The following is a 57,671-nucleotide window of genomic DNA, read 5'->3' as shown; positions in this document are numbered from 1 at the left end:
GTTCGTACCGGTCAGCACGATCATCACCAGCAGCGCCCAGGCCCACTGCGGGACGGCCGGGACCCAGCTGGTGAGGATGGCGGCCGCGGCGGTCGCCTCGACGGCCAGCACGACCGACCAGAAGAACCAGTACAGCCAGCCGATGGTGAAGCCGGCCCAGCGGCCCAGCGCCCGGTCCGCGTAGGCGGAGAAGGAGCCGGAGGTCGGGGAGGCGGCGGCCATCTCGCCGAGCATCCGCATCACGAGGACGACCAGCAGGCCGGTCAGCGCGTAGGAGATGAGGATGCCGGGGCCGGCGGCCGCGATGCCGGCGCCGGAGCCGACGAAGAGGCCGGCGCCGATCACTCCGCCGATGGCGATCATCGACAGATGGCGGTTCTTGAGCCCTGCCTGCAGGCCCTCCGGCGGCCGGCCGTCGCCGGGGTCACCGGCTGTCGGCTCGGCGGTCGTGCTCGGCGGGTGCGCGCCCATGTGCACCGTCCTTGTGTGGTTCACGGATGTGTGGAGCCCCTGGATGAGATCTTCCGAAGCGCTCGGAGGGGAAGGCCCGAATCCGTATCGTTAACGTCTTCGTGCGTTTGTACGGCGAACTTGTGTACGAGAAGTAACGCCGGAGTTTCCGTGCGTGGACTCGTAGGGAGACCCAACGGCGCTTACCCCGACCCCGCCGTGTCACACTCGTCGCATGCGCGTGTACCTCGGCTCCGATCATGCCGGTTTCGAACTGAAGAACCACCTCGTCGAGTGGCTGAAGGCCAACGGCCACGAGCCCGTCGACTGTGGGCCGCACATCTACGACGCCCAGGACGACTACCCGCCGTTCTGCCTCCGGGCCGCGGAGAAGACCGCCGCCGACCCGGAGAGCCTCGGCGTCGTGATCGGCGGCTCGGGCAACGGCGAGCAGATCGCCGCCAACAAGGTCAAGGGCGTACGGGCCGTGCTGGCCTGGAGCGAGGAGACCGCCAAGCTCGGCCGGGAGCACAACAACGCCAACGTGATCTCGGTCGGCGGCCGGATGCACACCCAGGACGAGGCCACCAAGTTCATCGCGGCCTTCCTCGCCACGCCGTACAGCGGCGAGGAGCGGCACACCCGCCGCATCGAGATGCTCTCGGTGTACGAGACCACCGGAGAGCTGCCCGCGATCCCGGCCCACCACCCGCAGCAGGGCTGACCCGCAGGACAGACCCCTCCGCAGGACAGGACCGACCGCAGATGCCCGAGGGGCACACGATCCACCGGCTGGCCGCCGACCACTTCGAGAGGTTCGGCGGCCGGTCCGTGCGCGCGAGCAGCCCCCAGGGCAAGTTCGCCGACGGTGCCGCGCTGGTCGACGGCCAGGTGCTGACGGCCGCCGAGGCGCACGGCAAGCACCTCTTCCTGGGCTTCGCCGGGGCCGGCTGGATCCACGTCCACCTCGGCCTCTTCGGCAAGCTCGGCTTCGGCGCGGCGCCGGCGCCGCCGCCCACCGACACGGTGCGGCTGCGGCTGCTGAACGAGACGCACTACGCCGACCTGCGCGGGCCCACCGCCTGCGCGCTGCTCACCGACGCCGACAAGCAGGCGATACACGACCGGCTCGGGCCCGACCCGCTGCGCCCGGACGACGACGGGGAGCGGGCCTGGCGGCGGATCTCGCGCAGCCGGACGAGCGTGGCCACGCTGCTGATGGACCAGAAGGTCATCGCGGGCGTCGGCAACGTCTACCGCGCCGAGGTCCTCTTCCGGCACGGAATCGACCCGTACCGTCCCGGCCGTGATCTGAAGCGCTCCGAATGGGACGCCATCTGGTCGGATCTGGTCGTCCTCATGCGCGAGGGCGTCCGCAACAACCGCATCGACACCGTACGGCCGGAACACGAGCCCGAAGCCATGGGCCGGCCGCCGCGCGTCGACGACCACGGCGGCGAGGTCTACGTCTACCGCCGCGCGCAGCAGCCCTGCCACATCTGCGGCACGGAGGTCCGCACGGCGGAACTCGCCGCGCGGAACCTCTTCTGGTGCCCGGGCTGCCAGAGGGCCTGACCGGACGGCCACGTGCTGCCCCACCGGGCCGCCGCCCGACTGCCGCGCCGTCTCGTGGCCGGTCGCGCAGTTCCCCGCGCCCCTGAGCTGCGCCCTGCCGGGCGCGAGCCCAGGACGTCAGAACCCGTGCGGCAGCCACGGCGTGACATCAGAGCCGAAGGCGTCCGACGCCTCGGCCAGTGCCCCGGGGCGCAGCTCCCGTACCCGGCCCGCTGCCGCCAGCGCGCTCAGCCGCGTGCCTCCCAGATACGCCGCGCCCAGCTCGCGTACCGACAGCGCCAGGTCCGGCGCGTCCGTCGTCCGCTCGCAGGACGCGCCCTTCGCGTCACCGGAGAGCCGCCACCGCCCCTCGTTCCACGGGCAGAAGGCGTCCCGCACGTCGAGGACGACGTCCACCGGCGCCGCGTACGTGCGTCCCGCGAGCGCGGCGCCCACCTCGACCGGGCGCAGGAACAGCCCCTCCCGCACCTGCACCCCGCACCGGCGGATGTCGGAGACCATGTGCAGGAGCGGGTCGTCGACCGGGCGGTTGTAGCTGACCAGGGTGGAGGTCAGGTCGACGGAGAGCAGGTAGCGCCACAGGGCCGCACGGACCACCGGGTCCAGCGCTTCGAGGTCGCGCAGCCGGACCGTGCCGTCCGGGCCGCTCGATCCCCACTCCGGCTTGACCGCGTAGCGCGCGTACCCCCGCACCTCGCCGGCCACCTCCGCCAGCACGCACAGCAGTTCCCCCGCGCCCTCCCGGTCGCCGGGCGGGTCCAGCAACGGCAGCCGCTCCCAGCCGGGCTGCCGGGCGAGCATCCCGGGGCGGCCGGCGACGAGCTGCGCGTACACCCGCTCGCAGTCGGCCACCGCCTCGGCGGGCGGCACGACCCGCAGGCGTACGCCGTCCGTACCGTCCGGCAGCGTCAGCGTGACCCGTTCCGTCTCCACCCGCAGCTGGGCCTGGTAAGTGGCCGTGCCGTAGCCGAACCGGCCGTAGATCGCCGGTTCGGAAGCGGTCAGTACGGCGAGCGGCTCCTCCCGGCTGCGCACGTCGTCGAGCTGTTGCCGCATCATCTCCGTCAGCAGCCCGCGCCGCCGGTGCGTCGCCTGCACGCTGACCATGGTCACGCCGGCCGCGGGCAGCAGGGCCCCGCCCGGCACGCTCACCTGGAAGCTGAACGCGCCCGCCGTGCCCACGACTTCGGCCCCGTCCCAGACCCCGATCGACCGGTCGATCTCGGTGAGGTCGCGGAACAGCCCGCGCTCCTCCGGAGACTCCGGCACCCCGCCGAAGGCACGCTCCAACTTGCCGTACCAGCCGTCCCATTCGGATGCGTGCAATGTCCGTACCTGTGTCGTCATAGCCCATGCGTAGCAGGCCGCGCCTCGCGGACGCGACTGGATTTCGAACACGTTTTCCTGGCAATTGCCGCGGGCGGCGTGCCACGAATCGACGCGCCGCCAAAGGGGTGGATATGGTCACGGGGCAATGGCGAGCGGCGCGGCAGCGGAGACCCTGACGGCCCGGGTGCGCAAGGCGATGCACCGGGCTCGCATCGGCGTGCGCAAGGCCATGGTCGACTACTTCCGCGGCGACGGCTCCGACTGGGTCGCGCTGGCCGCCCTGCTGCTCTCCGTACCGGTCCTCGCGGGCTGCACCGTCTGGCACCCCGACTGGTTCGCCCCGACCGCCCTGGTCCTGCCGATCGTCGCCGGCGGCCTGCTGCTGCGCCCCTCCAGCCTGCTGGCCCTGTACGGCGCCTCGGCGGTGGCCCTGATCGTGGAGGCGGCGCTGCTCGGCCCGTACGAGCAGGGGCCGGACCGGATCACGCCCGGCACGGTCCTGGTGGTCGCGGCGGTGGGCCTCCTCGGGCTGCTGATCGCGCAGTTCCGCAGCCGGGTGGGGGTGCCGTGGCGGCGCGGCGGCACGATGCTCTTCGACCTGCGCGAGCGGATCCGGGTGCAGAGCGCGCTGCCGCAGCTGCCGCGCGGCTGGCACCGGGAGATGTCGCTGCGGCCGGCGGGCGGCCAGTCCTTCTCGGGTGACTTCGTCGTCGCCTCGCGCACGCACGGCGGCCACATCCTGGAGGTCGTCCTCACGGACGTCTCCGGCAAGGGGATGGACGCCGCCTCCCGGGCGCTGCTGCTGTCGGGCGCGTTCGGCGGCCTGCTGGGCTCGCTGCCGCCGCACGGCTTCCTGCCCGCGGCCAACGGCTACCTGCTCCGCCAGGACTGGAGCGAGGGCTTCGCGACCGCCATCCACCTCGTACTGGACCTGGAGTCCGGGGACTACGAGCTGTTCTCCGCCGGGCATCCGCCGGCCCTCCAGCTGAGCGCGGGCAGCGGCCGCTGGGAGCAGAAGGCGGCGGAGGGGCCGCTGCTCGGCATCATGGACGGCGTCCAGTTCGACCCGATCAAGGGCACGCTGCGTCCGGGCGACGTCCTGATGCTCTTCACCGACGGGCTGGTCGAGGCGGCCGACCGGGACATCGCCGAGGGCATCGACCGCCTCACCGGCGAGGCCGACCGCTATGTGACCGCCGGCTTCACCGGTGCCGCCTGGCATCTGATCGAGGCGGTCGCCAAGGACGTGCACGACGACCGCGCGCTGCTGCTGATCTCCCGGGACTGAGGGCCTGCCGTACGTTCTCGGCGGGGCAGGGGCCGGGGAGCGCGGGCCCGGGTGAGCCCGCGCCGGGGTCAGGCGCCCTGTCCGGCCGCCACCGGCTCGGCCTCCGCCGGCTCCTCCGTACGCCGTGCGGAGCGTCCCGGCAGGATGCGCGCCAGCCAGTTCGCGCGCCCGGCGGCCAGCGGGCCCAGCACCGCGAGGATCAGGACGTACCCGGCGATGAACGGTGACAGCCGGCCGTCCAGACCGGCCGTCGCGGCCATCGTCGCCAGGATCAGCGCGAACTCGCCGCGGGCCAGCAGTGAGGTGGCGATGTTCGCGGCGGGCCGCGGCCCGAAGCGGTAGATGCGGGCGGCGACGAGCCCGGCGAAGACGTTCATCAGCAGCGTCACCGCCACCGCGATCAGCACCGGCCAGACGACGGTGGGCAGGTCGCCCGGGTCGATGGACAGGCCGAACGCGAAGAAGAAGATCGCGCCGAAGGCGTCCCGCAGGGGGTGCACCAGCTCGCGTATCCGCTCGCCGGAACTGGTGCTGCCGAGCATCAGGCCGACCATGAACGCGCCGATCGCGTCGGCGACCCCGAAGACCTCGGAAACGCCCGCGACCAGTACGGCCGCGCCGAGGAAGGAGATCACGAGGAGTTCGTTGTCGCGGGTGGCGATCAGCCGGCCGACCAGCTTGGTGCCCCAGCGCGCTGCGGCGGCGAGCAGCAGCAGGAACCCGAAGGCCTTGCCGGCGTCGACCGCTGCGGAGGTCATGGAGTCGGCACCGGAGATCACCGGCTGCAGGGCGGCCAGGTAGAGGGCGAGGAAGATGTCCTCGACCACGATGATGCCGAGGATCGGCCGGGTCTCCGGATTGCCGAGCCGGCCCAGGTCGACCAGGACCTTGGTGACGATGGCCGAGGACGAGATGCCGAGCACACCGGCCAGCACCAGCGCCTCCGCCGTGCCCCAGCCGAGCGCGAAGCCGAAGCCGAGGCCCGCGCCGACGTTCAGCGCGAGGTACGCGCCGCCGGCCAGGGCCATCTTGCGGCCGCCGGTCTTGAGGTCGTCCATGTGGAACTCAAGACCCAGGTAGAAGAGCAGCAGCACCAGGCCGAGCAGCGAGAGCATCTCCAGATCGTGCGGATCGGAGACGAGGACGTAACCGGGGGTGTTCGGGCCGAGCAGGATGCCGGCCAGGATGAAGAGGGGGATGGTCGGCAGGCCGATGCGGCCGCCGAGGCGGGCGAGGACGGCGGCGGCCAGAAAGGCTCCGCCCATGGCGACGAGGGTCTCCGCGTGTCCGATGGCTCCTCCAGAGGTTCGGGTGGGGCTCGGGCAAGGGCAATGGTCAAAACAAGGTCAAGAGAGCGTATGTAATTAGTTTACCAAACGACTTCTGGAGGGGTTCCGGATCGTCCGGGAGCCGCGGAACGCAAAAGGTGCGGGAGCGGCATCACTGCCGCTCCCGCACCTCGAGAGCCCGTACCGGGCGCCGCTTACGCCGCCGTGCCGCCGGCTCCGCGGGCCCGCGCCGCGTCGGCCGGGTCCTTCTTGAACGCCCAGGCCATCTTCGGCTCCATCGCGAACCGGAAGGCCCGCTGCACCGGTGGCGTGCACAGCGCGGTGACCACCGCGGCCGCGATCAGCGTCACCGCGATCTCACCCAGCGGCGTGTGCAGCCACTGGTAGTCGTCGAACCAGCCCCAGAAGCGCGAGCCCTTCGCCAGGAAGCCGTGCAGCAGGTAGCCGTACAGCGTGCCGGCGCCCAGCACCGTGAACCACGTACGGCGCTTCGGCACCCAGGCGAAGAAGCAGGTCACCAGCACCACCGAGCAGCCGAACATGGCCAGCGTCATGACCAGCCCGGACCACCAGGGAGCGCCCAGCTCCTGCGCGCTGTCGCGGTGGTAGAACCAGGCCGAGGTCATCCGGGGCGCCGCCCAGTACGCCATGACGACGGCCGACGCGAAGACCGGCAGCGAGGCCCACTTCACCGCGCGGCGCTGCGCCCACCGGAAGTGCTCGGGCTTCATGAAGAGCCCGATGACGAAGAACGGCAGGAACTGCAGGACCCGCTGGAGGTCCAGGTCGTCGCCGATGTCCGGCGAGATGGAGGCCAGCATCGCGATGGCCAGGGCCAGCGGGACGGGCCAGCGCACGATCTTCCACAGCGGCGTGGTGAGCCGCCAGACGAACAGCGCGACCAGGAACCAGGTCAGGAACCACGGGTCCAGCAGGCTGATCGGATGGCCCGGGTCGTGGTCGGCCCAGCGCTTGAAGAGGCTGTACGCCACCTCGAAGATCACGTACGGCACGGCCACGCCGGTGATCAGCCGCTGCAGCCGGTCCTTGCGCATGTCGAAGCTGCGCGAGAAGTAGCCGGAGATCAGGATGAACGCCGGCATGTGAAAGGTGTAGACGACCATGTAGAGCGCTTCGGCGGCACGGCTGCCGTCGGTCAGCGGCTCCCAGGCGTGGCCCATCGCCACCAGCACGATCGCCAGGTACTTCGCGTTGTCGAAGAACGGGTCGCGTTCCTTTTTCTTCGGCGCGGCCGGAGTGTCCTGCTTCTGCGCCGCGGCCGGGGTGTCCTGCGCCCCCGGAGGGGCGGCGACGGCCACGGATTCCGTGGCCGCGGGGAGTGGGCTTCGCCGGTCGCCGTGCGGGCTCGGACTGCTCGTCATGAGGCCTCCCGTCCGGAAACGGAACGGAAGGCCGGGGGCCGCACTGCGCGCCGTGGGGTCATGGCAGCGTGGAACATCTGAGGCACCTTAGTGGTGGACCGGAGATTGCGTAAAACCGTCTTCTTGTCGCCCTGGTATTTCTGCTGCTACCCGCGGAGATCGCGGACAGGCGGGAAGATCCGGCCTTTCTCCGACCAGGCGGATCCGTGCCCGCTCTGTACGGAATAATCCCACTTTAAAGGTTCATATGCCTCGGGGGTGCCCCGGAGGGAATGTCCCGCTGTGTGACGTTCTGCTCGCGTGGCCCTTCTCACGCGAACGGCTTTCCGGAATTCGAATTCCCGCGCGTGAAGTGGGTATACGCGGCGCGCTGGACGGCCGTCCGGAGGAAATGATCAGGCCGAATCGGCGGCCGGAACGGCACCGTTCAATTATTGCGCGCGGGCCGGTGGGGAGAGCTGTCCGGAAGACGCGGCAGTGCCGGAACTGCGTAAAGCCTTGGCCGATGATTCGTCACTCGTCTCCACCGGGTACTGACTTGGTGGCACGATGGGTGCCGGCGGGGGTATGCACGGCTGCATGCTTCCAGGGCCGGTGTGGCGTTCCGACCAAGGGTGTGATCAGTTGTGGAACTTTCCCTGTCTGTGGTGCTGCTGTTGGCGATCATCCTGATCGTGCTGCTGCGCAACAAGTCGCTGAAGTGGGGGCCCGCGCTCGTCGCCATCCTCTTCGGCTTCTTTCTCGCGTCCACCGGCATAGCCCCGTCCGTGAACCGTTTCTTCAACTCCGTCGCGGACACGATCAACAACATCAGCTTCTGACCGGGCGGTGTGACGGCTCCCGGTCGACGCGAACAGGGCACCGGACCGGCTCCCCGCGGCCCGGCGCCGCTCGCCTCGCTACCGCCGGCTCACCTCTGGCCGCGGGACAGCGCGTCCCGTACGGACTCCTCGCTGCGGCCCACCACGGCGCTCCCGTCGTCCGCGGTGATGATCGGCCGCTGGATCAGCTTCGGATGCGCGGCCAGCGCCTCGATCCAGCGCTCCCGCGCGTCCGCCGTCCGCTCCCAGTCCTTCAGGCCCAGCTCCTTCGCCGCGGCCTCCTGCGTGCGCGTGATGTCCCACGGCTCCAGCCCGAGGCGGTCCAGCACCGCCCGCAGCTCCGCCGCGCTCGGCGGGTCCTCCAGATAGCGGCGCACGGTGTACTGCGCGCCTTCCTCGTCCAGCAGCTGCACGGCGGACCGGCACTTCGAACACGCGGGATTCACCCAGATCTCCATGCCCCGCACCCTAGCCAGCCCGCGCGTACCGCGGGATACGACGAAGGCCCGGCCGCGCCGTCCTGCGCGCGACCGGGCCTTCCGTCCTGGAGCGGGCGACGGGAATCGAACCCGCGTAGCTAGTTTGGAAGACTAGGGCTCTACCATTGAGCTACGCCCGCATGCGCCGTGGACCGCGAAGCGGCTCCGGCACGGTGAGCATCGTAGCGGGTCCGGGCCGCCTGCCGCACACCCCACTCGTCCCTCGGATATCTGGCAGCCGCATGGCCTGCGGGCATGTACCCTACGTGTCGCACCGACGGGGTGTGGCGCAGCTTGGTAGCGCGTCCGCTTTGGGAGCGGAAGGTCGTCGGTTCGAATCCGGCCACCCCGACTGTCATGTGGCTTTCCAGCCATCCCCACTATTGCAATCATCCACCGCCCGGCCTGCGCAAACGGGTGTTGTCAAGATCGCATTGTGGGGCGCGTCGTGCTTGCGGTTACTATGCAAGCTGCGCGTCCGTGTGCCTCTCTCCCGGGCGCGATCCGCCGGGCCCGATACGCCACGCGCGTCTCGAAGGCCGGGGGATCTACCAGCAGAACCCCAGAAGTCAGCCCCAAGGAGACCGAACCGTGAAGAGCGCCGTGGAGACCCTGAACCCGACCCGGGTTCGGCTCACTGTCGAGGTGCCCTTCGAGGAGCTCAAGCCCAGCCTCGACGCGGCGTACAAGAAGATCAACCAGCAGGTCACGGTGAAGGGCTTCCGCCAGGGCAAGATCCCGGCCCGCGTGATCGACCAGCGGTTCGGCCGCGGTGCGGTGCTGGAGGAGGCCGTCAACGACGCGCTCCCGAAGTTCTACACCGAGGCGGTCAACGAGGGTGAGCTGAACGTCCTCGGCCAGCCCGAGGTCGACATCACCGAGCTGAAGGACGGCGAGCTGCTGGCCTTCACCGCCGAGGTCGACGTCCGCCCCGCCCTGGAGATCCCGGACTACTCCGGCATCGAGGTCGAGGTCGACGCCGTCGAGGTGTCGGACGAGGACGTCGAGAACTCGGTCGAGCAGCTCCGTGAGCGCTTCGCCTCCACCTCCGTGGTCGAGCGTGCCGCCGCCGAGGGCGACGTCGTGACGATCAACCTGCAGGCCAAGGTCGACGGCGAGGTCCTCGAGGACGGCGTGGCCGAGGGCGTCAGCTACACCATCGGCTCCGGCGAGCTGCTCGACGGCATCGACGACGCCGTCAAGGGCCTGGAGGCCGGCGGCGAGGCCACCTTCACCTCCGAGCTCAAGGGCGGCTCCGCCGCGGGCAAGGAGGCCGAGGTCACGGTCGAGGTCACCGAGGTCAAGGCCAAGGAGCTGCCCGCTCTGGACGACGACTTCGCGCAGCTGGCCAGCGAGTTCGACACCCTTGACGAGCTCAAGGACGACAGCCGCAAGCGCCTCGCGCAGATGAAGAAGTACGACCAGGCCACCCAGGCCCAGGAGAAGGTCCTGGAGGAGCTGCTCAAGCTCGTCGAGGTCCCGATCCCCGAGAAGCTGCTCGCGGACGAGATCGAGACCCGCAAGCACAACCTCGTGAACCACCAGCTCGGCCAGATGGGCCTCGACCTCGCGAAGTACCTGGAGTTCCAGGGCAAGACCGAGGAGGAGTTCGACGCCGAGACCAAGGAGCAGGCGGAGAAGGGCATCAAGACCCAGTTCGTCCTCGACGAGCTGGTCAACAAGGAGAAGCTGAACGTCAGCCAGGAGGAGCTCACCGAGCACCTCATGCGCCGCGCGCAGTCCTCCGGCATGTCCCCCGACCAGTTCGCGCAGGCCGTCGTCGAGGGCGGCCAGGTGCCGATGCTCGTCGGCGAGGTCGCCCGCGGCAAGGCCCTCGCGGTCGTCGTCGAGGCCGCCACGGTCAAGGACACCAACGGTGAGGTCGTCGACCTGGACGACGAGGACGAGACCGCCGAGACCGTCGAGGCCGTGGAGAACGCCACCGCCGAGGCCGCCGAGGCCAAGGACGAGCAGGCCGAGGACGAGAAGGCCTGAGTCCGCGCCCGGCCCGCCAGGGCCGGGACCCGCGGCCCCCACGGCCGCACAGCACGCTGACGTACGGGCCCGGACACGCAACCGCCGTGTCCGGGCCCGTCGTGTATCCGCGCTTCCCGCCGGCCCCGGGAGCGCACCGGGCACCTGCGCTCAGAGCGAACAGTTCTCGATGCGGGATGGCGCCCGCCGACCAGCGCGTTAGGGTCCGTAGATACGTGGGCAGGGGACTTTCCGACGCCGCGCCGGGGGCACCAACGCGGCGCCGGGCCCCGCGCCCCAGACGACGACGCTGAGACGGTCCTGAAAAGCCGTCCGACAACGAGCAGGTGGACACGTGACGATCCCGATGCCTTCCGCCGCCGCTGAGCCGACCTTCGGTGGCCTCGGCGACCAGGTCTACAACCGGCTGCTCGGCGAGCGGATCATCTTCCTCGGCCAGCCGGTCGACGACGACATCGCCAACAAGATCACCGCGCAGCTGCTCCTCCTGGCCGCGGAGCCGGACAAGGACATCTTCCTCTACATCAACTCCCCGGGCGGCTCGATCACGGCCGGCATGGCGATCTACGACACCATGCAGTACATCAAGAACGACGTGGTCACCATCGCCATGGGCCTGGCCGCCTCGATGGGCCAGTTCCTGCTGAGCGCCGGCACCCCGGGCAAGCGCTTCGCGCTGCCGAACGCCGAGATCCTCATCCACCAGCCCTCCGCGGGCCTGGCGGGCTCCGCCTCGGACATCAAGATCCACGCCGAGCGGCTGCTGCACACCAAGAAGCGGATGGCGGAGCTGACCGCCTTCCACACCGGCCAGACCGTCGAGCAGATCACCCGCGACTCCGACCGCGACCGCTGGTTCTCCGCCGACGAGGCCAAGGAGTACGGCCTCATCGACGACGTCATGGGCTCCGCCGCCGGCGTCCCGGGCGGGGGCGGCACCGGCGCCTGACGGCCCGGACCACTCACCCCCAGCCGACCCAGCCCACTTGATCGCCACCAGGACGGTGAACACCCAGATGAACAACTTCCCCGGCAGCGGCCTGTACGAGCGGACCATGTCCGAGTCCGCGGGCCAGTCGCAGTACACCGGCCCGCAGGCCGAGTCGCGTTACATCGTTCCGCGCTTCGTGGAGCGCACCTCGCAGGGCGTGCGGGAGTACGACCCGTACGCGAAGCTCTTCGAGGAGCGCGTGATCTTCCTCGGCGTGCAGATCGACGACGCGTCGGCCAACGACGTCATGGCGCAGCTGCTGTGCCTGGAGTCGATGGACCCCGACCGCGACATCTCCATCTACATCAACTCGCCCGGCGGCTCCTTCACGGCGCTCACCGCGATCTACGACACCATGCAGTTCGTGAAGCCGGACATCCAGACGGTGTGCATGGGCCAGGCGGCCTCCGCCGCGGCCGTGCTGCTCGCCGCCGGTACCCCCGGCAAGCGGATGGCGCTGCCCAACGCCCGCGTGCTGATCCACCAGCCGTACAGCGAGACGGGCCGCGGTCAGGTCTCCGACCTGGAGATCGCCGCCAACGAGATCCTGCGGATGCGCACCCAGCTGGAGGAGCTGCTGGCCAAGCACTCCACCACGCCGATCGAGAAGATCCGCGACGACATCGAGCGCGACAAGATCCTGACGGCCGAGGAGTCCCTCGCGTACGGTCTTGTGGACCAGATCGTGTCGACCCGGAAGAGTTCCGTTTCGGTTTGATCGGCCGATTGATCGCGCTGGTCGCGACTTGAGCCGGAGTGGCTCCCCCTTGGACCGAGTCGGCCGAGTCGGTTCAAGGGGGGCCCGCAGCGGGGGCCCGGCAAGGTACCGTCGATTAGGCAAGCACCCGGGTCCGTAGGAGCAATGCGGATCCCAGGCGAAGGGGAAGCACCTCGTGGCACGCATCGGTGACGGCGGCGACCTGCTCAAGTGCTCGTTCTGCGGGAAGAGCCAGAAGCAGGTGAAGAAGCTCATCGCGGGTCCTGGTGTGTACATCTGCGACGAGTGCATCGACCTCTGCAACGAAATCATCGAGGAGGAGCTCGCCGAGACCTCCGAGGTGCGCTGGGAGGAGTTGCCCAAGCCCCGGGAGATCTACGAGTTCCTGGAGGGCTACGTCGTAGGCCAGGAGGCCGCGAAGAAGGCGCTCTCGGTAGCCGTCTACAACCATTACAAGCGGGTGCAGGCGGGCGAGAACGGCGGCGCGCGCGGCAACGACGAGGGCATCGAGCTGTCCAAGTCCAACATTCTGCTGCTCGGCCCGACGGGCTCCGGCAAGACGCTGCTCGCGCAGACGCTCGCCCGGATGCTGAACGTCCCGTTCGCCATCGCCGACGCGACGGCGCTGACGGAGGCGGGGTACGTCGGCGAGGACGTGGAGAACATCCTCCTCAAGCTCATCCAGGCCGCCGACTACGACGTCAAGAAGGCCGAGACGGGCATCATCTACATCGACGAGATCGACAAGGTCGCCCGCAAGAGCGAGAACCCCTCGATCACCCGCGATGTCTCCGGCGAGGGCGTCCAGCAGGCCCTGCTGAAGATCCTGGAGGGCACCACCGCCTCCGTGCCGCCGCAGGGCGGCCGCAAACACCCGCACCAGGAATTCATCCAGATCGACACGACGAACGTGCTGTTCATCGTGGGCGGCGCGTTCGCCGGCCTGGAGAAGATCATCGAGTCCCGGGCCGGCGCCAAGGGCATCGGCTTCGGCGCGACGATCCGCTCCAAGCGCGAGATCGAGTCCAAGGACCAGTTCCAGGAGGTCATGCCGGAGGACCTGGTGAAGTTCGGGATGATCCCCGAGTTCATCGGCCGGCTCCCCGTGATCACCTCGGTGCACAACCTCGACCGCGAGGCGCTCCTCCAGATCCTGATGGAGCCCAAGAACGCGCTCGTGAAGCAGTACCAGCGCCTCTTCGAACTGGACGGGGTGGAGCTCGACTTCGACCGACCGGCCCTGGAGGCCATCGCCGACCAGGCGATCCTGCGCGGCACGGGCGCGCGCGGCCTGCGCGCCATCATGGAGGAAGTACTCCAGTCGGTGATGTACGAGGTGCCGTCCCGCAAGGACGTGGCCCGCGTCGTCATCACCGAGGAAGTCGTCCAGTCGAACGTGAACCCCACGCTGGTCCCGCGCAACCGCGGCGGCGAGTCGGGCGAGCACCACGAGAAGAGCGCGTAGCCCGCACCCCACGGCAGACGAGAAGGGGCTCCCGGCACCGGCCGGGAGCCCCTTCTCGTGTCACCGCTCCGGGAGTGTGACCAGCGGGGTCACTTCTTGACGCGGACATCCTTGCGGACCTTGCCGAGCAGATCGGCGGCGGACTCCAGGGTCCGCGCGGAGTTCGTCTCGCCCGGCATGACGACGCCGAAGGTGCTGTAGTCGGCCCAGGCGCAGATCGGCACCTCGGAGACCTCGCCCGGCTCCGGCTCCTTGGCCTTCGCCGTCTGGCACTTCACCAGCGCGCCGTCGCCGCCCTCGGGGGTGAACTCCTCGGGCGTGCCGACCAGCTCGGCGTCGCTGCCGTCCTTCGTGGCCTGCTTCTGCATGTAGAGGAAGAAGGCGTCCAGCGCCGTGCCGGGGTCGGTCATCGTCCCGTAGGAGCCCTGCAGCACCAGGCCCTCCTTGGGGTTGGTGCCGGGCGAGTAGACGCCCTGCACCGACGTCGGGTCCTTCATCGGCAGGTTCTTGGACATGCCGTCCTTGCCCGCGGAGGTCCGGCCCGAACCCGGCACCAGCTTGTACCCGGCCGCCGTGCCCGGCGTCGTGAGCTTGTGCGGGCCGTCGTCCTCCAGGCCGCCGCCCCCGCCGAACACCGCGATGGCACCGCCCGCGATCGCACCCACGACCACGACCGCGCCGACGATCAGGGCGATCTTCTTGCCCTTGCCGCCGCCGCCACCGCCGGCGGCCGGCGGGACCTGGCCGTACTGCGGCTGCTGCTGGCCGTAGGGGAACTGCTGCGGGAACTGGCCGGGCTGCTGCTGCCCGTACGGCGCCTGGGGCTGACCGTACGGCGCCTGCGGCTGACCGTAAGGCTGCTGCTGAGGGGCCTGCGGCTGGCCGTACGGCGCCTGGGGCTGGCCCCCGTAACCCTGCTGCGGGGGCACCGGACCGCCCTGCTGCGGGTAGCCGTAGCCCGGCTGCGGGCCCTGGGGCTGCGGCGGCTGCCCGTACGGCCCCGGCTGCTGGGGCTGCCCGTACGGGCCGGGCGGCGGCTGGTTGTAACTCATGGAGCGGTTTCCCCTCGTGACAACAGAACAACAGAGAGCTTTATGCGTTGCTCACATCCTGTACGACACCGGCCACCACCGGTGCCCCGGGGCCCAAACCGATTCGAGACTGCTACATGCGCGCCCGTACACTGAGCGTCGTGACCGAGACACCTCAGCAGAGCCCCACCTCCGGGCCGAACAGCAGCCCCACCGAACTGCCGACCCAGTACGCGCCGGCCGACGTAGAGGGGCCGCTGTACGAGCGCTGGGTAGAGCGCGGTTACTTCGAGGCGGACGCCAAGAGCGAGAAGCCCCCGTACACGATCGTCATCCCCCCGCCGAACGTCACCGGCTCCCTCCACCTGGGCCACGCCTTCGAGCACACGCTGATCGACGCCCTCACCCGCCGCAAGCGGATGCAGGGGTACGAGGCGCTGTGGCAGCCGGGCATGGACCACGCCGGCATCGCCACCCAGAACGTCGTCGAGCGGGAGCTCGCCAAGGAAGGCAAGTCCCGCCACGACCTGGGCCGCGAGGCGTTCGTCGAGCGGGTCTGGGACTGGAAGGCCGAGTCCGGCGGGCAGATCGCCGGGCAGATGCGCCGCCTCGGCGAGGGCCTGGCCTGGTCCCGTGACCGCTTCACCATGGACGAAGGCCTGTCCAAGGCCGTCCAGACCGTCTTCAAGAAGATGTACGACGACGGCCTGATCTACCGCGCCGAGCGCATCATCAACTGGTGCCCGCGCTGCCTGACGGCCATCTCCGACATCGAGGTCGACTACCAGGACGACGACGGCGAGCTCGTCTCCATGAAGTACGGCGAGGGCGAGGACACCATCGTCGTCGCCACCACCCGCGCCGAGACGATGCTCGGCGACACCGCAGTCGCCGTCCACCCCGACGACGAGCGGTACGCGCACCTCATCGGCAAGCAGATCAAGCTGCCGCTGACCGACCGCACCATCCCCGTCGTCGCGGACACCCACGTCGACCCGGAGTTCGGCACCGGCGCCGTCAAGGTGACCCCCGCCCACGACCCGAACGACTTCGCCATCGGGCAGCGCCACGACCTGGAGACCATCCAGGTCATGGACGAGCGCGGCGTCATCATCACCTCCGGCCCCTTCGAGGGCCTGGACCGCTTCGAGGCCCGTTCCGCGATCGTCGCCGCGCTGCGCGCCGAGGGCCGGATCGTCGCCGAGAAGCGCCCGTACGTCCACTCCGTCGGACACTGCTCCCGCTGCAAGACCACGCTGGAGCCGCGGCTGTCGATGCAGTGGTGGGTCAAGGTCGAGACGCTCGCCAAGGCCGCCGGTGACGCGGTCCGCGACGGCCGCGTCACCATCCACCCGGCCGACATGACCCAGCGCTACTTCGACTGGGTCGACAACCTCAACGACTGGTGCATCTCCCGCCAGCTGTGGTGGGGCCACCGCATCCCCGTCTGGCACGGCCCCGACGGACAGATGGTCTGCGTCGGCCCGGACGACGAGGCGCCCACCGGCGAGGGCTGGCACCAGGACACCGACGTCCTCGACACCTGGTTCTCCTCCGGCCTGTGGCCGTTCTCCACGCTCGGCTGGCCGGACAAGACCGAGTCGCTGGAGAAGTTCTACCCGAACTCCGTCCTGGTCACCGGCTACGACCTGATGTTCTTCTGGGTCGCCCGGATGATGATGTTCGGCCTGTACGCCATGGACGACGTGCCCTTCCGCACGATCGCGTTCCACGGCATGGTCCGGGACGAGAACGGCAAGAAGATGTCGAAGTCCTTCGGCAACGTCGTCAACCCGCTCGACTGGATGGACAAGTACGGCTCCGACGCCCTGCGCTTCACCCTGGCGCGCGGCGCGAACCCGGGCGTCGACGTGCCGATCGGCGAGGACTGGGTCCAGGCGTCCCGGAACTTCGCCAACAAGATCTGGAACGCCACCCGCTTCGCGCTGATGAACGGCGCGACGGTCGAGGGCCCGCTCCCGGACCCGTCCGAGATGTCGGCCACCGACCGCTGGATCCTCTCCCGGCTCAACGCCACCGTCGCCGACGTCGACGCGTACTACGAGGACTACCAGTTCGCCAAGCTCTCCGACGCCCTCTACCACTTCGCGTGGGACGAGGTCTTCGACTGGTACGTCGAGCTGTCCAAGACCACCTTCATGGCGGGCGGCGAGGGCGCCAAGGTCTCGGCGCGCGTCCTCGGTGAGGTGCTGGACGTCATGCTGCGGCTGCTGCACCCGATCATGCCCTTCGTCACCGAGGCGCTGTGGACCACGCTCACGGGCAAGGAGTCCGTCGTCATCGCCGACTGGCCCGCCACTGTGCTTGTTTCCGGGGCTGACGCCCCGGGCGGCTTCCGCGACCCGGCGGCGGAGAAGGAGATCGAGACGGTCCAGCAGGTCGTCACCGAGGTCCGCCGCTTCCGCTCCGACCAGGGCCTCCAGCCCGGCCAGCGGGTCCCGGCCCAGCTCGACCTCGCGGGCACGGCACTCGCCGCGCACGAGGCCGCGATGCGCTCCCTGCTCCGCCTGCAGCCCGCCGGTGACGACTTCACCGCCACCGCCTCCCTGCCGGTGGCCGGCGCGACCGTCGCGCTGGACCTCTCCGGCGCGATCGACATCGAGGCCGAGCGCAAGCGCCTGGCCAAGGACCTCGCCGCCGCCGAGAAGGAGAAGGCACAGACCACCGCCAAGCTCGGCAACGAAGCGTTCCTCGCCAAGGCGCCGGAGAAGGTCGTCGACAAGATCCGGACCCGGCTGGAGGCCGCCGAGGCCGACATCGTCCGCATCACCGCCCAGCTGGAGCGCCTGCCGAAGGCGTAACGCACCGGCACCGCCGCCGAGGCCCCCGCACCCAGGAAACCCCCGGGTGCGGGGGCCTCGCGCACGCCCGGCGCGTGGCCTTGTGCATGCCCGGCGCGTGGCCTTGTGCATGCCCGGCGCGTGGCCTTGTGCATGCCCGGCGCATGGTCTTGCGCATGCCCCGCGCGGGCCCGCCGCATAACGTAGCGATTGTCGACATACGCGTATCGTTTTCTCATCCCGCTCTCATCGAGCGGAGTGACGCTGGGGGCCATGAACAAACCCCTGCGACGCGTCTCCGTCTTCTGCATCGCCCTCGTCCTCGCCCTCATGGGCTGGGCCACCTGGATACAGGGCGCGAAGGCGGACTCCCTCGCGGACGACGAGCACAATCCGCGGGTCAGCATTCAGAAGTACTCCCGCCCGCTGGGCAACATCCTCGTCGACGGCCGCCCGGTGACCGGCTCCACCAAGACCGGCGGAACCCTCGCCTACAAGCGGACCTACACCGACGGCCCGCTGTACGCGCCGCTCACCGGCTACACCTCACAGATCTACGGCTCCACCCAGCTGGAAGCCCTCTACGGCGACGTACTGGACGGCTCCGACACCCGCCTGCAGTCCCCCGTCGACCTGGTCTCCCGTGAACGGGCCAAGGGCGGCGACGTGGCGACGACCTTCGACTCCAAGGTCCAGAAGGCCGGGTACGAGGCGCTCGGCAACAAGACGGGGGCCGCGGTCGCCCTCGACCCGGCCACCGGCCGGATCCTCGGCATGGTCTCCACCCCCTCCTACGACCCGGGGAAGTTCGCCGGCCAGTCCACCGCCGACCAGAAGGCCTGGGCCGAGATGACCGGCGACGACGCACAGCCGCATCTCAACCGCGCGCTGCGCCAGACCTATCCGCCCGGCTCCACCTTCAAGCTGGTCGTCGCGGCCGCCGCACTGGAGAACGGCCTCTACTCCTCCGTGGACGAGCGCACCGACAGCCCCAACCCGTACCGGCTGCCGAACACCCGCACCGACCTCACCAACGAGAACCCCGCCGCGCCCTGTGAGGACGCCACCCTCCGCACCGCCCTGCAGTACTCCTGCAACAACGTCTTCGGCAAGCTCGCCGCCGACCTGGGCGAGAAGAAGGTCAAGGAGCAGGCGGAGAAGTTCGGCTTCAACGACGCCAAGATCGACGTGCCGGTCCGCGCCGCCAAGAGCAGCTACCCCTCCGGCATGGACTCCGCCCAGACCGCCCTGTCGGGCATCGGCCAGTTCGACGACCAGGCCACCCCGCTGCAGATGGCCATGGTCGTCTCGGCCATCGCCAACGGCGGCGAACTGAAGACCCCGTACGAGGTCGACAAGATCACCGACGGCGACGGCAACACCGTCCAGGAGAACGCACCCAAGACCTACGGCACCGCCATGTCCAAGGAGAACGCCGAACAGCTCCGGTCGGCCATGCAGACCGTCGTCGAGAAGGGCACCGGCTCCGGCGCGAAGATCGACGGCCTCACCGTCGGCGGCAAGACCGGCACCGCCCAGCACGGCGTGGACAACAGCGGCATGCCGTACGCCTGGTTCGTCTCCTACGCCGAGGACGCCGAAGGCCACCAGGTCGCCGTGGCCTCGGTCGTCGAGGACAGCGACGCGGCCCGCAACGAAATCTCCGGCGGCGGCCTGGCGGGCCCGGTCGCCAAGGCGATGATGAAGGCGGCTCTGAAATGACCCTCAGCTGCGGGCAGTCGTGCCGCTAGGGTGCGGGCAGTCGTGCCGCTAGGGGCGATGGGGGCCCCTGATACCCCGGCGCGTAGGCGGCGGCCCCGTCGCTTTCCTGGGACTGGCGGGACTCGCCGCTGAAGGTGAGTCCCGCCAGTCACGGGAAAGCGTGGCGTCGGCGACGGTGCGGCCCAGCGGCCCGGCGACGGCCAGGGTGTGCCACGGGTCGGGCGGTGTGCCACGGGTCGGGTTGCGGGTCGCACCGAAGACCGGAGCGAGACCGGATCGAAGTGTGCGAATCGCCGTTCGCCGCCTCCTCCCTACCTCGGCAACGATTACGGAACGTGAAAAGGTCCCCTGGTCAATCGCATAGTGTAATCGTACGCCCTGTGAGGGAATGGCGGGCACTCTCCTAGACTGGAGCTGTGAGCGAGCAGCCCCAGAATGACGACCCCGACCCGATCCCGGACCCGGACGAGGTCTCCGACGCCTTCGAGGAGATGGTCGGCGCCGAGACCGACCGCGACCCCGATCTCGCGGTGATCGAGGCCGGCAGCCGCACGCTGCGGGCCCAGGCCGGGCCGCCGACGAGTGACGTGCCGGCGCGTCCCGAGGACCCCGAGGTGGACCGCGCGCTGCGTGCGGTGGAGACCGAGCTGGCGACGCGCTGGGGCGAGACCAAGCTCGACCCGTCGGTGCGGCGCATCGCGGCGCTGATGGACATCCTGGGGGAGCCGCAGCGCTCGTACCGCTCGATCCACATCACCGGCACCAACGGCAAGACCAGCACGGCCCGCATGATCGAGGCCCTGCTGGCCGCCTTCGACCTGCGTACCGGCCGCTACACCAGCCCGCACGTCCAGTCGATCACCGAGCGGATCAGCCTGGACGGCGCGCCGATCTCCGCCGAGAAGTTCATCGAGACGTACGAGGACATCAAGCCGTACGTGGAGATGGTGGACGAGCGGGAGGACTACCGGCTGTCCTTCTTCGAGGTGATGACCGGGATGGCGTACGCGGCGTTCGCGGACGCGCCGGTGGACATCGCGGTCGTCGAGGTCGGGATGGGGGGCAAGTGGGACGCCACGAATGTGATCGACGGTGACGTCGCCGTCGTGACGCCCATTTCGCTCGACCACACCGACCGGCTCGGTGACACGCCGGAGGCGATCGCGGGGGAGAAGTCCGGGATCATCAAGAAGGACGCCACGGTCGTGCTCGCGCAGCAGCCCGTCGAGGCGGCCTCGGTGATGCTGAAGCACGCGGTCGAGGTGGACGCCACGGTCGCCCGCGAGGGCATGGAGTTCGGTGTGCTCGCCCGCGAGCAGGCGGTCGGCGGGCAGCTGCTGACGCTGCGCGGTCTGGGCGGCGAGTACACCGACATCTTCCTGCCGCTGTACGGCGCGCACCAGGCGCACAACGCGGCCGTGGCGCTCGCCGCGGTGGAGGCGTTCTTCGGGATCGGTACGGAGCACGCCCGCACGCTGGACATCGACACGATCCGTTCCGCGTTCGCCTCGGTGTCCTCGCCCGGCCGCATGGAGGTCGTACGCCGGAGCCCCACGGTGGTGCTGGACGCGGCGCACAATCCCGCGGGTGCCCTGGCGACCGCCGAAGCGGTGACCGAGGCGTTCGGTTTCAGCCGTCTTGTGGGTGTGGTCGGCGCGAGTGGGGACAAGGACGTACGCGGGCTGCTGGAGGCCTTCGAGCCGATCTTCGCCGAGGTCGTGGTGACGCGGAACTCCACGCCGCGTTCGATGGACCCGGACGAGCTGGCCGCCCTCGCCGTCGAGGTGTTCGGGGCGGAGCGCGTGCAGGTCGAGCCGCGGCTCGACGACGCCCTGGAGGCGGCCATCACGCTGGCCGAGGAAGAGGGCGAGTACAGCGGCGCCGGGGTGCTGGTCACCGGCTCCGTGATCACGGTCGGCGAGGCCCGGCTGCTCCTGGGAAGGAACTGACATGCGCACCTTGTGTGCGAGCACGCTGATCGGCGAGTTCTTCGTGATCGGTTTCGCGGCGCTGGTCGCGATGCAGACCTCTGACCTGTCCACGGTGACGGTCTGGACGGTCAGCGGCATCGCGATGCTGCTGTCGCTGGTGCTGTGCGGCATGATCTCCCGCCCCGGCGGGGTGGCGCTCGGCTGGGTGCTGCAGATCGCGCTGATCGCCAGCGGCGTGATCGTGCCGACGATGTACTTCCTCGGCGCGGTCTTCGCCGCGCTGTGGTGGGCTTCGGTCCACTTCGGCCGCAAGATCGACGAGGCGAAGGCCCGCTGGGCGGCCCAGGCGGCCGAGTCGGGCCCGACGGCCTCCGCGGAGCCGGACCCCGCCTGAAGGTCCCGCCTGAGGGTCCCGCCTGAAGGTTCGCGCGCCCGGCCCGGCGAAGCCGGTGTCCGGTCCCCCGAAACCGGTGCCGGACCCGGCTCTCTGCCGGGGCCGGTGCCCGGCCCGACGAAGGGCGCAGGGCCCGGAGTCCGGCCCGGGCCCGCCGCCGTGCCCCGAGCCAGGCCCGCCGCCGCACCTCGACCCCGGTTCCGCCCTTGTGGGGCCTGGGCTCCGGTGGGGCGCGGGGCCCATGTAGCCTCCTCGGCACACCCGTAACCGTCTGTACTGCAAGGAGCCCCACCGATGAGCCAGCGCACCCTCGTCCTTCTCAAGCCGGATGCCGTCAGGCGAGGCCTGGTCGGCGAGATCCTGGGCCGCATCGAGCGCAAGGCCGGCTGGACGATCAGCGCGCTGGAGCTGCGTACCCTCGACCGCGCGGTCCTGGAGCAGCACTACGCCGAGCACGTCGGCCGGGATTTCTACGAGCCGCTGGTGGCCTTCATGTCCTCCGGCCCGGTCGTCTCGCTCGTCGTGGAGGGCGAGCGGGTGATTGAGGGCGTACGCCAGTTGGCTGGTCCTACCGACCCGATCAAGGCGCCGAGCGGGTCCATTCGGGGCGACTTCGGGACAATCACCCGGGAAAACCTCATTCACGCGTCCGATTCCGAGGAGTCGGCGGATCGCGAGATCAAGATTTTCTTCCCCGGCCTCTCCTGACGCCCCGTCAGGCGTATACCCGCTGCCACCTGGGGCGACCGAAGAAATTCGGTCGCCCTTCGGCATATGTACGGCCAACGGGGGAACGCATCACCCCGACACGACGTCACCATTAAGGGGGGCGGGTACGTGTTCCGCTGACAATGGCGGAGGAACCCCGCACCGCGTTCGAGCGGACGGGCCTTCCCGGACTACCATGAAGGCTTCCGCGCGTCAGCGCATCACCTCCTGCCGACCTCCAGTAAGCATTCGCTCCAGTTGGGAAGGCCAGACGTATCCTCATGGGGAACAACATGTCGTTCATCGGCCGTGACATGGCTGTCGACCTCGGCACCGCCAACACGCTGGTGTACGTCAGGGGTCGAGGGATCGTTCTGAACGAACCGTCGGTCGTGGCCATCAACACCAACACCGGCGGGATCCTCGCCGTGGGCGCCGAGGCCAAGAAGATGATCGGCCGGACCCCTGGCAACATCGTGGCCGTCCGTCCGCTCAAGGACGGCGTGATCGCCGACTTCGAGATCACCGAGCGGATGCTCCGCTACTTCATCCTCAAGATCCACAAGCGCCGGTACCTCGCCCGGCCGCGGGTCGTCGTCTGTGTGCCGTCCGGTATCACCGGAGTCGAGCGCCGTGCCGTCATCGAGGCGTCCACCCAGGCCGGTGCCCGTCAGGTGCACATCATCGAGGAGCCGATGGCCGCGGCCATCGGCTCGGGGCTGCCGGTTCACGAGGCCACCGGCAACATGGTGGTGGACATCGGCGGCGGTACGACCGAGGTCGCGGTCATCTCGCTCGGCGGAATCGTCACGGCCCAGTCGATCCGGGTGGCCGGCGACGAGCTGGACAACGCGATCATCCAGCACATCAAGAAGGAGTACAGCCTCCTCCTCCGTGAGCGGACCGCCGAGAGCATCAAGATCACGATCGGTTCGGCGTACGACCTCGACCAGGACGAGCACACCGAGATCCGCGGCCGCGACCTGGTCTCGGGCCTGCCCAAGACCGTGGTCATCTCCGCTGCCGAGGTCCGCAAGGCCATCGAGGAGCCGGTCAACTCCATCGTCGACGCCGTGAAGACGACCCTCGACAAGTGCCCGCCGGAGCTCTCCGGCGACGTCATGGACCGCGGGATCGTGCTCACCGGCGGCGGCGCCCTGCTCCGCGGCCTCGACGAGCGGCTCCGCCGCGAGACCGGCATGCCGATCCACATCGCCGAGGACCCGCTGGACTCCGTCGCGCTCGGTTCCGGCAAGTGCGTGGAGGAGTTCGAGGCCCTGCAGCAGGTCCTCGACTCGCAGCCGCGCAGATGAGCATGATCGGCGATCTGCCGTACGGCCGCCTGCCAGCCCGTACGGCAGATCGCTGATATACAGACAGCACACACTCCCGTAGCACCCCCCACTTCACACCCCCCCACTCCACACCTTCCACTTCACCCCCTCCGCCTCCCGCTTCCACAGCAGTACCGGCAGTACAGGCACCTTCGGTACCGCCCTCTCGCGGCGGTCCCGCGCACAACTCAAGTCAAGGCACACCCCAGATCCCCAGCGAGACCGGCGCGGGCCCGCAGCCGGCCGGTCCTACGAGGAAGGACACGGCCGCCGCACGTGAGGGACACACGAGAGAGCCGGCTCCTGCTGGTGCTGCTGGTCGCGATCGCGTTCGCACTGATCACGGTGGACATCCGCGGCGGCGAGCAGTCCCCGCTGCAGGGTGCCCGGCAGGTCGCGGCCTCCGCTTTCGGGCCGGTCGAGACCGGTGTCGCCTCGGTCGTGGACCCGGTCGGCAACGCCGTCGACGCGGTACGCGATTCCGACGGCCGGCACAGCCGCATCGCCGAGCTGGAACGCGAGAACGCCGCCCTGAAGGCCAAGCTCGGCTCCTCCGACCGGGACCGGGTACGCGCCGCAGAGCTGGACAAGATGCTCAAGACCGCCGGCGCCGGCCAGTACGGCATCAAGGGCGCCCAGGTCATCGCCATAGGAGCCGCGCAGGGCTTCTCCTGGACCGTCACCGTGGACGCCGGCTCCAAGGACGGCATCGCCCGTGACATGACCGTACTGAACGGTGACGGGCTGGTCGGCCGGGTCACCACCGTCGGTCCGAACACCGCGACGGTCCTGCTCGCCATCGATCCGGACTTCACCGTCGGCACCCGCATGGAGAAGACCAACGAGATCGGCTTCGCCAACGGACAGGGCGGCGGGCCGCTGCGCGTCCAGCTCCTCAACGGCAAGGCGAACGTGAAGAAGGGCGACCGGATGGTCACCTTCGGCTCCAGCCAGGGCAAGCCGTTCGTGCCGGGCGTGCCGGTCGGCACCATCACCCACGTCGGCAGCGCCAACGGCGACCTCACCCGCACCGTGCAGGTCAAGCCGTTCGCCGGCTTCTCCCGCCTGGACGTGGTCGGCGTCGTGGTCCAGCCGCCGCGCGAGAACCCCCGGGACACGGTCCTGCCGCCCAAGCCCGCGAAACCCAAGCCCACTCCGACGGTCACCGTGACCGCCAAGCCCAAGCCCACCCCGAGCGGCGCCACCAGGAGCTGAGCCCGATGCGCATCAACCGGATCCTCCTCTCCACCGTCCTCGTGGCCGTGGCCCTCGTCGTCCAGGTGGGTGTGCTCGCCCGGCTCCATCTCCCCGGCGCCGTACCGGACCTGGTCCTGCTGGTCGTCCTCGGCCTGTCCATGGTCTACGGCCATGTCGCCGGGGCCTTCATCGGCTTCGGCGCGGGGCTCCTCGCCGACCTGGCACCCCCCTCCGACCACGCGATCGGCCGCTACGCGCTCGTGCTGTGCGTCATCGGCTACGTCGCCGGGCTCACCAGGCCCGACAAGAGCCAGCACCGCTCCGCCTCGATGCCGCTCATCGTCGTGGTCTGCGCGGCCATCGGCTCCACCCTGCTCTACGCCGGGGTCGGCTCGCTGGCCGGTGACAACGCGGGCAACACCGTCGGCATCCCCCTGCTGCTGCTCACCGCCACCGTCTACGACCTCGTGCTCGCTCCGTTCAGCGTCCCGCTGGTGATGGCGCTGGCCCGCCGATCCGAGAAGCCGATGGCCGGGGAGAGTTCGGGCGGCACCCAGTCCGGACCGGTGCCCGGCGAGGCCGCGTACGGCTGGCTGTCCACCGGCAGCGGGCTGCGCATGAGCCGTCCCGGGCGGGGCGGCCGGACGCCGCGGATCGGCAGCCAGCGCGGCGGCCTGCTCGGCGGCCGCAAGCCGGTACGTGTCAAGGGGGTCAAGCGCCTGTGAGCCAGACACCGTTCCAGGCCCGGACAAGGGGGCGGCGCACGTGAGTAACATCCCGGAGACCGGCCGGACCTCGCGCGTCACCGTCCGTCTCGTCGCCATCCAGATACTGGTCTTCTCGCTGCTGCTCACGCTCGGCGGCCGGCTCTGGTACCTCCAGATCCGCAACGGCGACGAGTACGCCGCCGAGGCCAGCGGCAACCACGTCCAGCAGGTCGTCGACCCGGCCGTGCGCGGCTCGATCCTCGACGCCCGCGGCGTGCCGCTCGCCGACAACGAGACCCGCCTCGTCGTCTCCGCCAGCCGTACCGCGCTGATGAAGATGGACGACGAGGGCAAGGCCGTACTGACCCGCCTGGCGAACGTACTGGGCATGTCGTACACGGACGTCAAGAACAAGGTCCGGCTGTGTGACGCCAAGACGCCGCAGCCCTGCTGGAACGGCTCGCCCTTCCAGCCCATCCCGATCACGGACGAGGCCACCACCCAGCAGGCCCTGAAGATCCGTGAGAGCTCCGAGGACTTCCCCGGCATCTCCGCCGAGCCCACCGCCGTACGCCGCTACCCGGCCCCCGCCAAGGCGCAGACCTCGCAGGTGCTGGGCTACCTCTCGCCGGTCACCGACGAGGAGATCCAGAAGGCCGAGCACACGAACTCTCCGTTCCTGCGCTCGGACATGGTCGGCCGCTCGGGCCTGGAGCGGACGTACGACAGCGCGCTGCGCGGCAAGGCCGGCGTCACCCGCTACCAGGTCGACAACCTCGGCCGGGTCATGGGCAAGGCCAAGAGCGATCCGGCCCGGCCCGGGGACAACGTCGTGACGTCGATAGACGCACGGGTGCAGGCCGTCGCCGAGAAGGAGCTCCACCAGGCGATGGTGGAGGCCCGCAAGCAGCACGACCGCAACACCGGCACGAACTACAAGGCCGACGCCGGTGCGGTGGTCGTGATGGAGAACAAGACCGGCCGGGTGGTCTCGATGGCCTCCCAGCCGGACTACGACCCGAACTCCTGGGTCGGCGGCATCTCCGCGAAGGACTACGCGAAGCTCACCGGCAAGAAGTCCAACTACCCGCTGCTGAACCGGGCGATCCAGGGCCAGGCGGCCCCGGGCTCGATCTTCAAGGTCATCTCGTCCTCGGCGGCGGTCAACGCCGGCTATCCGTTCAACGGCCGGTACAACTGCTCCAGCTCGTACAACGTCGGCGGGCAGGTCTTCAAGAACTTCGAGTCCGAGAGCCACGGTGCGATCACCCTCGGCCGGGCGCTGGAGGTCTCCTGCGACACCGTCTTCTACGACCTGGCGTACAAGCAGTGGGTGAAGGACGGGGGCAACAAGCCGAAGAAGGACCCCGCCGACTGGTTCTACAAGACCGCCCATGACTTCGGTCTCGGCAAGGAGACCGGCATCGACCTGCCCAACGAGGTCAAGGGCCGGGTTCCGGACCGCCAGTGGAAGAAGGACTTCTGGAAGGCCAACAAGGACTCCTGGTGCAAGACCGGCAAGAAGGACGGCAGCTACACCGAGCGCATCGCCTACGAGAGCTGTCTCGAAGGCATGAAGATGCGTGCCGGTGACTCGGTCAACTACTCGATCGGCCAGGGCGACACCCTCGTGACGCCGATCCAGATGGCCACGATCTACGCGGCCATCGCCAACGGCGGCACGATGTACGACCCGACCATCGGCAAGGCGATCATCAGCGCCGATGGGAAGAAGGTCCGGGACATCAAGCCGCAGGCGCACGGCAAGCTGCCCGACTCGCCCAAGACGCTGCAGCAGATCGACAAGGCGCTGGAGGGCGTGGCCACGCGCGGTACCGCCGCCTGGCGGTTCCAGAACTGGCCGCAGAAGCAGATCCCGATGCACGCCAAGACCGGTACCGCCGAGGTCTACGGCAAGCAGACGACGTCGTGGTTCGCCACGTACACCAAGGACTTCACGATCGTCATGACGATCTCCCAGGGTGGTACGGGCTCCGGCGCCTCGGGTCCGGCCGTGCGCAAGATCTACGACGCGCTGTACGGCGTGGACGCCAAGGGCAAGATCCACAAGGGCAAGGCCCTGCTGCCGAAGCCGCAGGCCGACCTCCCCAAGATCGACAAGGACGGCAACATCGAGGCCGGACGGCTGACCAAGCCCATCGTCAACGACGAGAAGAAGCCGGAAGAGGCGGTCCAGTGACCAGCAGCCAGTACGCCATCCGGCGGTACGCCCCCGACCGCGGGGTGTGGAGCAAGCTCACCGCCCGGGACTCCGTGGTCTGGCGGCTGGACTGGATACTGCTCTTCTCGTGCCTGGCCCTCTCGCTCATCGGCGCGGTGCTGGTCTTCTCGGCCACCCGCAACCGCATCGAGCTGAACCACGGCGACCAGTACTCGTACGTCCTGAAGCACCTGCTCAACACCGGCATCGGCCTGGCGCTCGCGGCGGGCACGGTGTGGCTCGGCCACCGCACCCTGCGCGGCGCCGTGCCCATCCTGTACGGCGTGGCGCTGCTGCTGTCCGCGCTGGTGCTCACCCCGCTCGGCGCGACCATCAACGGCTCGCGGTCCTGGCTGGCCATCCCCGGCGGCCTCTCCCTGCAGCCCGCCGAGTTCGCCAAGATCACCATCACGCTGGGCATGGCGATGGTGCTGGCCGCCAGGGTCGACGCGGGGGACCGGGAACACCCCGGCCACCGCGCCGTCCTCCAGGCGCTCGGCATCGCGCTCGTCCCGATAGCGGTCATCATGCTGATGCCGGACCTCGGCTCGGTCATGGTGCTCGGCACGATCGTGCTCGCGGTGCTGCTCGCCTCCGGCGCGTCCAACCGCTGGATCATCGGCCTGCTGACGCTGGGCGTGGTGGGCTGCCTGAGCGTCTGGCAGCTGCATCTGCTCGACGACTACCAGATCGCCCGGTTCGCGGCGTTCGCCAATCCGAGCCTGGACCCGGCGGGCGTCGGCTACAACACCAATCAGGCGCGCATCGCCATCGGTTCCGGCGGCCTCTTCGGCTCGGGACTGTTCCAGGGCAGCCAGACCACCGGTCAGTTCGTGCCGGAGCAGCAGACGGACTTCATCTTCACGGTCGCCGGTGAGGAGCTGGGCTTCCTCGGCGCCGGCCTGATCATCTTCCTGCTGGGCGTGGTGCTGTGGCGCGCCTGCCGGATCGCCCGGGAGTCCTCCGAGCTCTACAGCACCGTCGTCGCGGCCGGCATCATCGCCTGGTTCGCCTTCCAGTCCTTCGAGAACATCGGGATGACGCTGGGGATCATGCCGGTCACCGGCCTGCCGCTGCCGTTCGTCTCCTACGGCGGTACGTCGATGTTCGCGGTGTGGATCGCCATAGGACTCCTTCAGTCGATCAAGGTGCAGCGGCCCGTGTCCGCCTGACCCGCCCCCGACGCAGCCGTGGTCCGGTTCCCCGCCCCGGGGGCCGGACCACGGGCGTTCCGGTACGTCTACCCGGTTCACGCGGACACGGACTGTGACAGGTCTTACGTGGCGGTGGCGTCTCCCGGGCGGCATGCTGTCGCGGAACAGCTTGAGCGAGACAGCAGTCCACATTCCGAGACAGAGTTCCGTATCCGTACGCAGGCGCCCCGCATGCCGCCCCGTCAGGAGAAGTCAGCTCCCATGTTCTCGAAGGTCCTGGTCGCCAACCGAGGCGAAATCGCCATCCGTGCCTTCCGCGCCGCCTATGAGCTGGGCGCGCAGACCGTCGCGGTGTTCCCCCACGAGGATCGCAACTCCCCTCACCGTCTGAAGGCGGACGAGGCCTACCAGATCGGCGAGGCCGGCCATCCCGTCCGCGCGTACCTCTCCGTCGACGAGATCATCCGTGCCGCGCGGCAGGCCGGCGCCGACGCCGTCTACCCGGGCTACGGCTTCCTCTCCGAGAACCCCGACCTGGCCGCCGCCTGCGCCGAGCACGGCATCACCTTCGTCGGCCCCGCCACCGAGGTATTGGAGCTGACCGGCAACAAGGCGCGCGCCATCGCCGCCGCCAAGGCCGCCGGGCTGCCCGTCCTCGCCTCCTCCGCGCCCTCCTCGGACGTCGAGGAACTGGTGGCGGCGGCCGAGGACATGGAGTTCCCGGTCTTCGTGAAGGCCGTCGCGGGCGGCGGCGGGCGCGGCATGCGCCGGGTCACCGAGCGCACCCAGCTGCGCGAGGCCGTCGAGGCGGCGGCCCGCGAGGCCGAGTCCGCGTTCGGCGACCCGACCGTCTTTTTGGAGCAGGCCGTCGTCGACCCGCGCCACATCGAGGTGCAGATCCTCGCCGACACCCACGGCGACGTGATCCACCTCTACGAGCGGGACTGCAGTCTGCAGCGCCGCCACCAGAAGGTCATCGAACTGGCCCCGGCCCCCAACCTCGCCCCCGAACTGCGCGAACGGATCTGCGCCGACGCCGTCGCCTTCGCCCGGCAGATCGGCTACACCTGCGCCGGTACGGTCGAATTCCTCGTCGACGCGCGCGGCAACCACGTCTTCATCGAGATGAACCCGCGCATCCAGGTCGAGCACACCGTCACCGAAGAGGTGACGGACGTCGACCTCGTACAGTCCCAGATGCGGATCGCCGCGGGGGAGTCCCTGGCCGACCTGGGCCTGAGCCAGGAAAAGATCGTGCTGCGCGGCTCGGCCCTCCAGTGCCGCATCACCACCGAGGACCCCGCCAACGGCTTCCGGCCCGACACCGGCCGGATCACCGCCTACCGTTCCCCGGGCGGCGCGGGCGTCCGGCTGGACGGCGGCACCAACCTCGGCGCCGAGGTGGGCGCGCACTTCGACTCGATGCTGGTCAAGCTGACCTGCCGGGGACGGGACTTCGCGACCGCGGTGGGGCGCGCCCGGCGCGCGGTCACCGAGTTCCGTATCCGCGGTGTCGCCACCAACATCCCGTTCCTGCAGGCGGTACTGGACACCCCGGACTTCCGCGCCGGTAAGGTCACCACGTCCTTCATCGAGCAGCGCCCCGAACTGCTGACCCAGCGCGGCTCGAAGGACCGCGGCACCCGCATCCTCGAATACCTCGCCGACGTCACGGTCAACAAGCCGCACGGCGAACGCCCCCTCAGCATCGCGCCGCACGAGAAGCTGCCCGCGATCGACACCTCGGCGCCCGTGCCCGACGGCTCCCGGCAGCGGCTGCGGCAGCTCGGCCCCGAGGGCTTCGCCGCCGACCTGCGCGCCCGGCCCGCGCTCGGCGTCACCGACACCACCTTCCGCGACGCCCACCAGTCCCTGCTGGCCACCCGCGTCCGCACGAAGGACCTGCTGGAGGTCGCGGGCCACGTCGCGCGCACCACCCCCGAGCTGCTGTCCCTCGAAGCGTGGGGCGGCGCGACGTACGACGTGGCGCTGCGCTTCCTGTACGAGGACCCGTGGGAGCGGCTGGCGGCGCTGCGCGAGGCCGTCCCCAACATCTGTCTCCAGATGCTGCTGCGCGGCCGCAACACCGTCGGCTACACGCCCTATCCCGAGCAGGTCACCCGCGCCTTCGTGCAGGAGGCCGCGGACACCGGCATCGACATCTTCCGGATCTTCGACGCGCTCAACAACGTCGACCAGATGCGCCCCGCGATCGACGCCGTACGCGAGACCGGCACCGCGCTCGCCGAGGTCGCCATGAGCTACACCGGCGACCTCACGGACCCCGGCGAGAAGCTCTACACCCTCGACTACTACCTCCGCCTCGCCGAGCAGATGGCCGACGCCGGCGCCCACGTACTCGCCATCAAGGACATGGCCGGCCTGCTCCGCGCCCCCGCCGCGAAGAAGCTGGTCACGGCGCTGCGCCAGAACTTCGACCTGCCCGTCCACATCCACACCCACGACACCCCCGGCGGCCAGCTCGCCACCTACCTCGCCGGCTGGGAGGCCGGCGCCGACGCCGTCGACGGCGCCTCCGCAGCCCTGGCCGGCACCACCAGCCAGCCCGCCCTCTCCGCGATCGTCGCCGCCACCGCGCACACCGAGCGCGACACCGGCATCGACCTCGGCGCGGTCTGCGCCCTGGAGCCGTACTGGGAGGCCGTACGCAAGGTCTACGCGCCCTTCGAGGCCGGCCTCCCGGCGCCCACCGGCCGGGTCTACGAGCACGAGATCCCGGGCGGCCAGCTCTCCAACCTCCGCCAGCAGGCCATCGCGCTCGGCCTCGGCGACCGCTTCGAGGAGATCGAGAAGGCGTACGCGGGCGCCGACCGGCTGCTCGGCCGCCTGGTCAAGGTCACGCCCAGCTCCAAGGTCGTCGGCGACCTCGCGCTGGCCCTGGTCGGAGCCGGGGTCTCCACCGACGAGTTCGCCGCCGACCCCGCCCGCTTCGACATCCCCGGCTCCGTCATCGGCTTCCTCCGCGGCGAGTTGGGCGAACCGGCCGGCGGCTGGCCCGAGCCGCTGCGCAGCCGCGCCCTCGAAGGCCGCGCCGAGGCCCCCGGCATCACCGAGCTGACCGCCGACGAGTCCAAGCGCCTCTCGGCCTCGTCCGCCGAGCGCCAGGCCGTCCTGAACGAACTGCTCTTCCCCGGCCCGGCCAAGGACTTCACGACCCATCGCGAGCGCTACGGCGACACCTCCCCGCTCTCCAGCGACCTGTTTTTCTACGGGCTGCACCACGGCGAGGAACACGTCGTCCGGCTCGCCCCCGGCGTCCAGCTGCTCATCGGCCTGGAGGCGATCTCCGAGGCCGACGAGCGCGGCATGCGGACCGTGATGTGCATCCTCAACGGCCAGCTGCGGCCCATCCAGGTCCGCGACCGGGCGGTCGCCAGCGAGGTGCCCGCCGCCGAGAAGGCCGACAAGAACAACCCCGGCCATCTGCCGGCGCCGTTCGCCGGCGTGGTCACCCTCGCCGTCGAGGAGGGGCAGCAGGTCGAGGCGGGCGCCACCATCGGCACCATCGAGGCGATGAAGATGGAGGCGGCGATCACCGCGCCCACGGGCGGCACCGTCAGCCGCATCGCCATCTCGCCGGTTGCCCAGGTCGAGGGCGGTGACCTGCTCATCGTGGTGGAGTGAGCGCGGCGCCTCCTGGCGCAGTGCGCGCAGTGCTTCTGGTGCGGTGCGTGCGGTCCCTCTAGCGCAGTGCGCGCGGCGCCTCCAGTGCGGTGCGCGCGGCGCCTCCAGTGCGGTGCGTGCGGCGTCCGGTGCGCGGCGTCCCGGTTTTCCCCGGGCGCCGCGTACCGGGCCACTGCATGCGCACACCGGCCGCCCGAGGGCTCCCCAGAAGCGGGACAGGACAGTACGTTCACCCCATGGCGGACACCGTGCGCGAAATCGAGCGGAAGTACGAGGCCGACGGTGCGGGGCTGCCCTCGGGCGGCCTCCCCGACCTCACCGGAGCGGACCGGATCGCGACCGTCGCGGAGCGCGGCGCGGTCACCCTGGACGCCACCTACTACGACACCGGCAGCCGGCGGCTGGCCCGCGACGGCATCACCCTGCGCCGCCGCACCGGCGGGGACGACGCGGGCTGGCACCTGAAGCTGCCGGTCGCCGCGCACGTACGCGACGAGATCCGCGCCCCGCTCTCCGACACCGTCCCCCGCGCCCTGCGCGGCCTGCTCCGCTCCCGCGTCCGCGACGCCGAGCTGGTGCCCCTCGTACGCATCGGCACCCGGCGCGAGGTGCGGCAGCTGCTCGGCGCCGACGGCACGGTCCTCGCCGAGGTGGCCGTCGACCAGGTACGCGCCGACCGCCCGGCCGGGCCCGGCCGGACCGCCGAGTGGGCCGAGATCGAGGTCGAGCTGACCCCCGGCGGGGACGTGGCGCTCCTGGACGCGGTCGAGGCCCGGCTGCTGCGCGCCGGACTGCGCCCCGCGTCCGCGGCCTCCAAGGCGGCCCGGGCGCTCCGCGAGACGGCACCGAAGGGCGAACGGAGGACGGCGGCCCCCGAGGACGGCACCGCCGGGCCCGCGGGCGCCGGGCCCGTGGCTGCCGGGCCGCCCACCGCCGAGCGGACCGTCCTGCGGTACCTCGCCCGCCAGGTCACGGCGCTGGTCGAGCTGGACCCCGCCGTCCGCCGTGACCTGCCCGACTCGGTCCACCAGATGCGGGTGGCCACCCGCCGCCTGCGCAGCGCCCTGCGCTCGTACGCCACCGTCCTGGACCGGTCCGCCACCGACCCCGTGGGCACCGAGCTGAAGTGGCTCGCGGCGGAGCTGGGCGTCGGACGGGACTCCGAGGTGCTCGCCGCGCGCATCCAGGAGGCGCTGGCCGCGCTGCCCAAGGAGCTGCGCCCCGGCCCCGTACGCACCCGGCTGCGCACCTGGAGCCAGGCGCACCGCAAGGGGTCACGCAAGCACCTGCTCGCCGTCCTCGACGGCACCCGCTACCTCGCCCTCCTGGACTCCCTGGACACCCTGCTCGCCGACCCGCCCCGGGCCCGCGCCGCGCGGCGCCCCGCGGCGGAGGTGCTGCCCAAGGCGGTCGAGCGGGACTTCCGGCGGCTGGCCGGGCACGTGGAGACAGCACTCGCCACGCCCCCGGGGCCGGACCGGGACCTGGCACTGCACGAGGCCCGCAAGGCCGCCAAGCGCACCCGGTACGCGGCGGAAGCGGCCCGGCCTGAGCTGGGGCGGCCGGCGAGGGAGCTGGTCAAGCGGATGACGGAGCTGCAGGAGCTGCTCGGTGATCATCAGGACGGGGTGGTGGCGCGCGAGGCACTGCGCGAGCTGGCGGCCCAGGGCCACGCCGCCGGCGAGAACGCCTTCGCGTACGGCGTGCTGTACGGCCGCGAGGAAGCCCGCGCCGCCATCCGCGAACGCGACCTCCCCGCCCTGTGGGCCACGATCCCGCCCCCGGCACTGCGCCGGGGGCCGCAGGGCGGCGGTACAGCGGATTCGGGGAGGGCCGGGGGAGCGCGTTAGTCTTGAGGGTCACCCTTTCCAGCTCACGAAAGTCGCCGCGATGCCTGTCGAGACGGTCTTCCCGCGCCTGGAAGCGCTTCTCCCGCACGTCCAGAAGCCCATCCAGTACGTCGGTGGAGAGCTCAACTCCACCGTCAAGGACTGGGACGCGTGCGACGTGCGCTGGGCGCTCATGTACCCCGACGCGTACGAGGTCGGACTGCCCAACCAGGGCGTCCAGATCCTGTACGAGGTCCTGAACGAGCGCGACGGCGTGCTCGCCGAGCGCACCTACAGCGTCTGGCCCGACCTCGAAGCGCTGATGCGCGAGCACGGCGTGCCGCAGTTCACGGTCGACGCGCACCGCCCCGTCGGCGCCTTCGACGTGCTCGGCGTCTCCTTCTCCACCGAGCTGGGCTACACCAACCTGCTCACCGCGCTGGACCTGGCGAACATCCCCATGTACGCCAAGGACCGTACGGAGGACCACCCGCTGATCCTCGCGGGCGGCCACGCCGCCTTCAATCCCGAGCCGATCGCGGACTTCCTGGACTGCGCGGTGGTCGGCGACGGCGAGCAGGCCGTCCTGGAGATCACCGAGATCATCCGGGCGTGGAAGAACGAGGGCCGCCCCGGCGACCGCGACGAGCTGCTGTTCCGCCTGGCGAAGACCGGCAGCGTCTACGTCCCCAAGTTCTACGACGTGGAGTACCTCGCCGACGGCCGCATCAGCCGCGTCGTGCCGAACCGCTCCGGCGTCCCGTGGCGCGTGTCCAAGCACACCGTCATGGACCTCGACGAGTGGCCCTACCCCAAGCAGCCGCTCGTCCCCCTGGCCGAGACCGTCCATGAGCGGATGTCGGTCGAGATCTTCCGTGGCTGCACCCGCGGCTGCCGTTTCTGCCAGGCCGGCATGATCACGCGCCCCGTGCGGGAGCGAAGCATCACCGGCATCGGCGACATGGTGGACAAGGGCCTGAAGGCCACGGGATTCGAGGAGGTCGGCCTGCTGTCGCTGTCCTCCGCGGACCACACCGAGATCGGCGACATCGCGAAGGGCCTCGCCGACCGGTACGAGGAGGACAAGATCGGCTTGTCCCTCCCCTCCACCCGGGTCGACGCCTTCAACATCGACCTGGCCAACGAGCTGACCCGTAACGGCCGCCGCTCGGGTCTGACGTTCGCGCCCGAGGGCGGCAGCGAGCGCATCCGCAAGGTCATCAACAAGATGGTCTCGGAGGAGGACCTGATCCGTACGGTCGCCACGGCCTACGGCAACGGCTGGCGGCAGGTGAAGCTGTACTTCATGTGCGGCCTGCCGACCGAGACCGACGAGGACGTGCTGCAGATCGGCGACATGGCGGTCAACGTCATCGCCAAGGGCCGCGAGGTCTCCGGCCAGAACGACATCCGCTGCACGGTCTCCATCGGCGGTTTCGTGCCCAAGCCGCACACCCCGTTCCAGTGGGCGCCGCAGCTCTCCGCGGAGGAGACGGACGCCCGTCTCGAAAAGCTCCGCGACAAGATCCGCGGCGACAAGAAGTACGGCCGCTCGATCGGCTTCCGCTACCACGACGGCAAGCCCGGCATCGTCGAGGGCCTGCTCTCGCGCGGTGACCGCCGCGTCGGCGCCGTGATCCGCGCGGTCTACGAGGACGGCGGCCGCTTCGACGGCTGGCGCGAGCACTTCTCCTACGACCGCTGGATGCAGGCCGCGGAGAAGACCCTCCCGGACTACGGCGTGGACGTCGCCTGGTACACCACCCGCGAGCGGACCTACGAAGAGGTCCTCCCCTGGGACCACCTGGACTCCGGCCTGGACAAGGACTGGCTCTGGGAGGACTGGCAGGACGCCCTCGACGAGACCGAGGTCGAGGACTGCCGCTGGACCCCGTGCTTCGACTGCGGGGTGTGCCCGCAGATGGACACCGAGATCCAGATCGGCCCCACGGGGAAGAAGCTGCTCCCCCTGTCCGTCGTGAAGTGATCCTCGTGAAGTGGTCCGTCGTGAAGTGACCTGAGCGGTACGCCCCTTCGGCCCGGTCTCCGTAATGCGGTGGCCGGGCCGACGGGTGTCGCCGCACACTGATGCGATGCCACAGCTCATCGCACCCACGATCCGCGTCCAGGCGTCGTTCCTGGAGGCGATGGCGGAGCTCCGGGCGGAGGGGCAGGGCGGGCCCGATGACGACACGGGGGTCGGCCGGGAGATACGGCGCTTCACCGGCGAGTGGGAGGACCCGGCCGGCTTCTCCCGCTACACCGACTGGCTCCGGTCGATGACCCGCGACGAGGTCGCGCGTCCGCTGGGCCTCGTCCCCTGCACCACCCTCTGGTACGTCGACGGCGACACCTTCCTGGGCCGCCTCGGCCTGCGCCACGAGCTGGACGACTTCCTGCTGGAGCTCGGCGGTCACATCGGCTACTACGTCCGCCCCACGGCGCGCCGCCGCGGTCACGCCACCGCGATGCTGCGCGCCGCCCTGCCGGCGGCCCACGGATTGGGCATCCGGTCCGCGCTGATCACGTGTGACACCACCAACACCGCGTCGCGTAAGGTCATCGAGGCCTGCGGCGGGATCTTCGAGGACGAGCGCGGCGGAAAGCTGCGGTACTGGGTGCCGACGCGGGCGGAGCACGTGATCGACCGAACATAGCGGTACCGGGGGAATCAGCGCATGGCGTACAGCCAGAGCCACAGCTACGGCCACAGTCACGGTCAGCAGCACGGGACCAAGAAGCCGGAGCCGGGCGGCGGCTGCTGCCTCGCCCAGCTGATCAAGATTCCGGTACTGATCGTCGTCGTGCCGCTGCGGCTCCTCTGGGACGCGCTGTGCTGGACATGCCGCCACGTCCTCGCGCCGGTCGGGCGCTGGGTGTACCGGTGGCTCCTCGCTCCCGTCGGGCGTGCCCTCACCTGGCTGGTCAACTACCTGATCGTGGTCCCGCTGACCTTCCTGATCCGGTACCTGATCGTGGTCCCGGCGATGTGGATCCATCGCTGGATCCTGACGCCGACCGGCCGCGGGCTGGCCTGGCTGGCGTACTACCTCTTCGTGGTCCCGCTCCGCTGGTGCTACCGGTGGATCCTCACGCCGATCGGGCACGCGCTCGGCCGGCTCGCGCACTACCTGCTCGTCGTCCCGGCCACGGCCGTGTGGGAGTACCTGCTGTGGCCGGTCCTGCGGGCGGTCGGCGCGGCGGTCGCGTGGGCCTGGCGGATCGCCGGGTACGTTTCCCGGGCCGTCGGCCGGGGCATCGCCGCCCTGTGGCGGTGGCTGGTCGTCGCGCCGCTGCGCTGGATGTACCGCTGGATCCTCACCCCTGTGGGGCATGCGATCCGGGCGGTCCTCCGGCGGCCGGTGAGGGCCGCGCTGTCCGCGGCGCGCACCGCCGCCCGTGAGGTGCGGCGCGCGCTCTTCGGGTGACGGGGCGCACCCCGGCGGGAACCGGCGGCCCGGCAGGCACGTACTCTAGGTAGCAGTACGACCGCACTCACGAAGGACTGACGACACTGGGCAAGCGACAGCCCGAAGGCCCGCCGCCCGCACCGGCGGTGCAGCGCATCCGACTGCGCTACACCAAGCGCGGCCGCCTCCGGTTCACCAGCCACCGTGACTTCCAGCGCGCTTTCGAGCGGGCGCTGCGCCGTGCCGAGGTGCCCATGGCGTATTCGGCGGGCTTCACCCCGCACCCCAAGGTGTCGTACGCGAACGCCGCGCCGACGGGCACCGGCAGCGAGGGCGAGTACCTGGAGATCGCGCTCACCGAGCGGCGTGACCCGGCGGTGCTGCGCGCGCTGCTGGACGAGTCGCTGCCGGACGGCCTCGACGTGATCGACGCCGTCGAGGCGCACACCTCCGGGCTCGCCGACCGGCTGCAGGCCTCCGTGTGGGAGCTGCGCCTGGACGGCGTGTCCGTCGCGGACGCCGAGCGCGCGGTCGAGGCGTTCCTCGCGGCGGAGGAAGTGCCGGTCGAGCGCCAGACGAAGAAGGGCATCCGCACCTTCGACGCACGTGCGGCGGTCGCGGATCTGCGGGCCACGGCGTGCGAGGCCGATAGGCCGGGCGCTGGTGCCTGTGCGATACTGCGGCTGGTTGTTCGGCATCTGACACCTGCCGTACGACCCGACGACGTCCTGTCCGGCCTCCGAGCTACGGCCGACCTGGCGCCGCCGGTCCCCGCAGCGGTGACCAGGCTGGCGCAGGGGCTGCTCGATGAGGAGACCGGCGCGGTGACCGACCCGCTCGCGCCCGACCGCGACGCAGCAGCCACGGCCGCCCCACCCACGGCCGCCGGGCTGACCGCCGCGACGCAGGCGCCGCCCGCAGGCGGTGGAGCGGCGGACGGCGCAGCGTAGGACCGCCGTCGTCGCGTCGCCGATCAGCCAGGGAGCCACCCCGGTCCGGCGAACGAACTGACCAGGAGACTTTCGCCGGTCCCGGACACAAGGGCCCGGCGAGCGAGACTAAAGCTCCCGTGTGGCGCCCGCGCCCCGGACCGCGGCACCGCGCCCTACGCGCGGGCCGTGGCCGGAACCGGACGCGGCGCCCGGGAGCGTGACGGGAGAACCGCCCGCATGCTCGAACCCATTGAGCCCCAGGAATCCTCGGAGCCCGCGCAGAGCCGCTCCGGGAACAGCACCCCGAGCGACACCCTGCCGCCGCGCCGCAGGCGCCGCGCCGCGTCCCGCCCCGCGGGCCCGCCGGTCAAGGAGACCGCCGGCACCGAGGTGACGGCCCCGCAGCCGGCCGACGCGCCGCAGGAGCCCGCCGGGGACGCCGGCACCGTCGTGTCCGGTGACGAGGCCGCGCCCGCGCGCCCCCGCCGCCGCGCCACCCGCCGTGCGTCGGCCCCCGCCGGCGCGCCCCGTGCGACCGCCGCCGAGGCCGCCGAGTCGCCGGCCGAGGACGCCGCGGCGCTCGCCGCTCCGGCCGAGAGCGCCCCGCAGCCCGCGGCCGCCGCGGCCCCCGCCGTCGTCTCCGGTGACGAGGCCGCGCCCGCGCGCCCCCGCCGCCGTGCGACCCGCCGTGCGTCGGCCCCGGCCGGTACGCCGCAGACCGACGAGACCGCCGCGCCGGTGGCCGAGCAGGCCGTCGCCGTGACCCCGGAGCCGGCCGCCGTGGGCGCCGACGACGAGGCGCAGGCCGAGTCCGCCGCCGCTGCCGAGACCGCCGCTGCCGAGTCTGCGGCCGCCGAGTCCGCCGCCGGGTCCCGCCCCGCCCGTACGCGCCGCCGTGCGGCCCGTAAGGCCACCGCGCCCGCCGGCAGCCCGGCCGGCGCCGGGGAGCCGCAGGCCGCCGCGCCCGCACCGGCCGCGCAGGAGACCGCCGAGCAGCCCGCCGAGGCTGCCGAGCAGGCGCCCGCCGAGGAGGCCAGGCCTGCCCGTACGCGCCGCCGCGCCACCCGCCGGGTGTCCGCGCCCGCCGGTGCGCCGCAGCCCGACGAGGCCGCCGCTCCGGTGACCCCGGCCCCGGCCGACGAGCCGGTCGCCGCCGAGGACGAGGACGACGAGCAGACCGCTGCCGCCGCCGAGGCCGCGGCGGAGGAGGCGCGTGCCGAGGAGGCCGCTGCCGTGTCCGCCGAGGCCGAGCCGCAGCCCGCCAGGCCCGCCCGTACCCGCCGCCGCGTCACCCGCAAGGCCACCGCTCCCGAGGGCGCGCCCGCCGAGCCGGCCGCCGCCACTCAGGCGCCCGTCGCCGAGCACACCGAGGAGCAGCCGGTGGCCGCCGCGGCGAATGCCCTGGCCGCCGAGGACGCCCCGCCGGCCCCGGACGCCGCGGCCGCCCCGCGCCGCCGTACGCGCCGCCGTGCCGAGCGCCCCGCCGAGAGCCCGCAGGCCGAGGCCGCGCAGCAGCCCGCCGAGCAGGCCGTACAGGAGGCGCCCGCCGCCCCCGCGCCCGCCGCCGGGCAGGCCGAGGACGCGTCCGGTGAGGCGCCGCGCCGCCGTACCCGCCGGCGCGCCGAGCGCCCGGCAGCGCCTGCCTTCGCGCAGCCCGCGCAGGACCGTGCCGCCGCCGACGAGGACGCGGCCGAGGAGCCCCAGGGTCGCGGCCGCCGCCGTGCGGCCCAGGCGCCGAGCGCCGTCTTCCAGGCCCCGGTCTTCACCGAGCCGATGTTCCAGACCCCGGAGACCGCCGCCGCGGCCGCCGCGGCCGCCGTCGTGGAGGAGCCCGAGGAGGAGGCCGCCGCCGAGCGCCCGGCGCGCCGTCGCCGTCGCCGTGGTGGCGCGGACGGCACCGAGCAGCAGCCGGCCGCCCCCGTCGAGGAGGAGACCACCGAGGCCGAGGCCGAGGAGGAGTCCGAGACGGAGGCCGCGCAGGGTGACGACGAGCAGGGCGACCGTCCCTCGCGCCGTCGCCGTCGCGGTGGCCGTCGCCGTCGCCGCGGTGACGCCGCGGACGCCGAGGGCAGCGAGGAGTCCGGCGAGTCCGCCGAGGCCGGTGCCGAGGGCGCCGACGAGCAGTCCGCCGACGAGGAGCCCGAGGCGGACGAGCCGGAGCCGGCCAAGGAGGGCGCCGAGGAGCAGCCGGCCGGCGGTTCCAGCAGCAGCCGTCGCCGCCGCCGTCGCCGCCGTCGCAGCGGTGACGCCGCCGAGTCCGCAGCGAACGGCGACGACCCGGAGCGTACGGTCGTCAAGGTCCGTGAGCCCCGCAAGAAGGAGGAGGCGTCCGACGAGGTCCAGTCCATCAAGGGCTCGACCCGCCTGGAGGCCAAGAAGCAGCGCCGTCGTGAGGGCCGCGAGCAGGGCCGCCGCCGGGTGCCGATCATCACCGAGGCGGAGTTCCTGGCGCGCCGCGAGGCCGTCAACCGCGAGATGATCGTCCGCCAGAACGGCGACCGGACCCAGATCGGCGTTCTCGAGGACAACGTGCTCGTCGAGCACTACGTCAACAAGGAGCAGTCGACCTCGTACGTCGGCAACGTGTACCTGGGCAAGGTGCAGAACGTCCTGCCGTCGATGGAGGCCGCCTTCGTCGACATCGGCAAGGGCCGCAACGCCGTCCTGTACGCCGGTGAGGTCAACTTCGAGGCGCTCGGCATGGGCAACGGCCCGCGCCGCATCGAGACCGCCCTGAAGTCCGGCCAGTCGGTGCTGGTCCAGGTCACGAAGGACCCGATCGGTCACAAGGGCGCCCGGCTGACCAGCCAGGTCTCGCTGCCCGGCCGGTACCTGGTCTACGTGCCCGAGGGCTCGATGACCGGCATCAGCCGCAAGCTCCCCGACACCGAGCGGGCGCGCCTGAAGCAGATCCTCAAGAAGATCGTCCCCGAGGACGCGGGCGTCATCGTCCGTACGGCCGCGGAGGGCGCCAGCGAGGACGAGCTGCGCCGTGACGTGGAGCGTCTCCAGGCGCAGTGGGAGGAGATCCAGAAGAAGGCGAAGAGCGGCAACGCCCCGAGCCTGCTGTACGGCGAGCCGGACATGACCGTCCGGGTCGTGCGCGACATCTTCAACGAGGACTTCTCCAAGGTCATCGTCAGCGGTGACGAGGCCTGGGAGACCATCCACGGCTACGTCTCGCACGTCGCCCCGGACCTCTCCGACCGCCTGCAGAAGTGGACCTCGGACGTCGACGTCTTCGCGACGTACCGGATCGACGAGCAGCTGATGAAGGCGCTGGACCGCAAGGTCTGGCTGCCGTCCGGCGGCTCGCTGGTGATCGACAAGACCGAGGCCATGGTCGTGATCGATGTCAACACCGGCAAGTTCACCGGCCAGGGCGGCAACCTGGAAGAGACCGTCACCAGAAACAACCTGGAGGCGGCCGAGGAGATCGTCCGCCAGCTGCGCCTGCGGGACCTCGGCGGCATCGTCGTCATCGACTTCATCGACATGGTGCTGGAGTCCAACCGGGACCTGGTGCTGCGGCGGATGCTGGAGTGCCTGGGCCGGGACCGTACGAAGCACCAGGTCGCCGAGGTCACCTCGCTGGGCCTGGTCCAGATGACCCGTAAGCGGGTCGGCCAGGGCCTGCTGGAGTCCTTCTCCGAGCCCTGCGTGCACTGCAACGGCCGTGGCGTCCTCGTCCACATGGACCAGGCGACCAGCTCCGGCGGTGGCGGCAAGCGCAAGAAGAAGGGCAAGGGCGGCAACGGCGACAAGCACGACCACCAGCAGGACCACCAGCAGGAGAAGGCCGCCGAGGCGGCCGTTCCGGCGGAGGCGCTGGAGCCCGCGCCCGTCACGGAGGCGGAGCTGACCCCTGCGGTCGCCGACTCCGACGAGTGGTTCTCCAGCCCGGCCGAGGCCGAGGCGGCCGCCGAGCGGGGCCGCGGCCGGGGCCGTCGCCGGGCGAGCCGGAAGGTGTCCGCTCCGGCGGGTTCCCCGAAGGCCGCCGACGAGGGTGCCTCGATCGTGGTACCGGCCGACGCGACGGCCGCCGAGCCGGCTGCCGAGGCCGCCCCGGAGGCTGCCGCGGAGAGCGCCGAGCAGGCCGCTGCGGGTACGGAGCAGGCTCCGGCCGCTGCCGCCGCCGAGGCCGCCCCCGCGCAGGCCGAGGAGCCGGCTGCCGAGCAGCCCGCCGCCGAGCCCGAGCCGCAGCCCGCCGCCCGTCCGGCCCGTGCCCGCCGCCGGGTGACCCGTGCGGTGTCGGCCCCGGCCGGTGCCGGGGCGGAGCCCGAGGCCGCCGCTCCGGCGGCGGAGGGCCCCGCGGTGGCCGAGGCCCCGGCGGAGGCCCCCGCGGCTGACGCCGAGGCCGGTGCGCCCGAGGCCGCGGCTGCCGAGCCGGAGGCCGCCGAGGAGTCGGCCCCCGCCAAGAAGACCGCCGCGAAGAAGACGGCGGCCAAGAAGGCCACGGCGAAGAAGGCGACGGCCAAGAAGGCCGCCGCCAAGAAGACCACGGCCAAGAAGACGGCGGCCAAGAAGACCGCCACGAAGGCCACGAAGGCTGCGAAGGCCGCGGAATCCGAGGAGAAGTCCGAGGAGAAGACCGCCGAGAAGGCCCCCGCCAAGAAGACCGCCGCGAAGAAGACCGCGGCGAAGAAGACGGCGGCCAAGAAGGCGACGGCGAAGAAGACGGCGGCCAAGAAGACCGCGGCCGCCGAGCAGCCCGCGCCCTCGTCGGTGTCGGCTCCCGCGGAGGACTGACGCGGTACCGGGCCCCGGGGTGCACACCGCCCCGGGGCCCGGTTTGACCCCCTGGTCAAGGCCCCGTAACCTTGACCGTCGGCGTCTGTATGACGCCACACCACCTGAGCAAACACCTCCCGGTTCCATCGGGGGAGGCCGCTCGTCCAATGCGGATCGCGCCCCTCGCGGGCGCAGCGCGTCGGATAGCCGGGCCCGCAGGGCCCCGGGGCGGCTGGCATCAGTGGTCCCGTTTCTAGCGAGAGAGAGTTCCGCGTGTACGCGATCGTGCGCACCGGCGGCCGTCAGCAGAAGGTTGCTGTCGGTGACGTCATCGAGGTTGACCGCATTTCCACCAGCAAGGTCGGCGACTCCGTCGAGCTCTCGACGCTGCTGGTCGTCGACGGTGAGTCCGTCACGAGCGACCCGTGGGTGCTCGCCGGCGTGAAGGTCCAGGCCGAGGTCGTGGACCACCACAAGGGCGACAAGATCCGCATCCAGAAGTACAAGAACAAGACCGGTTACAAGAAGCGGATCGGCCACCGTCAGCTGCACACCGCGCTGAAGATCACCGGCATCGACGCTCCGGCGAAGTAAGGGACTGAGGAGACATGGCACACAAGAAGGGCGCATCGTCCACTCGGAACGGTCGCGATTCCAACGCTCAGCGGCTCGGCGTGAAGCGCTTCGGCGGCCAGGCCGTCCTCGCCGGTGAGATCATCGTCCGCCAGCGCGGCACCCACTTCCACCCGGGCACCGGCGTCGGCCGTGGCGGCGACGACACGCTGTTCGCGCTGGAGGCCGGTGCGGTGCAGTTCGGCACCCACCGTGGCCGCAAGGTCGTGAACATCGTTCCGGTCGCCTGAATCCCTTAAGGGCTTCCTGGCACCGTAGAACGGTTCTTTCGCGAGGGCGGACCTCGACTTCCTCCACGGGAAGCGGGTCCGCCCTTCGCGTGTTACCGAAGAAGTCACTGACGAACTGAAAAAGTCACTGACGACCGAAGAGACAACCCGTACGGAGACGCGGCCCGACCGCCGGGCCCGCACGTACGACCCCGTAGTTACTGGAGGCACCCCCCATGACCACCTTCGTGGACCGCGTCGAGCTGCACGTCGCCGCGGGTAACGGAGGCCACGGCTGTGCCTCCGTCTTCCGGGAGAAGTTCAAGCCGCTCGGCGGCCCCGACGGCGGCAACGGCGGCCGCGGCGGCGATGTGATCCTGGTCGTCGACCAGGACGTCACCACCCTCCTGGACTACCACCACCACCCGCACCGCAAGGCCACCAACGGCCAGCCCGGCGCGGGCGACCACCGCTCCGGCAAGAACGGCCAGGACCTGGTCCTGCCGGTCCCGGACGGCACGGTCATCCTCGACAAGAAGGGCAACGTCCTCGCCGACCTGGTCGGCCAGGGCACCACCTTCGTCGCGGGCCAGGGCGGCCGCGGCGGCCTCGGCAACGCGGCGCTGGCCTCCGCCCGCCGCAAGGCGCCCGGCTTCGCGCTGCTCGGCGAGCCCGGCGAGGAGCGGGACATCGTCCTCGAACTGAAGACGGTCGCGGACGTGGCGCTCGTCGGCTACCCGAGCGCCGGCAAGTCCTCCCTCATCTCCGTCCTCTCCGCGGCCCGCCCGAAGATCGCCGACTACCCCTTCACCACCCTGGTCCCCAACCTCGGTGTCGTGACGGCCGGTTCGACGGTCTACACGATCGCGGACGTCCCCGGGCTGATCCCCGGCGCCAGCCAGGGCAAGGGCCTCGGCCTGGAGTTCCTGCGCCACGTCGAGCGCTGCGAGGTGCTCGTCCACGTCCTGGACACCGCCACCCTGGAGTCCGACCGTGACCCGCTCTCCGACCTCGACATCATCGAGGAGGAGCTGCGGCAGTACGGCGGCCTGGAGAACCGGCCCCGCGTGGTCGTCCTCAACAAGATCGACATCCCGGACGGCCAGGAGCTGGCGGAGATGATCCGCCCCGACCTGGAGTCCCGCGGCTACCGCATCTTCGAGGTCTCGGCCGTCGCCCGTACGGGCCTCAAGGAGCTGAGCTACGCCCTCGCCGACATCGTCGCGCAGGCCCGTGCCGCCAAGCCGGTCCAGGAGGCGACCCGCGTCGTCATCCGCCCCAAGGCCGTGAACGACGCGGGCTTCACGGTCAAGCCCGAGGGCGAGGGCCTGTTCCGCGTCCGCGGCGACAAGCCGGAGCGCTGGGTCCGCCAGACCGACTTCAACAACGACGAGGCCGTGGGCTACCTCGCCGACCGCCTCAACCGCCTCGGCGTCGAGGAGGAGCTGCTCAAGGCCGGTGCGCGCCCCGGTGACGGCGTGGCGATCGGTCCTGAGGACAACGCGGTCGTCTTCGACTGGGAGCCGACGATGATGGCCGGTGCCGAGATGCTCGGCCGCCGCGGCGAGGACCACCGCCTGGAGGCCCCCCGCCCGGCCGCCCAGCGCCGCCGCGACCGCCAGGCGGAGCGCGACGAGGCGGAGGCGGAGTACGACGGCTTCGACCCGCTGGGCTGACCGGACGACGCGCCGACCGATATCGGTACCGGTACCGGTACGTACGGTCAGGAACGGGGCCCGGTGCACACGCACCGGGCCCCGGCCCTTTGCGGCACGGGTTCGGGGCCTGCTGCCCCCTGCGCACGAATTCGGGCCTGCGGTCCGGCCCCGGGCGAAGGGGGCCGGCCCACCGGGTTAAGGTGCAACGCCTGCCCGATTCCGCACCTCTGGGAGCGTTTCACCGTGCCTGCGCGCACCGTCCTGATACTTCAGCACATCGACGTCGAGAAGCCCGGCATGATCCTGGACGCGCTGGAGGGCAGCGGCCTCGACATCGTCGTCCGGAACCTGATCGACACTCCCGGCGCCACGGCGGGCGATCTGCCGCCGGTGTCCGGCCTGGCGGGCCTGGTCGTCATGGGCGGCCCCATGAACGCCGACGACCTGACCGGCCACCCCGCGCTGAAGCTCGAACGGGACCTGCTGGCCGAGGCGTTGCGGGCGCAGGTCCCGACGCTGGGCGTGTGCCTGGGCGCCCAGCTCCTCGCCCGCGCCCAGGGCCTTACCGTGCGGCCCGGCACCGAGCCCGGCCTGCCGCCCGAGATCGGCTGGGCCCCGCTGCACGACGTGGACCGCACCGACCCCGTCGTCGGCCCCCTCGCCGACGCCCCCGGCGTGCTCCACTGGCACGGGGACCGCATCGTCCCGGACGACGACACCCGGGTCCTGGCCCGTACGAGCACCACCGAGTGCCAGGCCTTCCGCGTGGGCCCGGCCGCGTGGGGGCTCCAGTTCCACCTGGAGGTCACCCCGGCCCTGCTGGACGACTGGCTCGCCGAACCGTCCTTCGCCGCCGAGGCCGTGGCGGCGCACGGCCCGGACGCGACGGCCGCCCTGCGTGCCGACGCCCGGACCGTCGCGCCGGCCCTGCGCCCCTTGGCCGAGCGAAGCCTGGCCCACTTCCGCACGCTGATCCTCGAACGCGCCGCGCGCTGACGGCCTTGTGCGGCCTCAGGCCCGCAGCTCGCACCAGACGGTCTTCCCGCCGGTGCGCTGCGGGCCGTCGCCGTCCGGCGCCACGCCCCACTTGTCCGTGACCGCCGCGACGACGGCCAGCCCCCGGCCGCCCTCCTCCCACGGGCCGGCGTCCCCTACGCGGGGGAGCGCGGGGTGCTCGTCGTGCACGCCGATCACCACTCCCTCCCCGCCGCCCTCGTGCCGTCGCACGGTCACGGTGCACCGCCGGTCCGGCACGTGCCGGTACACGTTGACCAGCAACTCGGTCACGGCCAGCTCAGCGGCGTCGACGAGCCGCCCCAGCCCCCAGAGCCGCAGCAGCGCCCGTACGACCCGCCGCACGTGCCGGGGGCTGTGGGAGCCGACGCGCAGGGAGATCCGGTACTCCCGCGTCGGGAAGGTGCAGGTACCGATGGTGTCGATGCCGGTGTCGGAAGTGTCGTTCACGGGACAATCCTGCGCAGGCTCGATTACGCTCTGCTACTGCGTGAAAGCAACTCTCCGTCGGGTGGCGCAGGTCGAGCGAGGGAGCTCCCATGGCCAACATCAAGTGTCTCGACCCAGGGGCCTCCCCGCTCCATTTCTTCGGCGCTGAGGTGAGACGCCTGCGGGAGCAGGCCGGGCTGACGCTGGCGCAGCTGGGGGAGATCGTCTACCTGACCGGCTCGATGATCGGCCAGATCGAAACGGCGGCGAAGACCCCGAAGGACGAACACATTCCGCGCATTGACACCGCGCTGGGCGCGGACGGCGCGCTGGTCCGCCTGTGGGAGATGGCGAAGCGGCAGCGTCTGCCGTCGTGGTACCAGCGCATTGCGCATCTGGAGGCGACGGCCTCGGAGATCCGGGTGTTCCAGGCCCAGTTGGTGCACGGCCTGCTGCAGACGCCGCACTACGCGCGTGCCGTACTCCGTGTGAGCGCGCACGACGACCTCGACGCCGCCGTGGAGGCCCGTATGGATCGGCAGTGCATCCTGTGGCGCGACGAGCCCCCGTTCCTGTGGGTGGTGCTGGACGAGGCCGCCCTCTACCGGGAGGTCGGTGGCCCGCAGGTCATGGCAGGTCAACTGGCCCATTTGTTGGACTTCCAGGGCACGTCCAATGTGGACATCCAGGTGCTCCCCTTCAGGGCCGGGGCGCATGCGGGGATGAAGGGGTCGTTCATCCTCTACTCCTTCGACGACCAGTCGGACGTGGCGTACATGGAGGGCTACGAGGAGGCGTGGGCAACGGTCAACCGCAAGGACGTCAAGGAGCGTTCACGTCGTTACGATCGCTTGAGGGCATCCGCGCTGTCCCCGATGGACTCAGCGGAGCTGATCGCCCGAGTGATGGAGGAGCGCTATGAGCACGTCCCTGATCCTCGCCGAGGCCCGATGGCGTAAGTCGAGCTACAGCGGAGACGACGGCGGCGATTGCGTCGAGATCGCTGAGCTCCCCGCCCTCGTCGCCATCCGGGACTCCAAGGACCCCGACCGCCCCGCGGTCACCGTGTCGCCCGGCGCGTTCGCCGACTTCCTCGCCTACGTCCGATGACGTAGGGGATACCGCTCAGGCCGCCAACTGGCCATACTCCTCGTGGGGTTGACTCACGGGGGTGGTGGGGTTGGCGGGGCTGCGGAGTGCGGAGGACGTGCTGGGGGCCGCGCTGCTGCGCGTCAGGGCGCCGGGGCCGGACGGGGACATCGCGGGGGCGGGGTTCCTCATCGCGCCCGACCTGGCCGTGACCTGCGCGCACGTCGTCTCCGACGCGCTGGGCACCGCACACCGCGAGCCGTTGCCCGCGGGTGCACACGTACGTGTCGACCTGCCGCTGAACGGCGGCGGCAGCGCGGTCGCGGACGTCGCGCACTGGCTGCCGTACGGGGACGACGGGAGCGGCGACATCGCCGTGCTCAAGATGCGCACCCCGATCGCGGGCGCCCGCCCGCTGCGCATGGCGGAGGCCGCGAGCGTGTGGGAGCACGCCGTGCGCGTCGCCGGTTTCCCCGCCGCCAGCCCCGGAGGGGTCTGGCACGTGGGGCGGCTGCGGGCCGGTACCGCCGAGGGGTGGGTGCAGTTCTCGCAGGGGGACGCCCACGGCACCCCGGTGGAGCGGGGCTTCAGCGGCGCGCCCGTATGGGACGAGGAGCTGGGTGCCGTCGTCGGCATGGTGGCGCGGTCGCAGCTCTCCGGGCCGCGGCAGAGCTTCCTCATCCCCACCCGGTCGCTCGTGGACGCCGTACCCGCGCTCGCTCCCGTCTTGCGGCCCGCGTCCCCGTTCCGGGGGCTCGCGGCCTTCCAGGAGGCGGACGCGGAGGTGTTCTTCGGGCGCGACGAGGAGGCGGACCGGGTCGCGGAGCTGGTCGGGGCCCACCCGTGCGTGACCATGGTGGGGCCGTCCGGCTGCGGCAAGTCCTCGCTCGCGCTGGCCGGTGTCGTACCGCGGCTGCGCGCGGAGGGCTTCGCCGTCGTGGTGGTGCGGCCGGCCGCCGGGCGGTCCCTGCTCACCACGCTCGCCTCTGAGCTGGCCGCCCTGCTGCGGCCGGAGCTGCGCGGTGCCGAACGCGTCGCCCAGGCCCGCGCGCTCGCGCCGCTGCTGGCCGACGGCGGGCTGCCGGAGACCGTCCGGCTGGTGCTGGCGGAGACCGGCGCGCGGCGGCTGCTGATCGTGGTGGACCAGGGCGAGGAGCTGTTCGCGGGCGCCGGGGACCGGGAGGCGGACACCGCGGCCCCCGTCCTCTTCCCCGCCGACCCTCCGGAGGAGTTACGCGTCCTGGTCACCCTGCGGGCCGACTACCTGGAGGCGGCGCTCGCCCATCCGGGTACCGGGCCCGCGCTGAGCCGTACGGTCCACGCGCTCGCGCCGATGACCCGTGAGCAGCTCCGCGCGGTGATCGTGCGGCCGGTCGAGACCGTCGCGGGGATGGCCTACGACCCGGGGCTCGTCGACACCATGCTGGACGACGCGGGCGGCGAGCCGGGCGCGCTCCCGCTGCTGGGCTTCGTCCTGGACCGGCTCTGGCGCGCGCAGGAACGCGGGCAGCTGCGCTTCGACGCGTACCGCGCGCTCGGCGGCGTGCAGGGCGCGCTGGGGCAGCAGGCCGAGGGCATCTGGCGGGAGTGCGTGCCGGAGGCGGACGAGGACGTGGCGCTCCGGCTGCTGACCGGGCTGGTGCGGGTGCGGCCCGGCGGTGAGGGCGGTCCGCTGCGCAACGTCCTGACGCGGGCGGAGGCGGGCGAGGAGCGGTGGCGGATCGCCCGCGCGCTCGCGGCGCGGCGGCTGCTCGTCCTCGGGACCGACAGCGAACGCCGGGAGACCGTCGAGCTCGCGCACGAGGCGCTGATCGGTGCCTGGCCGCGGCTGGCGGAGCGGGTACGGGCGGACGGCGCTTTCCTGCTCTGGCGCACGGGGCTCCGCCGGGACCTGGAGCGCTGGCAGGCGGCGGGGGAGCCGGCCGACCGGCTGCCGGGCGCGGACGAACTGCGGGCGGCGCAGCCGTGGCTGACGGACCGCCGCGCCGAGCTGAGCGCGGCGGAGCTGGACTACCTGGAGCGCGGGCTGCGCCACCGGCGCGCCCGCAAGCTGCGAAGACGTACTGCCTGGATCGCCGGGGGACTGGTGCTCGCGCTGATCGTGACGCTGGGCACGTTCCTCGTCGTGCAGTCGGACTTGAAGGCCGAGGCGGACCGGCAGTCCCGGTCCCGGGAGCTGGCGGGCCTCTCGGTGGAGCTGCGCGAACAGGACCCGGGGCTGGCTGCCATGGTGGCGATGGCCGCGTACCGGACGTCGCCGACGCGCGAGGCCCGCAACGAACTGATGCGCCGGTACGACGAGATGCACGGCATCACCTGGCAGCTGTCCGGCACGCAGGGGAGCATCGACGCGCTGGCGCTCAGCGCGGACGGCGGAGTGGTCCTGGTGACCACCGAGCTGGGGCGGGCGACGCTCTTCCTCCGGGGCGGCGGCGAACGGACCCGGCGCGTCCACCTCCCCGTCACCAGGAACATCATCTACCCGATGGTCAGCGCGGACGGGAAGCGCATCGCCTACCTGATCCGCGGCGGCTCACTGGTCTGGCACGACGTACGGCCGCACACCGACGGCCTGATCGGCCCGGCCCACACGCTGCGCGGCGACGAGGACGACCCGGACGTCAAGGGCACGACGACGAATCCGAAGGGCATCGGCGACCTCTCGCCGGACGGGCGCCGCGCCGTGACCGTGGCACACGGCCGCGTGACGCTGTGGGACCTGGCGGCCGGCGAGCGCCGCCGGCTGCCCGCCACGGCCCCGGACGACCTGAGCCATGTGTGGTTCGGCCCCGACGACCGCACGGTCGTGGCCACGGCCGGGAAGGAGCAGGGACTGGGGCTCGACTCCGACCTGCGGCTGGTGGCCGTGGACACCCGTACGGGCACGTCCCGGAAGCTCGCGGAGGACGTGGCCGACGCGACCGTCTCGGGCGACGGCGGAACCGCCGTGGTCTGCTCGGAGGGTGCGAACATCACCAAGCTCCGGTACCGGTTCGTACGGGTCGCCGACGGCCGGGAGCTGGGCCGTTACGTCCCCGAGAACGGCGCGGGCTGTGACGACTTCGCCGTGGACCGGACCGGCGGCCGGCTGGCCACGGCCGCGACGGGCGAGTGGACCGTGTACGACCGGACGCGCCGCAAGGTGCTCGGGACCACCTCGAGCGGGCAGTACGCCGCGCTGATCGGCCGCCGGCTGCTCGGCGGCGCCGACGCGCCGGTCGTCGCCGTGGCGGACGGCAGGAGCATCACCGCGACGGTGCTGAACACCCGGCGGCAGGAGCGCGCCGAGGACCCGCGGCTCCTCGGGGACGGCACCCGCATGATCATCAGGTCGGGGAAGGGTGCCGAGCGCCGGCTCCGGGTCCTGGGAACGGTGGACAGCCGGAAGATCCTCGCGCAGAGCCCGCCGTACGAGAAGCGCGGGGTCGCCGAGCCACTGGCCGCCGAGGACAGCAGATACCTCCTGGCACCGTCGGTCAACGGCGGCGAGACCCTGGTCGCGGACGTGGCGGCGTACGACACCGTGCTGGTCCACGCGCTGCCGTCGCTGCGCCCGGTGGCCCGGATCAAGCTGCCGCTGTCGCGCCCCAACGACTGGGACGAGCGGGAGATGCCGCAGGTCTTCTTCCTCGGCGCGGACGAGCTGGTGACCCGCACCGACACGGTGGTGATGCGCTGGGACGCCAGGACCGGGCGGCGGCTGTCACGGCTGGACCTGCGCGAATTGAAGCTGACCAAGGACGGCCCGCCGCCCTTCGACTCGCAGAGCTCGCCGCCCAGCGCGGGCTTCGACATCGGCCGCTACCCGCCGGAGGCCGGTCAGGTGCTGGTCAAGGTCGCCGACGAGGGCGCCTTCCACGTGGTCGACCTGCGCCGTGGCCGGGCGGTGAAGAAGATCGGCCTGGGCAGGGACGCCAACGCCGTCTTCCTGGACGACGCCGGTACGCGCGCCGGCGTCCTCACCCAGGGATCGCTGATCGAGCTGTGGGCCGTGTCCGGCGGCCCCCCGAAGCGGATCATGGGCCCGATCGGCCCGGTGAGCGAGCAGGGCACCGGCGGCTTCGACGCGTTCTTCGTCGGCGACAGCCCGCGGCTGTTCCTCGCGGAGGGCTCCTCGGCGCGCATCTACACGGCGGACGGCGCGTACGAGGAAACCTTTGACTTCGGGAGGCCGCAGCACTTCCTGACGGCGACCGACGACGGGAAGGCGCTGCTCCGGCAGGACAACTCGTCCGACGGCGTCGACCTGGTACGGCTCGCCCCGGAGGACTGGCGCCGGGAGCTGTGCCGGGTGCTGGGCCGGCGCACTTTCACGGCGGCGGAGCGGGACGGCATGACGGGCGGCCCGCCGCCGCAGGTCTGCGGCGGTTAGCGCGCACGGGAAAGGCCCCGCGAGGCTTGTCACCTCGCGGGGCCTTCCCGTGTCGTGCGTACGGCGCCGCCGTCAGACCCTGGCGCGCGCCTCCGAGCCGTCGGCCGCGACCGGCGGCTCGCCGGTCTCCGCCGCGTCCGCGGCCTCGGCGGCCTCCGCGGGCTCGGTGGCGGGCTCGACCGGGTCGGCGGACTCGGCCGGGTCCAGCTCCATCTCCTCGGCGGCCTCCTGCGCCTCGTTGGCCTCCGTGCCCTCCTCGCGCTGGCCGGGGACGCCCGCGAGCCGGGCCTCCATCCGGATCCGGCGCTCCTCGGCCTCGGCGCGCAGGGCGAGCGCCGCGGCGTCGAAGCGGGCCAGGGACGGCGGGTCCGACGGGCCGAGCAGGTGCTCCTTGAGCTCCCTGCGGGCCTGTACGAGCGTGTCCCGCTCCGGGTTGCGCACGGTCTCCAGCAGGCCGGCGACGCCGTCCGCCTCGGGCGTGAGGATCGTCGCGGCGCGCACCGTCGGGAAGTTCGTCCGGAACTCGTCCTCGGTCATGCCGGAGGTGTTGGCGACCGCGTACGGCTTCTCGCTGCTGAGGTAGTCCGAGACGACGCTGGAGACGTCGCTGATGAGGACGTCGGCCTGGTTGAAGCAGGCGAAGATCGCCGGACGGGAGGTGGTGATGATCAGGTGCTCCCACTCCGGGAAGGACGCCCAGTAGGCCTCCTCCCAGGCGGCGGTCGCGGCCGCCACGGCGGCGGCGCGGCCCTCCTCGGGGGCGCCCTGGACGAGCATGCGCTCCATCTCGTCGGCGCTGCGGCGGAAGCCGGAGGTGGTCAGCGCGGCCAGGTCGGCGGCGCGGGCCTCCAGCGCGGCGGCGGCCTCCGGGCCGGGGCGGGCGCCCGAACGCTTGGCGTTGGCCTCGGCGATCATCGCCTGGATGCGGCTGTTGGCGGCGCCCGCGCGCGGGTCGACCGAGCCAGTCATCGGGTGCGGCTTGTAGAGCAGGCGCACCTTGGGGTCGGCGAGCAGCTCACGGACGATGTTCTCGCCGGCCAGGATCACCGAGGTGTTGCCGGGGTTGCCGTCCCAGCCCTCCCAGGTGGGGGCGTACAGCACGGTGGTGTACTCGCCCTTGGGCGCGCCCTCGTACGCCTTGATGGGCGCCAGCTGCGGGCGGCCGACCTCGACGACGTCCTTGTCCTCCACGCCGATGTCGGCGAGCTGGTAGCGGTCGCGCGCGGCGGGACCGGCCACCCACACCTCGTCGTACGCCTTGGCGTAGGGGTTGCAGGAGGAGAGCTTGTCGCTCTCGCCGTGGTTGATGAAGGCGTGCTTGATGGAGGGGATGCGCAGGATCTGCGAGGTCTTGCCGGAGTTCGCCGGGTGCAGCAGCACCTTCAGGGCCGAGTGCTCCAGGCGCATCAGGTTGGCGACCTTGGGGATGCAGACGATCGGGATGTCGGTCGCGTCGATCTTCTGCACCATGAAGCGCTCGCGGAGCACGATGATCGGCTTGCCCTCCAGCTCGGCGAGGGTGCTCAGCCACATGTTGGCCTGGTACGCGGAGGTGGTGCCGCCGGAGAAGTACATGCCGACGGTGGGCTGGTACTCGGCGAGCCAGTTGTCCAGCCACTCCAGGGCGCGCTGCTCGTTCACGGCGCGCTTCTTCGGGAGCAGCCAGGTCGCGAGGTAGACGGTGCCGCCGACGGCGAGGACCAGGGAGACGATCACGCCGACGCCGCCCCACAGGGCGTCCCGGGTGATCGCGGTGGCCATCATGCCGAGCGTGGTCGGCACGGAGAAACGCAGCAGGCGGCGGCCGGTCTGGCGGGCGAGGAGCCGCGGCGGGGCCTTGGTCAGGCGCAGCGCGGAGGCGTCGACGTTACGGGTGAGGAACGGCAGCGTGCGGGTGCGGCGGACCATGACGGCGGCCGCCTGGCACGCGAAGTGCGCCACGTAGAAGACGAGCAGGCCGATCGTGAGGGGAGCCTGCTCCTTGAGCGGATTGATGCCTTCGATGTGCAGCAGCCCGACCAGGATCAGCATGTCGCGGATGAGCTGGCGGACGGTGATGTCCAGCCGGATCTTTCCCAGCAGGGAGAGCAGCCCGGGCTGCTTGTGCTGCAGATAGAGGTCGAGGCCGAGGTTCACCACGGACGCGGCGATGAACAACGGCACGACGGGCAGCAGGGCACCGACGAGCTGGGCCACGAACGCGATGAGCATCGCGAACAGGGCCACGAGCTTGAGGGCTCGTCGGTTGGCGAATCCGGCGGAAGGCACGGGCGGGGCTCCTGGCGGCAAGTCGGTCAGGTGGGGGGCCGGTGGGGCGGCCGAGTCCCGGCGATGAGGCGCCGTGGGGGCGGCGCACGGGACAGGTCGACAACCGACCGTATGACTTTGCGTGCCCGGAAGACAATCTGCTGTGGCTCGCATCACCGCGAATCAGGACGATTCGCTCGGAACCAAGTGGCGCCCTTTTCCGTCTTGCGTAGGTTGCCCGTACGCATGATCGCAGGCGTCCGCTGCGTAGTCACGCGCCGTCCGGCAGACGATATGGACAGGCGGCCGCCGGTCCGTCTGCCGTAGATTTCGCCCGTACGGGCGTTCATGTCCGTACGCCATACGGCATCCATATCCGTAGGCCGTACGGCAGCATGCACAGGGCCGAACGGCACGGACACGGCGAGTACAGGGGTAATGGTGACAGGCGCAGGGCAGGCGGCAGGCGCACGGCAGGACGTGACGGAGGCCCGGCGGATCGTGGTGAAGGTCGGCTCGTCCTCGCTGACCACCGCGGCCGGCGGACTGGACGCCGACCGGGTGGACGCGCTCGTCGACGTGCTGGCCAAGCACCAGGACAAGGAGATAGTGCTGGTCTCCTCCGGCGCCATCGCGGCCGGCCTCGCGCCGCTCGGCCTGGAGAAGCGGCCCCGCGACCTGGCCCGGCAGCAGGCCGCCGCCAGCGTCGGCCAGGGCCTGCTGGTCGCCCGGTACACCGCCTCCTTCGCGCGCTACGGCCGCCGCGTCGGGCAGGTCCTGCTGACCTCCGACGACACCAGCCGCCGCACCCACTACCGCAACGCCTACCGCACCCTGGACCAGCTGCTGGCCATGGGCGCCGTACCGATCGTCAACGAGAACGACACGGTCGCCACCGACGAGATCCGCTTCGGCGACAACGACCGGCTCGCGGCCCTCGTCGCCCACCTGGTCCGCGCCGACCTGCTCGTCCTCCTCTCCGACGTCGACGGCCTGTACGACGGCGACCCCTCCACCCCCGGTACGTCACGGATAGCGCAGGTCAGCGGGCCCGAGGACCTCGAAGGCATCTCCATCGGCAGCGCCGGCAAGGCGGGCGTCGGCACCGGCGGCATGGTCACCAAGGTCGAGGCGGCCCGGATCGCCGCGGCCGCCGGCGTCCCGGTCGTCCTCACCTCCGCCGTGCACGCCTCCGAGGCGCTGGCCGGCGGCCCGACCGGCACCCACTTCCTGCGCACCGGCCGCCGCTCCGCCGACCGGCTGCTGTGGCTCGCCCACGCCTCGACCCCGCGTGGCGCGCTGACCTTGGACGACGGGGCCGTGGCGGCGATCGTCGAACGGCACTCCTCGCTGCTGCCGGCCGGCATCGCGGCGGTCGAGGGCAGCTTCAGCGCGGGCGAGCCCGTCGAACTGCGGAACACCGCAGGGGAGCCCGTCGCACGCGGTCTCGTCAATTTCGACGCCCGTGAGATCCCCCGTCTGATCGGCAGGTCCACCCACGACCTCGCACGTGAGCTGGGCCCCGCGTACGAGCGCGAGGTCGTGCACCGTGACGACTTGGTCGTACTGCACCACTGACGGCCGTCACGAGGGGGAAACAGCACTGAGGAGGGGTCGTCCGGGCGGCCGAAAGACCAGCCTTTCAACGGAGAGCTTCTCGAAAACGCCCCCGCGACGGGCCGCGGGCTGGTCAACTTTGTTGCGGGGACGCCGAAGGGGAGCGGCGCTTCCGGCGCAGTACCAGCGCGCTACGCCGATGTGAGACAGCACCGATCGGCTCCGCACGCGCGAGCGGAGCGATACGCATAACAGGAGGCCGCCGGTGAGACGAGGGCGCCCAGGGGCGCTGCCCCGAGGGACGGCGGAGCGGACGCTGACCAGCGTGGGGACCAGCACCCGTCCCGGTGACGAGACCATCGGGACGGAGCGTGACGAACGTGTGCAGCCGGGCGGAAGGCTCAAGGAGGCACCGCTCCCACGGGAGCGGGAGGCCTCCAGACTCTGGCACGTCACCCTCAGCGTCTCCGGTGAGGAAGCACCGCTGAAGGAGGTCCGGCGGGCCCTGGAGCAGCTGGCCCACGACCACCCCTTCCTGCTGACCAGCAGATACGCCAACGATCACGCGGAGATCCGCTACTGGGAGGAGGCCCGGGACCTGCACGACGCCGCGGCGGTCGCCCTGCGGCTGTGGGGCGAGCACCGCTCCTCGGCCAAGCTGCCGCCCTGGGAGATCGTCGGGCTGGAGGTCATCGACCGGGAGACCTACCACCAGCGCATCGCCGAGGGCTACGGCCCACCGCCGGCGTCGCCGGTGGGGGTGCATCCGTACTGACGCGGTCGCGTACGTAGGTGAGTGCGTACGCCGCGCCTACGGAGGCTGTGGCCGCGCTCACAGAGGCGGCGCCGGCTGTACTCAAGGAGGCGTGTACGCCGCGTCCTCGAGGGCGGCGTGGGCCCTGCGGGGCGTCCCGGAGTCCTGACCGGGGCGTCC

General features: G+C 71.4%; 42 protein-coding genes and 2 tRNA genes (1 of these 44 cut by a window edge). 35 read left to right on the top strand and 9 right to left on the bottom strand.

Annotated elements, in window-relative coordinates; translation table 11 throughout:
- Positions 1–471, bottom strand: partial view of an amino acid permease gene (locus tag AAC944_RS13580; RefSeq protein ID WP_030614837.1) — the beginning only. It extends 1,065 nt beyond the left edge of the window; the window shows 471 of its 1,536 coding nt (coding positions 1–471); its start codon is at positions 469–471; its stop codon lies off the left edge, out of view.
- Between the two features lie 214 nt (positions 472–685).
- On the opposite strand from AAC944_RS13580, the gene AAC944_RS13575 reads away from it, so the two are divergent.
- Together AAC944_RS13575 and AAC944_RS13570 are read left to right on the top strand one after the other, a co-directional pair.
- Positions 686–1,174 carry a ribose-5-phosphate isomerase gene (locus AAC944_RS13575; protein WP_030614835.1) on the top strand — a complete coding sequence of 163 codons (489 nt, stop codon included), beginning with the start codon at positions 686–688 and terminating at the stop codon, positions 1,172–1,174.
- A gap of 41 nt (positions 1,175–1,215) precedes the next feature.
- Positions 1,216–2,025, top strand: a complete 810-nt coding sequence (locus AAC944_RS13570; protein WP_030614832.1) for an Fpg/Nei family DNA glycosylase — start codon at positions 1,216–1,218, stop codon at positions 2,023–2,025.
- 117 nt (positions 2,026–2,142) lie between these two features.
- Here AAC944_RS13570 and AAC944_RS13565 read toward each other — a convergent pair whose 3' ends face one another.
- Entirely contained in the window at positions 2,143–3,372 is a 1,230-nt protein-coding gene (locus tag AAC944_RS13565) for a GNAT family N-acetyltransferase (protein WP_030614829.1), read from the bottom strand.
- 127 nt (positions 3,373–3,499) lie between these two features.
- Here AAC944_RS13565 and AAC944_RS13560 point away from each other — a divergent pair, with 127 nt between their 5' ends.
- Complete coding sequence (locus tag AAC944_RS13560) at positions 3,500–4,642, top strand: SpoIIE family protein phosphatase (protein ID WP_030614826.1); 1,143 nt, start codon at positions 3,500–3,502, stop codon at positions 4,640–4,642.
- A gap of 68 nt (positions 4,643–4,710) precedes the next feature.
- On the opposite strand, the gene AAC944_RS13555 is transcribed toward AAC944_RS13560, so the two are convergent.
- Entirely contained in the window at positions 4,711–5,907 is a 1,197-nt protein-coding gene (locus tag AAC944_RS13555) for a cation:proton antiporter (protein WP_030614824.1), read from the bottom strand.
- A gap of 218 nt (positions 5,908–6,125) precedes the next feature.
- The gene (locus tag AAC944_RS13550; RefSeq protein ID WP_030614822.1) at positions 6,126–7,313 is read right to left on the bottom strand and encodes an acyltransferase family protein; all 1,188 of its coding nucleotides are present in this window, start codon (positions 7,311–7,313) and stop codon (positions 6,126–6,128) included.
- Positions 7,314–7,939: 626 nt separating this feature from the next.
- Between AAC944_RS13550 and AAC944_RS13545 the strand changes: the two genes are divergently transcribed.
- On the top strand, positions 7,940–8,134 hold the full coding sequence (locus AAC944_RS13545) for a hypothetical protein (RefSeq protein WP_030614819.1): 195 nt from the start codon (positions 7,940–7,942) through the stop codon (positions 8,132–8,134).
- An 89-nt stretch (positions 8,135–8,223) separates the two neighbouring features.
- On the opposite strand, the gene AAC944_RS13540 is transcribed toward AAC944_RS13545, so the two are convergent.
- Together AAC944_RS13540 and AAC944_RS13535 are read right to left on the bottom strand one after the other, a co-directional pair.
- Positions 8,224–8,592, bottom strand: a complete 369-nt coding sequence (locus tag AAC944_RS13540; protein WP_030614817.1) for an arsenate reductase family protein — start codon at positions 8,590–8,592, stop codon at positions 8,224–8,226.
- A gap of 87 nt (positions 8,593–8,679) precedes the next feature.
- A tRNA-Gly gene (locus AAC944_RS13535) sits at positions 8,680–8,753 on the bottom strand.
- A 138-nt stretch (positions 8,754–8,891) separates the two neighbouring features.
- Here AAC944_RS13535 and AAC944_RS13530 point away from each other — a divergent pair.
- The 5 genes from AAC944_RS13530 to clpX all read left to right on the top strand — a co-directional run bounded on the left by AAC944_RS13530 (position 8,892) and on the right by clpX (position 13,782).
- Positions 8,892–8,965: transfer RNA gene (locus AAC944_RS13530), tRNA-Pro, on the top strand.
- Positions 8,966–9,204: 239 nt separating this feature from the next.
- Positions 9,205–10,608 (top strand): trigger factor, encoded by a 1,404-nt coding sequence (gene tig / locus AAC944_RS13525; protein ID WP_030614815.1) that lies wholly within the window; start codon positions 9,205–9,207, stop codon positions 10,606–10,608.
- Between the two features lie 346 nt (positions 10,609–10,954).
- Positions 10,955–11,557: an ATP-dependent Clp protease proteolytic subunit gene (locus AAC944_RS13520; protein ID WP_030614813.1), complete on the top strand. Its 603-nt coding sequence runs from the start codon at positions 10,955–10,957 to the stop codon at positions 11,555–11,557.
- A gap of 67 nt (positions 11,558–11,624) precedes the next feature.
- A complete protein-coding gene (locus AAC944_RS13515) occupies positions 11,625–12,317 on the top strand; it encodes an ATP-dependent Clp protease proteolytic subunit (protein ID WP_030614811.1) in 693 nt (230 codons plus the stop codon).
- A gap of 175 nt (positions 12,318–12,492) precedes the next feature.
- Positions 12,493–13,782 carry an ATP-dependent Clp protease ATP-binding subunit ClpX gene (gene clpX, locus AAC944_RS13510; RefSeq protein WP_030614795.1) on the top strand — a complete coding sequence of 430 codons (1,290 nt, stop codon included), beginning with the start codon at positions 12,493–12,495 and terminating at the stop codon, positions 13,780–13,782.
- Between the two features lie 89 nt (positions 13,783–13,871).
- Here the strand turns inward: clpX and AAC944_RS13505 are convergent, their stop codons facing one another.
- Positions 13,872–14,834 (bottom strand): hypothetical protein, encoded by a 963-nt coding sequence (locus AAC944_RS13505; RefSeq protein WP_030614792.1) that lies wholly within the window; start codon positions 14,832–14,834, stop codon positions 13,872–13,874.
- A gap of 140 nt (positions 14,835–14,974) precedes the next feature.
- Here AAC944_RS13505 and AAC944_RS13500 point away from each other — a divergent pair, with 140 nt between their 5' ends.
- From AAC944_RS13500 to AAC944_RS13400, 21 genes are all read left to right on the top strand, one after another.
- Positions 14,975–17,635: a valine--tRNA ligase gene (locus AAC944_RS13500; RefSeq protein ID WP_030614789.1), complete on the top strand. Its 2,661-nt coding sequence runs from the start codon at positions 14,975–14,977 to the stop codon at positions 17,633–17,635.
- Positions 17,636–17,887: 252 nt separating this feature from the next.
- Positions 17,888–19,336 carry a peptidoglycan D,D-transpeptidase FtsI family protein gene (locus AAC944_RS13495; protein WP_030614786.1) on the top strand — a complete coding sequence of 483 codons (1,449 nt, stop codon included), beginning with the start codon at positions 17,888–17,890 and terminating at the stop codon, positions 19,334–19,336.
- Between the two features lie 416 nt (positions 19,337–19,752).
- Entirely contained in the window at positions 19,753–21,285 is a 1,533-nt protein-coding gene (gene folC / locus AAC944_RS13490) for a bifunctional tetrahydrofolate synthase/dihydrofolate synthase (protein WP_030614783.1), read from the top strand.
- Between the two features lies 1 nt (position 21,286).
- Entirely contained in the window at positions 21,287–21,661 is a 375-nt protein-coding gene (locus tag AAC944_RS13485) for a DUF4233 domain-containing protein (RefSeq protein ID WP_030614779.1), read from the top strand.
- Positions 21,662–21,955: 294 nt separating this feature from the next.
- Positions 21,956–22,369, top strand: coding sequence for a nucleoside-diphosphate kinase (ndk, locus tag AAC944_RS13480; protein ID WP_030614777.1), 414 nt, complete (start codon positions 21,956–21,958; stop codon positions 22,367–22,369).
- A 293-nt stretch (positions 22,370–22,662) separates the two neighbouring features.
- Positions 22,663–23,682, top strand: coding sequence for a rod shape-determining protein (locus AAC944_RS13475; protein WP_030614774.1), 1,020 nt, complete (start codon positions 22,663–22,665; stop codon positions 23,680–23,682).
- 297 nt (positions 23,683–23,979) lie between these two features.
- A complete protein-coding gene (gene mreC, locus AAC944_RS13470) occupies positions 23,980–24,918 on the top strand; it encodes a rod shape-determining protein MreC (protein WP_030614771.1) in 939 nt (312 codons plus the stop codon).
- 5 nt (positions 24,919–24,923) lie between these two features.
- On the top strand, positions 24,924–25,625 hold the full coding sequence (gene mreD, locus AAC944_RS13465; protein WP_030614768.1) for a rod shape-determining protein MreD: 702 nt from the start codon (positions 24,924–24,926) through the stop codon (positions 25,623–25,625).
- 40 nt (positions 25,626–25,665) lie between these two features.
- Positions 25,666–27,807: a penicillin-binding protein 2 gene (gene mrdA / locus AAC944_RS13460; RefSeq protein ID WP_030614766.1), complete on the top strand. Its 2,142-nt coding sequence runs from the start codon at positions 25,666–25,668 to the stop codon at positions 27,805–27,807.
- Complete coding sequence (gene rodA / locus AAC944_RS13455; RefSeq protein WP_030614763.1) at positions 27,804–29,000, top strand: rod shape-determining protein RodA; 1,197 nt, start codon at positions 27,804–27,806, stop codon at positions 28,998–29,000. Before mrdA ends, rodA begins: the two co-directional genes overlap by 4 nt.
- Positions 29,001–29,243: 243 nt before the next feature.
- Positions 29,244–32,627: a pyruvate carboxylase gene (locus AAC944_RS13450; protein WP_030614760.1), complete on the top strand. Its 3,384-nt coding sequence runs from the start codon at positions 29,244–29,246 to the stop codon at positions 32,625–32,627.
- A 236-nt stretch (positions 32,628–32,863) separates the two neighbouring features.
- Positions 32,864–34,477 carry a CYTH and CHAD domain-containing protein gene (locus AAC944_RS13445; protein WP_051871757.1) on the top strand — a complete coding sequence of 538 codons (1,614 nt, stop codon included), beginning with the start codon at positions 32,864–32,866 and terminating at the stop codon, positions 34,475–34,477.
- Positions 34,478–34,517: 40 nt separating this feature from the next.
- Positions 34,518–36,443, top strand: coding sequence for a TIGR03960 family B12-binding radical SAM protein (locus tag AAC944_RS13440; RefSeq protein WP_030614755.1), 1,926 nt, complete (start codon positions 34,518–34,520; stop codon positions 36,441–36,443).
- 106 nt (positions 36,444–36,549) lie between these two features.
- The gene (locus AAC944_RS13435; RefSeq protein WP_030614752.1) at positions 36,550–37,113 is read left to right on the top strand and encodes a GNAT family N-acetyltransferase; all 564 of its coding nucleotides are present in this window, start codon (positions 36,550–36,552) and stop codon (positions 37,111–37,113) included.
- Positions 37,114–37,134: 21 nt separating this feature from the next.
- Positions 37,135–37,884: a hypothetical protein gene (locus tag AAC944_RS13430; protein ID WP_051871755.1), complete on the top strand. Its 750-nt coding sequence runs from the start codon at positions 37,135–37,137 to the stop codon at positions 37,882–37,884.
- A gap of 128 nt (positions 37,885–38,012) precedes the next feature.
- Positions 38,013–38,816, top strand: coding sequence for a TIGR03936 family radical SAM-associated protein (locus AAC944_RS13425; protein WP_030614749.1), 804 nt, complete (start codon positions 38,013–38,015; stop codon positions 38,814–38,816).
- Positions 38,817–39,035: 219 nt separating this feature from the next.
- Entirely contained in the window at positions 39,036–43,547 is a 4,512-nt protein-coding gene (locus AAC944_RS13420; protein ID WP_030614746.1) for an Rne/Rng family ribonuclease, read from the top strand.
- Between the two features lie 255 nt (positions 43,548–43,802).
- Positions 43,803–44,123, top strand: coding sequence for a 50S ribosomal protein L21 (gene rplU, locus AAC944_RS13415; RefSeq protein WP_030249628.1), 321 nt, complete (start codon positions 43,803–43,805; stop codon positions 44,121–44,123).
- Between the two features lie 14 nt (positions 44,124–44,137).
- Positions 44,138–44,392 (top strand): 50S ribosomal protein L27, encoded by a 255-nt coding sequence (rpmA, locus tag AAC944_RS13410; RefSeq protein WP_030614741.1) that lies wholly within the window; start codon positions 44,138–44,140, stop codon positions 44,390–44,392.
- A 215-nt stretch (positions 44,393–44,607) separates the two neighbouring features.
- Positions 44,608–46,047, top strand: coding sequence for a GTPase ObgE (obgE, locus tag AAC944_RS13405; RefSeq protein WP_030614738.1), 1,440 nt, complete (start codon positions 44,608–44,610; stop codon positions 46,045–46,047).
- A 225-nt stretch (positions 46,048–46,272) separates the two neighbouring features.
- Positions 46,273–47,025 carry a type 1 glutamine amidotransferase gene (locus AAC944_RS13400; RefSeq protein WP_030614735.1) on the top strand — a complete coding sequence of 251 codons (753 nt, stop codon included), beginning with the start codon at positions 46,273–46,275 and terminating at the stop codon, positions 47,023–47,025.
- Positions 47,026–47,040: 15 nt separating this feature from the next.
- Here AAC944_RS13400 and AAC944_RS13395 read toward each other — a convergent pair whose 3' ends face one another.
- Positions 47,041–47,493: an ATP-binding protein gene (locus AAC944_RS13395; protein WP_368397176.1), complete on the bottom strand. Its 453-nt coding sequence runs from the start codon at positions 47,491–47,493 to the stop codon at positions 47,041–47,043.
- A gap of 89 nt (positions 47,494–47,582) precedes the next feature.
- Here AAC944_RS13395 and AAC944_RS13390 point away from each other — a divergent pair, with 89 nt between their 5' ends.
- From AAC944_RS13390 to AAC944_RS13380, 3 genes are all read left to right on the top strand, one after another.
- A complete protein-coding gene (locus AAC944_RS13390; protein WP_030614729.1) occupies positions 47,583–48,431 on the top strand; it encodes a helix-turn-helix domain-containing protein in 849 nt (282 codons plus the stop codon).
- Positions 48,391–48,582, top strand: coding sequence for a DUF397 domain-containing protein (locus tag AAC944_RS13385; RefSeq protein ID WP_030614726.1), 192 nt, complete (start codon positions 48,391–48,393; stop codon positions 48,580–48,582). Before AAC944_RS13390 ends, AAC944_RS13385 begins: the two co-directional genes overlap by 41 nt.
- A 61-nt stretch (positions 48,583–48,643) precedes the next feature.
- Positions 48,644–52,933: an nSTAND1 domain-containing NTPase gene (locus AAC944_RS13380; RefSeq protein ID WP_030614723.1), complete on the top strand. Its 4,290-nt coding sequence runs from the start codon at positions 48,644–48,646 to the stop codon at positions 52,931–52,933.
- A 72-nt stretch (positions 52,934–53,005) separates the two neighbouring features.
- Here AAC944_RS13380 and AAC944_RS13375 read toward each other — a convergent pair whose 3' ends face one another.
- Positions 53,006–55,201 (bottom strand): hypothetical protein, encoded by a 2,196-nt coding sequence (locus AAC944_RS13375; protein ID WP_368397175.1) that lies wholly within the window; start codon positions 55,199–55,201, stop codon positions 53,006–53,008.
- A gap of 417 nt (positions 55,202–55,618) precedes the next feature.
- Between AAC944_RS13375 and proB the strand changes: the two genes are divergently transcribed.
- Both proB and AAC944_RS13365 read left to right on the top strand, forming a co-directional pair.
- Positions 55,619–56,758, top strand: a complete 1,140-nt coding sequence (gene proB, locus AAC944_RS13370; protein WP_438272799.1) for a glutamate 5-kinase — start codon at positions 55,619–55,621, stop codon at positions 56,756–56,758.
- A gap of 244 nt (positions 56,759–57,002) precedes the next feature.
- Positions 57,003–57,512: a DUF8830 family protein gene (locus AAC944_RS13365; RefSeq protein WP_030614713.1), complete on the top strand. Its 510-nt coding sequence runs from the start codon at positions 57,003–57,005 to the stop codon at positions 57,510–57,512.
- Positions 57,513–57,671 lie beyond the last annotated feature (159 nt).

The organism is Streptomyces sclerotialus (genome assembly GCF_040907265.1).
GTDB lineage: Bacteria > Actinomycetota > Actinomycetes > Streptomycetales > Streptomycetaceae > Streptomyces > Streptomyces sclerotialus.
The sequence above is the reverse complement of the archived record's forward strand: the minus strand, read 5'-3'. Positions and strand labels throughout refer to the sequence as shown.

What these genes read in the sequence shown, in the direction of transcription:
- AAC944_RS13485 (WP_030614779.1), top strand. Translation starts at nt 21,287, where the DNA reads ATGCGCACCTTGTGTGCGAGCACGCTGATCGGCGAGTTCTTCGTGATC.
- AAC944_RS13390 (WP_030614729.1), top strand. Translation starts at nt 47,583, where the DNA reads ATGGCCAACATCAAGTGTCTCGACCCAGGGGCCTCCCCGCTCCATTTC.
- AAC944_RS13475 (WP_030614774.1), top strand. Translation starts at nt 22,663, where the DNA reads ATGTCGTTCATCGGCCGTGACATGGCTGTCGACCTCGGCACCGCCAAC.
- AAC944_RS13560 (WP_030614826.1), top strand. Translation starts at nt 3,500, where the DNA reads ATGGCGAGCGGCGCGGCAGCGGAGACCCTGACGGCCCGGGTGCGCAAG.
- AAC944_RS13555 (WP_030614824.1), bottom strand. Translation starts at nt 5,907, where the DNA reads ATGGGCGGAGCCTTTCTGGCCGCCGCCGTCCTCGCCCGCCTCGGCGGC.
- AAC944_RS13385 (WP_030614726.1), top strand. Translation starts at nt 48,391, where the DNA reads ATGAGCACGTCCCTGATCCTCGCCGAGGCCCGATGGCGTAAGTCGAGC.
- AAC944_RS13505 (WP_030614792.1), bottom strand. Translation starts at nt 14,834, where the DNA reads ATGAGTTACAACCAGCCGCCGCCCGGCCCGTACGGGCAGCCCCAGCAG.
- AAC944_RS13565 (WP_030614829.1), bottom strand. Translation starts at nt 3,372, where the DNA reads ATGACGACACAGGTACGGACATTGCACGCATCCGAATGGGACGGCTGG.
- AAC944_RS13540 (WP_030614817.1), bottom strand. Translation starts at nt 8,592, where the DNA reads ATGGAGATCTGGGTGAATCCCGCGTGTTCGAAGTGCCGGTCCGCCGTG.
- mreD (WP_030614768.1), top strand. Translation starts at nt 24,924, where the DNA reads ATGCGCATCAACCGGATCCTCCTCTCCACCGTCCTCGTGGCCGTGGCC.
- AAC944_RS13515 (WP_030614811.1), top strand. Translation starts at nt 11,625, where the DNA reads ATGAACAACTTCCCCGGCAGCGGCCTGTACGAGCGGACCATGTCCGAG.
- obgE (WP_030614738.1), top strand. Translation starts at nt 44,608, where the DNA reads ATGACCACCTTCGTGGACCGCGTCGAGCTGCACGTCGCCGCGGGTAAC.
- AAC944_RS13550 (WP_030614822.1), bottom strand. Translation starts at nt 7,313, where the DNA reads ATGACGAGCAGTCCGAGCCCGCACGGCGACCGGCGAAGCCCACTCCCC.
- proB (WP_438272799.1), top strand. Translation starts at nt 55,619, where the DNA reads ATGGTGACAGGCGCAGGGCAGGCGGCAGGCGCACGGCAGGACGTGACG.
- AAC944_RS13430 (WP_051871755.1), top strand. Translation starts at nt 37,135, where the DNA reads ATGGCGTACAGCCAGAGCCACAGCTACGGCCACAGTCACGGTCAGCAG.
- AAC944_RS13435 (WP_030614752.1), top strand. Translation starts at nt 36,550, where the DNA reads ATGCCACAGCTCATCGCACCCACGATCCGCGTCCAGGCGTCGTTCCTG.
- AAC944_RS13575 (WP_030614835.1), top strand. Translation starts at nt 686, where the DNA reads ATGCGCGTGTACCTCGGCTCCGATCATGCCGGTTTCGAACTGAAGAAC.
- AAC944_RS13450 (WP_030614760.1), top strand. Translation starts at nt 29,244, where the DNA reads ATGTTCTCGAAGGTCCTGGTCGCCAACCGAGGCGAAATCGCCATCCGT.
- AAC944_RS13495 (WP_030614786.1), top strand. Translation starts at nt 17,888, where the DNA reads ATGAACAAACCCCTGCGACGCGTCTCCGTCTTCTGCATCGCCCTCGTC.
- AAC944_RS13440 (WP_030614755.1), top strand. Translation starts at nt 34,518, where the DNA reads ATGCCTGTCGAGACGGTCTTCCCGCGCCTGGAAGCGCTTCTCCCGCAC.
- AAC944_RS13520 (WP_030614813.1), top strand. Translation starts at nt 10,955, where the DNA reads ATGCCTTCCGCCGCCGCTGAGCCGACCTTCGGTGGCCTCGGCGACCAG.
- AAC944_RS13445 (WP_051871757.1), top strand. Translation starts at nt 32,864, where the DNA reads ATGGCGGACACCGTGCGCGAAATCGAGCGGAAGTACGAGGCCGACGGT.
- ndk (WP_030614777.1), top strand. Translation starts at nt 21,956, where the DNA reads ATGAGCCAGCGCACCCTCGTCCTTCTCAAGCCGGATGCCGTCAGGCGA.
- AAC944_RS13420 (WP_030614746.1), top strand. Translation starts at nt 39,036, where the DNA reads ATGCTCGAACCCATTGAGCCCCAGGAATCCTCGGAGCCCGCGCAGAGC.
- AAC944_RS13570 (WP_030614832.1), top strand. Translation starts at nt 1,216, where the DNA reads ATGCCCGAGGGGCACACGATCCACCGGCTGGCCGCCGACCACTTCGAG.
- rpmA (WP_030614741.1), top strand. Translation starts at nt 44,138, where the DNA reads ATGGCACACAAGAAGGGCGCATCGTCCACTCGGAACGGTCGCGATTCC.